This is a genomic window from Aminipila terrae (assembly GCF_010120715.1).
GTDB classification, from domain to species: domain Bacteria; phylum Bacillota; class Clostridia; order Peptostreptococcales; family Anaerovoracaceae; genus Aminipila; species Aminipila terrae.
On record NZ_CP047591.1, the window covers coordinates 2,074,891 to 2,132,561 of the forward strand.

Annotated in this window: 61 protein-coding genes, 4 pseudogenes and 1 riboswitch (1 of these 66 running past the window's edge); of the genes and pseudogenes, 56 read left to right on the plus strand and 9 right to left on the minus strand. The window is 35.1% G+C overall.

The features are described 5' to 3' along the window. Positions 1-247, minus strand: a pseudogene (locus tag Ami3637_RS09775) (DUF6143 family protein); it reaches 367 nt to the left of the window's first position. 199 nt (positions 248-446) lie between these two features. On the opposite strand from Ami3637_RS09775, the gene Ami3637_RS09780 reads away from it, so the two are divergent. The 4 genes from Ami3637_RS09780 to Ami3637_RS09795 all read left to right on the plus strand — a co-directional run bounded on the left by Ami3637_RS09780 (position 447) and on the right by Ami3637_RS09795 (position 2,941). Next, on the plus strand, positions 447-767 hold the full coding sequence (locus Ami3637_RS09780) for a PadR family transcriptional regulator (RefSeq protein WP_162362410.1): 321 nt from the start codon (positions 447-449) through the stop codon (positions 765-767). Further along, positions 760-1,377: a DUF1700 domain-containing protein gene (locus Ami3637_RS09785; RefSeq protein ID WP_162362411.1), complete on the plus strand. Its 618-nt coding sequence runs from the start codon at positions 760-762 to the stop codon at positions 1,375-1,377. Before Ami3637_RS09780 ends, Ami3637_RS09785 begins: the two co-directional genes overlap by 8 nt. Next, positions 1,370-2,287, plus strand: coding sequence for a DUF4097 family beta strand repeat-containing protein (locus Ami3637_RS09790; protein ID WP_162362412.1), 918 nt, complete (start codon positions 1,370-1,372; stop codon positions 2,285-2,287). Before Ami3637_RS09785 ends, Ami3637_RS09790 begins: the two co-directional genes overlap by 8 nt. 84 nt (positions 2,288-2,371) lie before the next feature. Continuing rightward, the gene (locus tag Ami3637_RS09795) at positions 2,372-2,941 is read left to right on the plus strand and encodes an acetylglutamate kinase (RefSeq protein ID WP_162362413.1); all 570 of its coding nucleotides are present in this window, start codon (positions 2,372-2,374) and stop codon (positions 2,939-2,941) included. Positions 2,942-3,029: 88 nt separating this feature from the next. Here the strand turns inward: Ami3637_RS09795 and Ami3637_RS09800 are convergent, their stop codons facing one another. After that, entirely contained in the window at positions 3,030-3,431 is a 402-nt protein-coding gene (locus Ami3637_RS09800) for a bacteriohemerythrin (protein ID WP_162362414.1), read from the minus strand. 236 nt (positions 3,432-3,667) lie between these two features. On the opposite strand from Ami3637_RS09800, the gene Ami3637_RS09805 reads away from it, so the two are divergent. Both Ami3637_RS09805 and Ami3637_RS09810 read left to right on the plus strand, forming a co-directional pair. Then, positions 3,668-4,486 carry a MerR family transcriptional regulator gene (locus Ami3637_RS09805; RefSeq protein ID WP_162362415.1) on the plus strand — a complete coding sequence of 273 codons (819 nt, stop codon included), beginning with the start codon at positions 3,668-3,670 and terminating at the stop codon, positions 4,484-4,486. A 60-nt stretch (positions 4,487-4,546) separates the two neighbouring features. Continuing rightward, positions 4,547-5,230 carry a DUF554 domain-containing protein gene (locus Ami3637_RS09810; protein ID WP_162362416.1) on the plus strand — a complete coding sequence of 228 codons (684 nt, stop codon included), beginning with the start codon at positions 4,547-4,549 and terminating at the stop codon, positions 5,228-5,230. A gap of 103 nt (positions 5,231-5,333) precedes the next feature. On the opposite strand, the gene Ami3637_RS09815 is transcribed toward Ami3637_RS09810, so the two are convergent. Beyond that, positions 5,334-5,882: a rubredoxin-like domain-containing protein gene (locus Ami3637_RS09815; RefSeq protein WP_162363726.1), complete on the minus strand. Its 549-nt coding sequence runs from the start codon at positions 5,880-5,882 to the stop codon at positions 5,334-5,336. 355 nt (positions 5,883-6,237) lie between these two features. Here Ami3637_RS09815 and Ami3637_RS09820 point away from each other — a divergent pair, with 355 nt between their 5' ends. The 14 genes from Ami3637_RS09820 to Ami3637_RS09880 all read left to right on the plus strand — a co-directional run bounded on the left by Ami3637_RS09820 (position 6,238) and on the right by Ami3637_RS09880 (position 17,402). Then, positions 6,238-7,410 (plus strand): ABC transporter substrate-binding protein, encoded by a 1,173-nt coding sequence (locus Ami3637_RS09820; protein ID WP_456298128.1) that lies wholly within the window; start codon positions 6,238-6,240, stop codon positions 7,408-7,410. 97 nt (positions 7,411-7,507) lie between these two features. Then, entirely contained in the window at positions 7,508-7,729 is a 222-nt protein-coding gene (locus tag Ami3637_RS09825; protein WP_162362418.1) for a NifU family protein, read from the plus strand. 17 nt (positions 7,730-7,746) lie between these two features. After that, a complete protein-coding gene (locus Ami3637_RS09830; RefSeq protein ID WP_162362419.1) occupies positions 7,747-8,973 on the plus strand; it encodes a CapA family protein in 1,227 nt (408 codons plus the stop codon). Then, complete coding sequence (locus Ami3637_RS09835; RefSeq protein ID WP_162362420.1) at positions 8,951-10,291, plus strand: Sapep family Mn(2+)-dependent dipeptidase; 1,341 nt, start codon at positions 8,951-8,953, stop codon at positions 10,289-10,291. The genes Ami3637_RS09830 and Ami3637_RS09835 overlap by 23 nt, the downstream gene beginning before the upstream one ends. Before the next feature lie 142 nt (positions 10,292-10,433). After that, positions 10,434-10,563: riboswitch (FMN riboswitch) on the plus strand. A 93-nt stretch (positions 10,564-10,656) separates the two neighbouring features. Then, positions 10,657-11,196 (plus strand): ECF transporter S component, encoded by a 540-nt coding sequence (locus tag Ami3637_RS09840; RefSeq protein WP_162362421.1) that lies wholly within the window; start codon positions 10,657-10,659, stop codon positions 11,194-11,196. A 114-nt stretch (positions 11,197-11,310) separates the two neighbouring features. Then, on the plus strand, positions 11,311-11,565 hold the full coding sequence (gene tsaE / locus Ami3637_RS18585) for a tRNA (adenosine(37)-N6)-threonylcarbamoyltransferase complex ATPase subunit type 1 TsaE (protein WP_330586584.1): 255 nt from the start codon (positions 11,311-11,313) through the stop codon (positions 11,563-11,565). Between the two features lie 5 nt (positions 11,566-11,570). Continuing rightward, a complete protein-coding gene (locus Ami3637_RS18590) occupies positions 11,571-11,744 on the plus strand; it encodes a tRNA (adenosine(37)-N6)-threonylcarbamoyltransferase complex ATPase subunit type 1 TsaE (protein WP_330586585.1) in 174 nt (57 codons plus the stop codon). After that, positions 11,741-12,490 carry a tRNA (adenosine(37)-N6)-threonylcarbamoyltransferase complex dimerization subunit type 1 TsaB gene (gene tsaB, locus Ami3637_RS09850; RefSeq protein WP_162362422.1) on the plus strand — a complete coding sequence of 250 codons (750 nt, stop codon included), beginning with the start codon at positions 11,741-11,743 and terminating at the stop codon, positions 12,488-12,490. The genes Ami3637_RS18590 and tsaB overlap by 4 nt, the downstream gene beginning before the upstream one ends. 5 nt (positions 12,491-12,495) lie before the next feature. Beyond that, complete coding sequence (gene rimI / locus Ami3637_RS09855; RefSeq protein ID WP_162362423.1) at positions 12,496-12,945, plus strand: ribosomal protein S18-alanine N-acetyltransferase; 450 nt, start codon at positions 12,496-12,498, stop codon at positions 12,943-12,945. 52 nt (positions 12,946-12,997) lie between these two features. Beyond that, complete coding sequence (locus tag Ami3637_RS09860) at positions 12,998-13,231, plus strand: hypothetical protein (protein ID WP_162362424.1); 234 nt, start codon at positions 12,998-13,000, stop codon at positions 13,229-13,231. After that, entirely contained in the window at positions 13,228-14,253 is a 1,026-nt protein-coding gene (gene tsaD, locus Ami3637_RS09865) for a tRNA (adenosine(37)-N6)-threonylcarbamoyltransferase complex transferase subunit TsaD (protein ID WP_162362425.1), read from the plus strand. The genes Ami3637_RS09860 and tsaD overlap by 4 nt, the downstream gene beginning before the upstream one ends. Positions 14,254-14,296: 43 nt before the next feature. Then, positions 14,297-16,273, plus strand: a complete 1,977-nt coding sequence (gene abc-f / locus Ami3637_RS17905; protein WP_162362426.1) for a ribosomal protection-like ABC-F family protein — start codon at positions 14,297-14,299, stop codon at positions 16,271-16,273. Positions 16,274-16,452: 179 nt separating this feature from the next. Then, entirely contained in the window at positions 16,453-16,683 is a 231-nt protein-coding gene (gene acpP / locus Ami3637_RS09875; protein ID WP_162363727.1) for an acyl carrier protein, read from the plus strand. Between the two features lie 47 nt (positions 16,684-16,730). Next, positions 16,731-17,402, plus strand: a complete 672-nt coding sequence (locus Ami3637_RS09880) for a redox-sensing transcriptional repressor Rex (RefSeq protein ID WP_330586587.1) — start codon at positions 16,731-16,733, stop codon at positions 17,400-17,402. A 62-nt stretch (positions 17,403-17,464) separates the two neighbouring features. Here Ami3637_RS09880 and Ami3637_RS09885 read toward each other — a convergent pair whose 3' ends face one another. Beyond that, positions 17,465-17,635: a 4Fe-4S binding protein gene (locus Ami3637_RS09885; protein ID WP_162362427.1), complete on the minus strand. Its 171-nt coding sequence runs from the start codon at positions 17,633-17,635 to the stop codon at positions 17,465-17,467. Positions 17,636-17,708: 73 nt separating this feature from the next. Between Ami3637_RS09885 and Ami3637_RS09890 the strand changes: the two genes are divergently transcribed. The 8 genes from Ami3637_RS09890 to Ami3637_RS09925 all read left to right on the plus strand — a co-directional run bounded on the left by Ami3637_RS09890 (position 17,709) and on the right by Ami3637_RS09925 (position 25,642). Further along, positions 17,709-18,518, plus strand: a complete 810-nt coding sequence (locus Ami3637_RS09890) for an Asp23/Gls24 family envelope stress response protein (protein ID WP_162362428.1) — start codon at positions 17,709-17,711, stop codon at positions 18,516-18,518. A gap of 36 nt (positions 18,519-18,554) precedes the next feature. Next, positions 18,555-19,454, plus strand: coding sequence for a DNA-3-methyladenine glycosylase family protein (locus tag Ami3637_RS09895; protein WP_162362429.1), 900 nt, complete (start codon positions 18,555-18,557; stop codon positions 19,452-19,454). 20 nt (positions 19,455-19,474) lie between these two features. Continuing rightward, positions 19,475-20,161 (plus strand): DUF554 domain-containing protein, encoded by a 687-nt coding sequence (locus Ami3637_RS09900; protein WP_162362430.1) that lies wholly within the window; start codon positions 19,475-19,477, stop codon positions 20,159-20,161. A gap of 183 nt (positions 20,162-20,344) precedes the next feature. Further along, on the plus strand, positions 20,345-20,623 hold the full coding sequence (locus Ami3637_RS09905) for a co-chaperone GroES (RefSeq protein ID WP_128746436.1): 279 nt from the start codon (positions 20,345-20,347) through the stop codon (positions 20,621-20,623). 18 nt (positions 20,624-20,641) lie between these two features. Continuing rightward, positions 20,642-22,267, plus strand: coding sequence for a chaperonin GroEL (groL, locus tag Ami3637_RS09910; RefSeq protein ID WP_162362431.1), 1,626 nt, complete (start codon positions 20,642-20,644; stop codon positions 22,265-22,267). A 190-nt stretch (positions 22,268-22,457) separates the two neighbouring features. Continuing rightward, positions 22,458-23,354, plus strand: coding sequence for a GGDEF domain-containing response regulator (locus tag Ami3637_RS09915; protein ID WP_162362432.1), 897 nt, complete (start codon positions 22,458-22,460; stop codon positions 23,352-23,354). Between the two features lie 24 nt (positions 23,355-23,378). Continuing rightward, positions 23,379-24,680 carry an MATE family efflux transporter gene (locus Ami3637_RS09920; RefSeq protein WP_162362433.1) on the plus strand — a complete coding sequence of 434 codons (1,302 nt, stop codon included), beginning with the start codon at positions 23,379-23,381 and terminating at the stop codon, positions 24,678-24,680. Between the two features lie 50 nt (positions 24,681-24,730). Continuing rightward, positions 24,731-25,642 (plus strand): hypothetical protein, encoded by a 912-nt coding sequence (locus Ami3637_RS09925; RefSeq protein WP_162362434.1) that lies wholly within the window; start codon positions 24,731-24,733, stop codon positions 25,640-25,642. 75 nt (positions 25,643-25,717) lie between these two features. Here the strand turns inward: Ami3637_RS09925 and Ami3637_RS09930 are convergent, their stop codons facing one another. Together Ami3637_RS09930 and Ami3637_RS09935 are read right to left on the minus strand one after the other, a co-directional pair. Continuing rightward, positions 25,718-27,100, minus strand: a complete 1,383-nt coding sequence (locus Ami3637_RS09930) for an alanine/glycine:cation symporter family protein (protein WP_162362435.1) — start codon at positions 27,098-27,100, stop codon at positions 25,718-25,720. A gap of 124 nt (positions 27,101-27,224) precedes the next feature. Then, positions 27,225-27,920 carry a PAS domain S-box protein gene (locus Ami3637_RS09935; protein ID WP_162362436.1) on the minus strand — a complete coding sequence of 232 codons (696 nt, stop codon included), beginning with the start codon at positions 27,918-27,920 and terminating at the stop codon, positions 27,225-27,227. 465 nt (positions 27,921-28,385) lie between these two features. Here Ami3637_RS09935 and Ami3637_RS09940 point away from each other — a divergent pair, with 465 nt between their 5' ends. The 7 genes from Ami3637_RS09940 (at position 28,386) to Ami3637_RS09970 (ending at position 37,079) form a co-directional block, all read left to right on the plus strand. Then, a complete protein-coding gene (locus tag Ami3637_RS09940; RefSeq protein ID WP_202931039.1) occupies positions 28,386-29,219 on the plus strand; it encodes a M15 family metallopeptidase in 834 nt (277 codons plus the stop codon). Position 29,220: 1 nt separating this feature from the next. Next, the gene (locus Ami3637_RS09945; protein WP_162362437.1) at positions 29,221-30,729 is read left to right on the plus strand and encodes an IMP dehydrogenase; all 1,509 of its coding nucleotides are present in this window, start codon (positions 29,221-29,223) and stop codon (positions 30,727-30,729) included. A 207-nt stretch (positions 30,730-30,936) separates the two neighbouring features. Next, positions 30,937-32,478 (plus strand): glutamine-hydrolyzing GMP synthase, encoded by a 1,542-nt coding sequence (gene guaA, locus Ami3637_RS09950; protein ID WP_162362438.1) that lies wholly within the window; start codon positions 30,937-30,939, stop codon positions 32,476-32,478. 128 nt (positions 32,479-32,606) lie between these two features. Then, a complete protein-coding gene (locus Ami3637_RS09955) occupies positions 32,607-33,590 on the plus strand; it encodes a tyrosine-type recombinase/integrase (protein ID WP_162362439.1) in 984 nt (327 codons plus the stop codon). A 12-nt stretch (positions 33,591-33,602) separates the two neighbouring features. Continuing rightward, the gene (locus tag Ami3637_RS09960) at positions 33,603-33,878 is read left to right on the plus strand and encodes a hypothetical protein (RefSeq protein WP_162362440.1); all 276 of its coding nucleotides are present in this window, start codon (positions 33,603-33,605) and stop codon (positions 33,876-33,878) included. A gap of 1,022 nt (positions 33,879-34,900) precedes the next feature. Next, a complete protein-coding gene (locus Ami3637_RS09965; protein WP_162362441.1) occupies positions 34,901-35,551 on the plus strand; it encodes a hypothetical protein in 651 nt (216 codons plus the stop codon). A 79-nt stretch (positions 35,552-35,630) separates the two neighbouring features. Next, positions 35,631-37,079 (plus strand): DEAD/DEAH box helicase family protein, encoded by a 1,449-nt coding sequence (locus Ami3637_RS09970; protein WP_162362442.1) that lies wholly within the window; start codon positions 35,631-35,633, stop codon positions 37,077-37,079. A gap of 313 nt (positions 37,080-37,392) precedes the next feature. Here the strand turns inward: Ami3637_RS09970 and Ami3637_RS09975 are convergent, their stop codons facing one another. After that, the gene (locus Ami3637_RS09975) at positions 37,393-37,596 is read right to left on the minus strand and encodes a helix-turn-helix domain-containing protein (protein WP_162363730.1); all 204 of its coding nucleotides are present in this window, start codon (positions 37,594-37,596) and stop codon (positions 37,393-37,395) included. 147 nt (positions 37,597-37,743) lie between these two features. Between Ami3637_RS09975 and Ami3637_RS09980 the strand changes: the two genes are divergently transcribed. The 11 genes and pseudogenes from Ami3637_RS09980 (at position 37,744) to Ami3637_RS19145 (ending at position 46,501) form a co-directional block, all read left to right on the plus strand. Continuing rightward, positions 37,744-39,312: an S-layer homology domain-containing protein gene (locus Ami3637_RS09980; RefSeq protein ID WP_162362443.1), complete on the plus strand. Its 1,569-nt coding sequence runs from the start codon at positions 37,744-37,746 to the stop codon at positions 39,310-39,312. Between the two features lie 27 nt (positions 39,313-39,339). Further along, positions 39,340-40,077 carry an FxLYD domain-containing protein gene (locus tag Ami3637_RS09985; RefSeq protein ID WP_162362444.1) on the plus strand — a complete coding sequence of 246 codons (738 nt, stop codon included), beginning with the start codon at positions 39,340-39,342 and terminating at the stop codon, positions 40,075-40,077. A 224-nt stretch (positions 40,078-40,301) separates the two neighbouring features. Then, the gene (locus Ami3637_RS09990) at positions 40,302-40,952 is read left to right on the plus strand and encodes a recombinase family protein (RefSeq protein WP_162362445.1); all 651 of its coding nucleotides are present in this window, start codon (positions 40,302-40,304) and stop codon (positions 40,950-40,952) included. Further along, a complete protein-coding gene (locus tag Ami3637_RS09995) occupies positions 40,945-41,499 on the plus strand; it encodes a hypothetical protein (RefSeq protein ID WP_162362446.1) in 555 nt (184 codons plus the stop codon). Before Ami3637_RS09990 ends, Ami3637_RS09995 begins: the two co-directional genes overlap by 8 nt. 247 nt (positions 41,500-41,746) lie before the next feature. Continuing rightward, on the plus strand, positions 41,747-42,646 hold the full coding sequence (locus Ami3637_RS10000; protein ID WP_162362447.1) for a hypothetical protein: 900 nt from the start codon (positions 41,747-41,749) through the stop codon (positions 42,644-42,646). A 53-nt stretch (positions 42,647-42,699) separates the two neighbouring features. Continuing rightward, positions 42,700-43,503, plus strand: a complete 804-nt coding sequence (locus Ami3637_RS10005; protein WP_162362448.1) for a hypothetical protein — start codon at positions 42,700-42,702, stop codon at positions 43,501-43,503. Positions 43,504-43,611: 108 nt separating this feature from the next. Continuing rightward, positions 43,612-44,466, plus strand: a complete 855-nt coding sequence (locus Ami3637_RS10010) for a hypothetical protein (RefSeq protein ID WP_162362449.1) — start codon at positions 43,612-43,614, stop codon at positions 44,464-44,466. Next, positions 44,445-44,684, plus strand: coding sequence for a hypothetical protein (locus tag Ami3637_RS10015; protein ID WP_162362450.1), 240 nt, complete (start codon positions 44,445-44,447; stop codon positions 44,682-44,684). The genes Ami3637_RS10010 and Ami3637_RS10015 overlap by 22 nt, the downstream gene beginning before the upstream one ends. A 256-nt stretch (positions 44,685-44,940) precedes the next feature. Next, positions 44,941-45,153, plus strand: a pseudogene (locus Ami3637_RS10020) (GMP synthase (glutamine-hydrolyzing)); the annotation flags it as partial. 401 nt (positions 45,154-45,554) lie between these two features. Then, entirely contained in the window at positions 45,555-46,031 is a 477-nt protein-coding gene (locus tag Ami3637_RS10025; RefSeq protein WP_162362451.1) for a hypothetical protein, read from the plus strand. A 371-nt stretch (positions 46,032-46,402) separates the two neighbouring features. After that, positions 46,403-46,501 (plus strand): HNH endonuclease, encoded by a 99-nt coding sequence (locus tag Ami3637_RS19145; RefSeq protein ID WP_408609071.1) that lies wholly within the window; start codon positions 46,403-46,405, stop codon positions 46,499-46,501. A gap of 111 nt (positions 46,502-46,612) precedes the next feature. Here the strand turns inward: Ami3637_RS19145 and Ami3637_RS10030 are convergent, their stop codons facing one another. Then, entirely contained in the window at positions 46,613-46,795 is a 183-nt protein-coding gene (locus Ami3637_RS10030) for a hypothetical protein (RefSeq protein WP_162362452.1), read from the minus strand. 374 nt (positions 46,796-47,169) lie between these two features. Between Ami3637_RS10030 and Ami3637_RS10035 the strand changes: the two genes are divergently transcribed. From Ami3637_RS10035 to Ami3637_RS19150, 8 genes and pseudogenes are all read left to right on the plus strand, one after another. Next, a complete protein-coding gene (locus Ami3637_RS10035; RefSeq protein ID WP_162362453.1) occupies positions 47,170-47,928 on the plus strand; it encodes an alpha/beta fold hydrolase in 759 nt (252 codons plus the stop codon). Between the two features lie 267 nt (positions 47,929-48,195). Continuing rightward, on the plus strand, positions 48,196-48,687 hold the full coding sequence (locus Ami3637_RS18595) for a Fic family protein (RefSeq protein WP_330586596.1): 492 nt from the start codon (positions 48,196-48,198) through the stop codon (positions 48,685-48,687). After that, positions 48,609-48,779, plus strand: a pseudogene (locus tag Ami3637_RS18600) (Fic family protein); the annotation flags it as partial. The gene Ami3637_RS18595 and the pseudogene Ami3637_RS18600, both read left to right, overlap by 79 nt. Before the next feature lie 30 nt (positions 48,780-48,809). Continuing rightward, on the plus strand, positions 48,810-49,253 hold the full coding sequence (locus tag Ami3637_RS18605; protein ID WP_330586597.1) for a Fic family protein: 444 nt from the start codon (positions 48,810-48,812) through the stop codon (positions 49,251-49,253). Between the two features lie 39 nt (positions 49,254-49,292). Then, on the plus strand, positions 49,293-50,753 hold the full coding sequence (locus Ami3637_RS10045; protein WP_330586599.1) for a class I SAM-dependent DNA methyltransferase: 1,461 nt from the start codon (positions 49,293-49,295) through the stop codon (positions 50,751-50,753). 68 nt (positions 50,754-50,821) lie between these two features. Next, on the plus strand, positions 50,822-52,024 hold the full coding sequence (locus Ami3637_RS10050; protein ID WP_162362454.1) for a restriction endonuclease subunit S: 1,203 nt from the start codon (positions 50,822-50,824) through the stop codon (positions 52,022-52,024). Between the two features lie 14 nt (positions 52,025-52,038). Then, complete coding sequence (locus Ami3637_RS10055) at positions 52,039-52,902, plus strand: GIY-YIG nuclease family protein (protein ID WP_162362455.1); 864 nt, start codon at positions 52,039-52,041, stop codon at positions 52,900-52,902. 198 nt (positions 52,903-53,100) lie between these two features. Next, positions 53,101-56,264: pseudogene (locus Ami3637_RS19150) on the plus strand (DEAD/DEAH box helicase family protein); the annotation flags it as partial. Positions 56,265-56,324: 60 nt separating this feature from the next. Here Ami3637_RS19150 and Ami3637_RS10065 read toward each other — a convergent pair. After that, positions 56,325-56,633 carry a helix-turn-helix transcriptional regulator gene (locus Ami3637_RS10065; protein ID WP_162362456.1) on the minus strand — a complete coding sequence of 103 codons (309 nt, stop codon included), beginning with the start codon at positions 56,631-56,633 and terminating at the stop codon, positions 56,325-56,327. Between the two features lie 147 nt (positions 56,634-56,780). Between Ami3637_RS10065 and Ami3637_RS10070 the strand changes: the two genes are divergently transcribed. Further along, positions 56,781-56,993: a sporulation initiation factor Spo0A C-terminal domain-containing protein gene (locus Ami3637_RS10070; RefSeq protein ID WP_330586934.1), complete on the plus strand. Its 213-nt coding sequence runs from the start codon at positions 56,781-56,783 to the stop codon at positions 56,991-56,993. A gap of 128 nt (positions 56,994-57,121) precedes the next feature. Continuing rightward, on the plus strand, positions 57,122-57,538 hold the full coding sequence (locus Ami3637_RS10075; RefSeq protein WP_162362458.1) for a hypothetical protein: 417 nt from the start codon (positions 57,122-57,124) through the stop codon (positions 57,536-57,538). Positions 57,539-57,671: the final 133 nt, after the last annotated feature.

The window sequence follows — 57,671 nt, forward strand, 5'->3', positions numbered from 1 at the left end:
AACTGTGCACGAAAAGGTGATTCGGATATGTCTGTTACTGTCCAGACATTAACAAATAGATTTACGCCTGAATCCGGGGGTTGTATAACCTTGCCCATGCACTGGTTCCATTTCCAAAACTTAAATTATCAGCATAGCCAATAAAATATTTACCTTCTAAAGATTCATATAGTTCAATAGGAATGTTTACACTTTTGCTAAAGTTATATTGGTAATCACAAGACCAATTACCATTATTATTATACATAGTTTCACCTTTTTTACGGAGTAGTAACACTATTAAATCATTATATGCGCCATTTAAAGGGCTGGTGAATGTGATGGATAAACTTACAATGGCTATAGTATTTTATTTAAGAAATTTGTAAGAATATATGTATTGACGAATAATATTATATGTCATATAGTATTATTGCAAACATAACATAAAAGAAAAGAGGGAGAAAATGGGATTTCAAATTGGATCTGCTTTGCTTGATGCCTGTGTATTATCAGTTCTTTCAAAAGATGATACCTATGGCTATGTATTAACGCAAACCATGAAGCAGGTAATGGATATTTCTGAATCTACGCTTTATCCGGTCTTACGAAGACTGCAGAAAGAAAACTATTTAAAAACGTATGATCAGCCGTTTCAGGGTCGTAACAGAAGATATTATGCCATAACCAGTGAAGGCAAAGCAAAATATGAAATGTATAAAAGAGAGTGGATTGTTTATAAAAATCAGGTTGATGCCATATTGTGCGGGGGTGATAAGGATGAATAGACAGGAATTTATAAGGAAGCTTGAGTCAGAACTGTCGAAGCTTCCAAAGGATGAATGCAGGGATGCAATAGACTATTACAATGAATATTTAGACGATGCAGGAGCAGAGAATGAAGAAGCTGCCTTAAGAGAGCTGGGGAACCCTTCAAGGATTGCAACTCAGATTAAAGCAGATTTTGCAGTAAAACAGTTAAGCAATAAATCAGGGGAAAGAAACCCCCAGGGCAAAAAAGGAATTGCCACTATATGGTGGGTGATTTTAGGGATTTTTGCTGCCCCAGTAGCACTGCCACTGGCTATTGCAGGTGGATTGCTGGCAATATGCATATTAGTGATGGCAATAATTGTGGTTGTGGCGGCATTATTCTGTGTAGCAGCTTTTTTTGTCAGTGGAATCGTTGCCTTTGCTGTAGGAATATATATACTTTTTGTTAATTTCGCTGATGGAATATTCGCAGTAGGTACAGGGTTGGCATTGGTAGGAGCCACAGCCCTGCTTGCACTTGGAATTGTATTTGCAGTAAAGTTCCTGATAAGAATTACTGCAAAAAGAATGAATGAAAAAAGACAAATAAAAGCAAAAACAAAGGAGGCAGAGGAAAATGAATAAAAAATTAAAAATATACATCATAGTGTGCATCTGTTTAATTGTATCTGGCCTTTGTTTTGCCGGAATCGGTCTGATGCTAGGTTCAGATGGGAATATAGAGCTTAACCACTTTTCCTGGGATTTAGGTGATAATTCATCTGGCCTGCATATAGGAACATCTGACCAGGAAAGCACTGTGACATTGAGCGGACAAAGAGTTACAGAATCTACAGAGGTTAAACAGCCAGTCAATGTGATAAAAACTAAGGTTACTCTAGGTAATATCAGAATGATTGAAAGCAATGATTTTAAGGTGGTATATACTTATGATAAAAAATTTGGAAAACCTGAAATTAAAGTATCAAACGGAACTTTGTCCATTGTTGATAAATTGAGTAAAAAAGATATTAACCTGGGAATAAAAAAAGAGAATTCCCTTAAAAATAATGATGGAATTGAATATAAAATATATTATCCTAAGGGAACAAAGGTAAAATTAATTGATATGGAAAATAATCTGGGGAATGTTGATATTTCAGGTATAGAAACAGAAGCACTGAATATCCGGCTGGATTTAGGGGATGTTGAATTAACTGGTGTGAAAGGAGGCACTGTGAGCTTAGATACCAACTTAGGGGATGTATCTATTAAAAATATCCAGACACAGGGCCTGTCAGTAGACACCCAGATGGGGGATATTGACATAGACGGAACCCTTAAGGGAAAAAATACTATAGTTTCGGATATGGGGGATATTGATGTACAGACCACTCTTAACAAGGAGGAGTATTCTTTAAAACTGAATACAGATATGGGAGATATTACAGCAGGCAAGGATAGTACGGAAGGGACGTATGAGGTTCATAACAATTCAGACAATCTCATTGATGCCCAGGCATCAACCGGGGATATAAGAGTTGAATTTCACTAAAGAGATAAAAGGGCAAATAAAAATGCCTGAACCAAACTAGTTACACAGCATACAATATTATAGAATAATTTAGGAGGAAGTACGATGGACCAACAAAATTCTGATTGTATGAATGGTAACTTAACACCAAAAGAAGTAAAATTATATAACTTACTTAGACGTCTTTGGATTGAGCACGTAATGTGGACTCGTTTTTTTCTGATAAGCACAGCTGCAAATCTGGGGGACTTAGATTATGTCACCAACAGGCTGTTAGAAAATCCTAAAGATTTTGCATATCTCCTGAGTATGTTTTATAGCAACCAGAAAGCTTCGGATTTTGAAAAACTTTTCACAGAACATCTGATGATAGCATCACAACTGGTAAATGGGGTGAAAGCGGGAGATACAAAAACAGCGGATGAACAGCGTAAATTATGGTATGGGAATGCAGATGAAATTGCAAATTTCTTAGGAAACATTAATCCAAACTGGGATTCTAAAGTCTGGCAGTCCATGCTGTATAACCATTTAGAAATGACTGAAAACGAAGCGGCACAAATACTTACAGGGCAATATGAAGACAGTATCATGCAATATGACCTGATACAGGAAGAAGCATTGCTAATGGCAGATGAAATGGCTTGTGGACTGATTAAACAATTTAATATCTAGAGTATGTCCCCTTTACTTTACAGTTAAGCTTCTATCGGATTAAAATAGCCATTTGCAATGCAAATGGCTATTTTGTGTAATAAGGTTTTTATTTTGAACGAATATGAGCTGCAACTTTTACGTCCTCTTTCTTGATGTGGTTGATAAGCCATCCACCGATACTGGTGTTTACTTTCCCTACAAGAACAAGATTAGGACCTTCCTTTTCAAGCTGATCCGCAATTTCACGTACAACTTTTTTAAATCCCTCATGGTATTGCTTATGATTTGTATAGTCAGGATACTGACTTGCTATCTGAAGCTTTTCTTCATCTGCGAAGTGCTTTGCAGTATAGTCATACAAAAATGTTGTAGTCTCTTTTAAAGCATCTCTGCCTTTACCCTGGGCACAGGCCTCAAGCAAGTTGTTAATAGCATTTATTAACTGCTTGTGCTGTCCGTCTATAGTACTGTTTCCTGTTTCTAAATCACTGGTCCAATCGTATTTCATAATTACTACTCTCCTATGTATAAAATTACATTAGTCCTGCTCATACAGAATAGCATATTTGCAGCACTTATGGTTTTCTTAACAGCTATATATCTGCTAGCATCATATAGAACTGTTAGTTATTTCCGTTATGTAAATTATATACCCTGGGCCGGTAAAAATAAACATATAAATTTCCAGATATATGGTATGATAAAACGAAAAACATCTATAAAATTTTATGAAGAGGTGATAAAGTGGAAGATTTATTTACTATTGGCCAAATTGCAAAGCTTTTTGATATAAATATAAGGACATTAAGATATTATGATGAAATAAACTTTTTAAAACCAGAATACATCGAGCCAGATTCAAAATACCGATATTATTCTATTAAACAGTTTGAACACTTAAATACCATTAAATATTTAAGAGAACTAAATATGCCACTTTTTAAGATTAAAGAGTTTTTAGATAACAGAGAAGTTGATGGACTAGTCACCATGTTAAAGGGGCAGCAAGATGAACTAACTCACAAAAAGTATGAGCTTGAAAGAATAGAAAGGAAGATTCACAACCGTCTTTCTCAGATTCAAGACGCTATGAAGTCGGATTTTAATGAAATAAAGGAACAAGTGATTTCAGAAAGAAAGATAGCTGTTTTAAAGAAGAGTATAAGCCTTGGAGAGGATATTGAGTATCCTATTGCAGAACTTGGAAGCACTCATTTGTTAAATTCGGCTATATTTTTAGGTAAAGTTGCATTATCCATTGAAAAAGATAATTTAGAAATGGGAAAATTTGATGAATTCTCTTCTGTTATTGTTATTGTTGAAGAGGAAGATCAAAGCGGAACAAGCTGCTCTGAACTTGCAAAAGGAACGTATTTAACTTTAAGATTTCAAGGAACACATAAAGATGCAAAGAAGTATTATAAGAAATTATTGAAGTATTTAAAAGAAAGAAACTACAAGATATGCGGAAATGCCATTGAAATAGCCTTGATAGATGAAGGAATGACAAATGATATTTCTCAACATGTAACCGAAATACAAATTCCATATAAAAAAGATTGACACTCTAGCTACTAGAGGGTTTATTATTATCTCTATATAGTTGAAAGAGGTGATGATAAAATGTTAGGAACAATTGTAAATACAGGAACAATTATTGTAGGCAGTCTTATAGGGACTCTGATTCATAGGGGTATTAAAGAAGAATATAAAGGTGCTCTTTTTAATGCTATGGGTTTAGCTGCTGTTGCACTAGGCATAAATACTATTGCAAATTATATGGGGAAGAGTAATTATCCTGTATTGTTTATCATTAGTCTTGCAATTGGAAGTCTGATTGGTTCCATCATAAATATTGATGAAAAATTTCAAAAGCTGATTGGAAGATATTCCAAAACAAACTTAGGACAAGGGTTGTCAACAGGGGTACTCCTTTATTGTATCGGAACTTTATCTATATTGGGACCTGTAATGAGTGCTGTCTATGGGGATAATACATATTTATTTACAAATGCTACGTTAGATTTGGTTACTGCCATGGTTCTCGCGTCTACCTATGGGATTGGGATGATATTTGCTGCACCTGTTTTATTTGTCTGGCAGGGAAGTATTTATCTCACAGCACAATACCTATCAAGCGCATTCTTTTCAGAGACTCTGTTCACAGAGATTTCTATCATTGGGGGAATTTTAATAGCAAGCTCAGGGCTTAGTATTTTAGAGATAAAAGATTGCAAAACGTTAAATATGTTACCATCTTTAGCGGTACCAATCGTGTTTTTTATCCTAAAGGGAATTATTCATTAGTGTGGCGATTATACTCATATGCAAAAAAAGAAAAAATCCGATAAATTTTCGGATTTTTTCATATGAATATCTCAATTATATTATTTTTTTATAATGGGTTTAACTACTTGCCGAAGTATCTGTTGTAAAGTCCTTCAAATGCACAACCATGTCTTGCTTCATCTTTAGCCATTTCATGAACAGTGTCATGGATAGCATCCAGATTCTGCTGCTTAGCTAATGTAGCAAGAGCCTTCTTACCAGCACATGCACCATTTTCAGCTTCGATTCTCATTTCTAGGTTTTTCTTAGTTGAATCAGTAACAACTTCACCTAACAGTTCTGCAAATTTAGATGCATGTTCTGCTTCTTCCCAAGCTGCCTTTTCCCAATAAAGACCAATTTCAGGATATCCTTCTCTATGTGCAACTCTTGCCATTGCAAGGTACATACCTACTTCTGTACATTCCCCTGTGAAGTTTGCTCTTAAGCCTTCGATGATTTCAGGATCAACACCCTTAGCAACACCAACAACATGCTGGTCAGCCCACTGTCTTGCACCTTCTTCAACCTTAACAAATTTTTCTGCGCCTACTCCGCACTGTGGACATTTTTCCGGAGCCTCAGCACCTTCATAAGTATAACCGCAAACTGAACAAGTCCATTTCATAATTCCATCCTCCATTTTCCTATAGATTTTTTCTTTAATATGTGATCACCCAATAAAAAATATAGATACATATCCATATGGGTGATACCTTATTGAATTGATTATACTTCATTTATACCTTGAAAATAATAGATTAAACATATTTTTCTAAAAAATTTTTTCAACCACAAATTAAGCAGGCAGTCTATGGCAAACAGCTTGAAAAAGTACCTGTAATTTGGTATCATAGGAGTGTTATATTACTGTAAGTAATATTGCAAGGGTAAAGGGGAAAGACAATATGACTAAAATTTTTAATAACTCAAAACAACATAATAGAAGTAAGGGAATCAGAAAAGCAGCCCTGCTTGCCACAGTCATGGTACTTGTTTTAAATCTTACAGGGTGTGCCACCTTTGAAAATTTTAAAAGTACTTTTATAGATAAAGAGGAAGAGCCGGAATCAACTGTCCGAATCGGCGTTTTTGAACCCTTAAGTGGGAAAGACAAGGAAATGGGAGAGATGGAAGCCAGGGGTATTGAGCTGGCCCATACTATGTTTCCAAAGGCTCTGGGAAAAGAAGTGGAACTTGTTTATGGGGACAATAAATCCGATATGAATGTAGCAGAAAGTGTAGCCAAGGAATTAGTAGATAAAAGAGTTTCTATTGTTCTTGGCAGTTATGGAAGTGCCAACTCCCTTGCTGCAGTAAGCACCTTTGAAAAGGCTAAGCTGCCGGCTATAGCCATAACCAATACAAATCCGCTGGTGACAAGTTATAACCCTTTTTATTTCAGGGTTTGCTTACTGGATTCTTTTCAGGGTGTTGCCCTGGCAAAGTATTCAGTAGAAGCGTTGAAGGCCAGTTCTGCAGCCATTATGAGGCCTGAGAATGATGATTATGCCATAGCCGTTTCACAGACGTTTTCAGATAAATTTATACAAATGACAGGAAATGCCAACGCAGTAGTGGTTTCCTGTGATTATGAAGCTGATAAGAAAAAACAGGTTACAGAAGATTTGAAAAAAATAAAAGAATCAGGTGCTCAGGTTGTTTTTTTACCTGTAAAATTAGAAGAAGCAGCTGAAATCCTGAAGCAGGCAAAAAAGATGGGCGTCACTGCTTTATTTTTAGGAACGGACCAATGGGATTCAACGAAATTAATGGAACTGGCAGGCAAAGAAGCAGTGCAGAATGTTTCATTCTCAACTATCTTTGACCCAAATACAAATACTACGATTATGTCTGACAACTTTAAAAAAGCTTATAAAGCCAAGTATGGACAGGACGCTGTTCCAGAAAGTGCGGCTGCTCTTGGTTTTGACGCTTATATGATTGCAGTGGATTCCTTAAACAAGGCAGGTACTGCCCTGAATGGAGAAGCTCTTAGAAAAGTTATTGCAAACACAAGAGAATTTCCGGGAGCCTCAGGAACTATCACATTTGATATGAACGGAGATCCTATCAAATCTGTGGTTGTAAAGAAAATTGTAGGAGGACAGGCCATATCGGCTTATACAATGGAGCCTGACATTGTAAGTATGTATTAAATAACTACATTTTTTAGCAGGAAAAAAGCATAATATTCTATTGAAAAAATTGTTTTTGTGGTAGAATAATAAAAAGTAGAAAAAAGGAGAAATTACCATGGAAGAAAAAATAAAAGAAGCTTTAGAAAATATCCGACCTTTCTTACAGAGAGACGGAGGAGATATCGAATTTGTTGAACTGACACCTGAAAACATTGTTAAAGTAAGATTACAGGGACACTGTGCAGGATGCCCTGGTGCAACCATGACACTGAAGGCAGTTGTTGAAAAACTATTAAAAGAATCATACCCTGAAATTGCAGGAGTAGAAAACGTTTAGTTTAGTAAGGAATAGATATGGAAAACGCTGAAAGAAAAAATCGGTTTACAGCGCTTCTGATTACTTTAATTGCAGTGGGGTGCCTGATCGCATTACCACTGCTTTTTAGTGGATGCGGCAAGGAAGTGAAGCAGTCTGCAGGGCCAGGAGTTCAACAGACTGAACAGCCTATTGATTTAAATATCCTTTGTGTAGGGGATGTTATGGTGCACAAACCACAGATAGAGTGTCAGTATGATGCAAGTACAGGTAAATACGATTATACAAATAATTATAAATATGTTAAAGATTACATAAGTCAGGCAGACCTGGCTCTGTGCAATGTTGAAACAACTTTTGCAGGAGCGCCGTATTCAGGGTATCCCGACTTCTGTGCCCCGGATGAATTAGCGGATGCACTAAAAGATACTGGCTTTGATGTGGCTATAACTTCAAACAACCATATGATGGACAGGGGAGGCCCTGGGATGAAGAGGACCCTTGAAGTACTAAGGTCCAAAGGATTTGAAACTGTGGGGAGCAGACTTGATAATCAGGAAAAACGGTACGCCATTACAGACGTAAAGGGTGTAAAAGTTGCTGTAGTAGCGTATACTTTTGAAACGTCAACAGGTGGTTCCGGTACTGCAATAAATGGAAGTGTTATTTCTCCTGAGAATGCACAACTGATTAATTCCTTTAGCTACGATACAATCGACCATGATCTGGCTCAGATCAAGAACACCTGTGAAGAAGCCAGGAAGGCAGGAGCAGAAATTGTTATATTGTACTACCACTGGGGAGAAGAATATCAGAATTCTGCGAATAAGTGGCAGAAATACATAGCGGAGAAAAGTGTAGACAATATGGATGTGGATATAATATTTGCATCACATCCTCATGTACTTCAGGAAATGGATTACATAAAAAACCAGACTACCGGTAAAACCGTTCCGGTATTCTACAGTATGGGAAATTTTATATCAAATCAGAGAATAGAAACCTTAAATAACAGATATACTGAAGAAGGAATAATTGCAAAGGTAAATCTGCAATATGACAAATCACAAGGTAAAGCAACTAATGTGAAAATGAGTGCAGTACCTACCTGGGTGGAAAAATATAATTCAGGTGGAAGACCAATTTACGAAATTATTCCTTTAGATGAAAACCTGCAAAATAATGAAACGCTGAAAGCTTCTGGACATATATCCAGAGCAGAAGCTGCATTGGAGGATGCAAATGGAATACTTGAAACGCATTGATGAATCGAAAGATGAAATGGTGAGAACCCTTCAGGAACTGGTATCAATCAAGAGTGTAGAGGATAAACCTGCTAAAGATGCCCCTTTTGGCAAAGGTGTGGCTGAAGCTTTTGATTACATGATGAAAAAAGCGGAATCCGAAGGATTTGACACAGAAAATGCAGACAATTACGGGGGACACATTGAATTCGGCGGTTATATTCTTGATGAGGAAGGACAGATTACTGGCACCAGTGACGAGGTAATGGGTATTATAGGCCATCTGGATGTGGTACCAGAGGGTTCTGACTGGGAATATGAACCATACGGAGGAGTTATAGCGGATGGCAGGATTTATGGAAGAGGAACAATAGATAATAAGGGACCGGTTGTAGCTGCATACTATGCCATGAAGGCACTTAGAGACAGCGGATACATGCCTGAAAAAAAGGTAAGGCTGATTCTTGGACTGGATGAAGAGACCAACTGGAAAGGTATGTACCATTACTTATCAAAGGTGAAGGCACCAGATTTTGGATTTACTCCGGATGCTGAATATCCGGCTATATATGCTGAGAAGGGAATTCTGGTTTTTCAGCTGGCTAAAAAAATCGGCAAAAGTGCAGGAAAGGGACTGGAACTCAGGAGCCTCACCGGGGGTAACGCACCTAATTCCGTAGCGGATTATGCCAGAGCCGTGGTCAGAGCAGATAAAATGGAAGCCTATGACAAAGTAAAAGAACTGGCATCCCAATACAGGGATCAAAATTGTGCTGAAGAGGGACAGCATGCCTATGGAGCTAAATTAAACTGTAAAGGTGTTGGTAAGAGCTTAGAAATAGTAGTGCAAGGTGTTTCTGCCCATGGAGCTACCCCGGAAGACGGAACCAACGCCGTTTCAGTATTAATGGACTTTTTAGGTAAAATTGACATAATAAATGATGACGTAAATGAATTTGTAGAGTTTTATAACAAACATATTGGCTTCGAACTGGACGGGAGTGCCATGGGATGTGGGCTTTCTGATGAAGCTTCAGGAAAACTGGTATTTAATGTGGGCAAGGTGGACCTTGAAGGAGAAGCGTTAATTCTTACTATAAACATAAGGTACCCTGTTACCTTCAATGATGACACAGTTTATCAGGCTATGATGCCTGTTATTAACAAGTATAATATGGGGGTCATAAAAATAAAAAACCAGGATCCTATTTACATGCCAAAGGATCATCCCATGATTAAAACATTAATGGAAATCTATGGAGAGCATACGGGAGATACGGAAAGAGAGCCTATTCTTATAGGAGGGGAACTTATGCCAGAGCTGCAAAGAATATCGTAGCTTTCGGAAGCATATTTCCTGGTGATTTTGATTCATCACATCAAAAAAATGAATGTATTGAAATCGACAAATTAGTTTTAAATGCGAAAATTTTTGCAGATGCTATTTACAGATTAACACACTAAGTATATAATAATATGCAGAATTGTTTCAGGGGGAGGTGTAAGTCCTCACCGGCGGTAATGAGTTTTATACTACGAGTCCGCGAGCTGAAAAGCAGAATGGGTCAGATTCCCATACCGACGGTATAGTCCGGATGAAAGAAACAGGCATGTTTAATTGACGTGCTTTTATTTCAATGCAGCATACCCTGAGAGAAATCTCAGGGTTTTTTTATTATTTAGAAAAGATTGAGAGGATTAAAAATGACATCACGAAACAAAACAGTTAAAATGGCCAAAATGGGTATGCTTGTGGCAATCTCAGTAGTTTTGGTATATTTAGTACACTTTCCTATTTTCCCGGCCGCAACATTTTTAGAATATGATCCTGCGGATATTCCGATTTTTATTGGTACATTTGCCTTTGGACCAATGGCGGGCCTTCTGCTGGCAATCGTTACTGCTGTAATCCAGGGAACAACGGTAAGTGCCATCAGTGGTTTGTATGGCATTATCATGCATATTTTAGCTACGGGTTCCTTTGTATTAGTTGCAGGAATGTTGTACAAGGGCAGAAAGAATAAAAAAGAAGCGGTAATAGCCCTTTGTGCTGGTGTTATTACCATGACTGTGGTAATGGTGATAGCCAATATGATTGTTACACCCCTGTTTACGGGTTGGCCCTTAAGCGCAGTTATGAAGGTAATGCCGTTTATTGTACTATTTAATCTGATAAAAGCCGGAGTGAATTCGGTAATAACTTTCTTCCTATATAAAAGGATAGCTGGATTTTTACATAAATAGCCAGATTATGATTAATATGTTAAGATAATAAAATGCCCTGAGTCAGTCAGGGCATTTTATTTATGTATACTTTTAATATTTTATTAAAATAAATTATGTGGTACAATAAAAGGTATGAGTAAATTAATTATAAAAGATGAGAAACAAACAAAAGAATTTGGGCTAAGGCTTGCGGATAAGCTGATGCCGGGAAGCGTTGTGGCGCTGATTGGCGATTTGGGAACAGGCAAAACAGCACTTACCAAATATATTGCAGAAGGACTTGGAATTAAGGAAACAATTACAAGCCCTACTTTTACTATTGTCCAGGAATATTACCAGGGCGGCTGCCTCTTTATCATTTTGACGTGTATAGAATCAATGATATAGAAGAAATGTTTGAACTTGGCTATGAGGAATATTTCTTTGGAAAAGGGGTGTGCATCGTAGAATGGGCAGACTTAATAACAGAGATTATTCCGGAAGATGCCCTTGTTATTAATATTACCTATGGACAGAATGAAGGGGAAAGAATTTACGACATAAAAGGACTGGAGGCGGGTCTATGAATATATTAGCCATTGAAACCACCGGGGCTGCGGCATCGGTGGCAGTAATCAATGAAAAGGGTCAGATTTTTGAGGAAGTTTGCAGGGAAACGCTGAATCATCTGCAGTTTTTAATGCCCATGGTGGAGAAGGTGCTCGAAAAAAGTAAATTGCATATAAACGATTTGACAGCAATCGCAGCATCTGAAGGACCAGGTTCTTTTACTGGTATCAGGATAGGTGTTTCTTCTGCCAGGGCACTGGCACAGGCATTGAAGTTAGAATGTATCAGCGTACCAACCCTAAAATCTTTCCTTTTTAACAAAGAAGAATACCAGGGTATTTACTGCCCTATTTTCAATGCCAGAAGGAACCAGGTATATGGGGGAGCCTATAAATGGGGTGACAGTCATTCGATTCAGGAAGTGGTAGAAGGAAAGGCTTATATGCTTTCGGAAATTCTGGATTTGCTGGCACAGGTTTTAGAAAAAGAACAGAATGAAGTAACTTTTTTTGGAGATGGTGTCGAAGCATATCAGTCTCAAATCGAGGAGTGGCAAAATTCATCGTTAAATAGCAATATACAAATTAACTTTGCAGATGCTGAAGCACGCTATCAAAAATCATCCTCTGTTGCAAAACTTGCTCTTGAATTGTATAAAGAGGGAAAAATGTGCCAGTTTAATGATCTCAGACCTAATTATATGAGAAAAGCCGAAGCAGAAAGAAAGTTAGATGAAGCAAAAGCGGCTCAGGATAAACGGTGAGCCCTATGAGTGAATTGATTATCCGAAGTGCAGAGGAGCGGGACATTAAGTCTATGGCAGAACTGGATAAAGTGTGCTTTGCAGATCCATGGAGTGAAGAGTCTTTTAAAAGTGAGATTATGGAAAATGAAAGGGCATTTTATATAGTTGCTGAAACGGATGATAAAATTGTGGGATATGCAGGATTGTGGGCTGTTTTCGACGAAGGACACATCACTAATGTGGCCGTCTCTCCAGCATATAGACGAAGAGGAATCGGAAGAGCTATTATTACAGTTTTAATAGAGACTGGAGAAGGTAATGGATTGAACAGTTTTACCCTGGAAGTAAGAGAATCCAATCTGCCAGCACAGAACTTATATAAAGAATTCAGCTTTAAGCCGGCGGGCATCCGAAAAGGCTATTATCTGGATAATGGTGAAAACGCTATAATTATGTGGCGTACTCATGAATAAAACAAATTACCTTTGAAATACTAAGATAAAAAGTATTTTGGAGGTTTGTAAAATGACAGTTTACTATGGCAATAACAGAAACAGAGATAATTATTACTATAACAGCAGTGAAGACTATTATGATGACATGAGCAATCCTGTATCAAATTGCAGCCGATTTGAGAGAAGGCACGATTTCAGCACATTTAATATGTCGGATTACATGTCATGTGAAAACTGCAGACATTTATCTTCAGATAACAAATGTATTGCACGTGCAGATACACATAATGGGAGTATGGAATGAAAAACGGAAAATTTTTAACAATGGCAATTGAGTCAAGCTGTGATGAGACTTCGGTAGCCTTACTTCTTGAAGGAAGGGAAGTGCTTTCCAATGTTATTTCCTCGCAGATAAAAGTACATCAGGTTTTTGGAGGAGTTGTACCCGAAATTGCATCCAGACATCATCTGGAAAACATCAATAATGTAACAACTCAGGCCTTGATGGAAGCAGGTGTTACGCTGGATGATGTGGACTTAATCGGTGTAACTTACGGACCTGGACTTGTGGGGGCGCTGTTGATTGGCTTAGCATCTGCAAAGGCGTACGCTTTTGCCAAAAACATTCCTTTAGTAGGAGTACATCATATACAAGGGCACATTAGTGCCAACTACATACAGTACCCTGATTTAGAGCCACCTTTTATGGCTTTGGTTGTTTCAGGGGGGCATACAAATATCGTAGAAGTAGAAAATTACAACTCTTTTAAAGTACTGGGCGGCACCCGGGATGATGCTGCCGGAGAAGCCTTTGATAAAGTCGCAAGAGTTCTGGGACTGGGATATCCAGGAGGGCCTTTAATTGATAAAATTTCAAAAGAAGGAGATGCGGAAGCTATTCCATTTAAGAGGGTGTTTCTTGAAAAGGGTAGCTATGATTTCAGTTTCAGCGGTATAAAGACAGGTGTACTGAATTACATCAATTCAGAAAAACAGGCAGGCAGAGAAGTGAACATTGCCAATGTTGCAGCCAGCTTTCAGCAGGCAGTTCTGGATGTAATTGTCACAAAAGCTGTGGATGCAGCCATAAAAATGAAAAAGGATAAGATTGTGCTGGCAGGAGGAGTGGCTGCAAACAGCAGGCTTCGGGAAATGCTCACGGAGAAGTGCGGAGAGAACGGAATTAAACTTTACTGTCCTGCACCTATTTTATGTACAGACAATGCAGCTATGATTGGATGTGCTGCATATTACAAATACAAAGCGGGATTTTGCAGTGATTTAACCTTGGATGCCTATCCAAATTTACCACTTACAGACATTTAAACTGCAAAATTCTGTAACGAAAATTAAAAAACGGAGATATGAAATGATAATACTTTCAGCAACGAATATAATGAAGGTATATGGCGTGGATGTAATTCTTAAAGATGTCTCTTTTCATGTAAATCAGGGAGACAGGATTGGCATAGTAGGCAACAATGGTGCAGGAAAGACCACCTTGCTGAATATATTATGTGGAGAAATGCCATATGACGATGGAAATGTATTTATTTCCGCGAATACAAGTATCGGATACTTAAAACAAAGTCAGAATTTTGATTCAGATAAGACACTAATAGAAGAAGTTTCAGCTATCTTCAGCCATATAGCTGACATGGAAAAGGAAATGGCTGAGTTGTCCCATGAAATTTCGGACAAGTCTTCAAAAGAAGAAAATGTAGATAAACTTCTGCAAAGATATGATGAAATCATGGAAGCTTATAACAGATGTAACGGTTATAGTTATAAAAGTGAAATAAATGGCATATTAAATAGCATGGCTTTTACAGAAGATTTTTATCATAAAAAGATATCCATGCTAAGTGGTGGAGAAAAAACCAGGCTGGCACTGGCCTGTCTTCTTTTAAAGAAACCAGATATCTTATTTTTAGACGAGCCGACCAACCATCTTGATATTGGAACCTTAAAATGGCTGGAGCAGTATCTCAAGTCCTATAGTGGAACAATTATATTAATATCCCATGACCGATATTTTCTGGATCAGACGGTTAACCGTATCTTTGAAGTGGAAAACCATAAGTTGTATACATATCAGGGTGGATATTCTGAATACGCAGAGAAAAAACGACAGAGACGGGAAGAAGAACTAAGGAAATATGAAGGACAGCAGAAAGAAATAGCCAGACAGGAAGAAATCATCAGAAGGTTTAAGCAACATGGTACAGAAAAACTGGCTAAGCGCGCCCAATCCAGAGAAAAACGGCTAGCCCAGATTGAGCTTGTGGAAAAGCCAGAGGCTCTTGTGGGCAAAATGAAAATACATTTTAAACAGCAGTTTAAGAGCGGAAATGATGTGGCTTTGGGAGAAGGTCTGCAAAAAGGATTTGGCTATGGCATGCAGAGAAAAGAGCTGTTTAAAAATGTAGATTTTGACATAAAAAGGGGTGAGAGAATTTGCATAGTAGGAGCAAATGGTGTGGGTAAAACTACCTTGCTTAAAATCCTCATGAATGAGCTTGAACCTGATGGCGGGCGGCTAAAGATAGGGCATAATGTTCAATTCGGGTATTATGATCAGGAACAGCAGAATCTGAATCCTTCCAATACAGTTTTTGATGAAATGAAAGATTCGTACAGACTCTACACGGACACAGAAATGAGAAGCATGCTGGGAAGATTTCTATTTAAAAATGAAAGCGTATTTTTAAATGTAGGAACTTTAAGTGGTGGAGAAAAGGCAAGGCTCTCCCTGCTGAAACTGATGCTTTCTGGTTCAAATGTGCTGATTCTGGATGAGCCGACCAATCATCTGGATATTACTTCAAAGGAAGTATTTGAAGATGCCCTGCTGGAGTTTCCTGGTACGGTCATTGTCGTATCCCATGACAGATATTTCTTAAACAAGGTTCCTACCAGAATCATGGAACTGGATACAGATGGCATGACAGCATATCTGGGTTCGTATGATTATTACATGGAAAAAAAGCAGGAAATTGTGTCAGGAAAAAAATATTTAAATGAGTTGAGCAGCGTTCAAAGCTTAAAAGATGAAGAGGTTTCGGAGGAATCAGAGTTTAAAAACCTGAGTTCCAGTGAACAAAGAAGAATAAATAAGGAGCTTGAAGCAAAAGCTAGAAGAAAGGAACGGGAGCAAAAAAAGCTGGAAGAGGAAATAGCAACACTGGAAAAACAAATTGCAGATTTGGAAAAAGAAATGTGCAAACAAGAGGTTTTCAGTAATCACATACTCCTTGCAGAATACCACGATAAAAGTGAGACTTGCAAAGCCAGGCTTTCCGAAACCTATGATAATTGGCTTTTAATACAGGAAGAGCAGGAATAATTATTGTGAAAAAATTGTGTTAATTTGTGTTAAAAATTATACAAAAATTTTTAAAAATGCTCTTGCATATCCTATAGTAGTAAATTATAATGAATTTTAGTCAATAGGACATAGAAAAAAATGAAATTGAGTGAAATGTATAGGAAATATATAGTTTCTAAAGTATGGAGGTTAGTTATATGACATTTGACAAAATAAAGGAAATTATTATTGAGCAGTTAAGCGTAGACGAAGCACAAGTTACTCTTGACACTCATCTTATGAAAGATTTAGAAGCTGATTCACTGGATGCAGTAGAAATAATCATGGCAATCGAAGATGAATTTGACATCGAAGTTCCAGATGAAGACGCTGAAAAGTTCCAGTGCGTTGGTGACATTGTTAAGTACGTTGAAGAAAAATTAAACTAGTCATCAGATGAAAGCCCGCAGATAGCGGGTTTTCGTTATTATTGAATATGGCTGGATATAAAAAGGAATTTGTGAAAATGAAAAAAGGTTCAAAAATATCAAATGCGGTAATTAAGCGGTTACCTAGATATAGAAGATATCTTAATGAGCTCAAAAGAAAAGGTGTTGATAAAATCTCTTCAAGAGAGTTAAGTGATTTAATCGGGTATACAGCTTCTCAGATCAGACAGGACCTTAACAATTTTGGGGGCTTCGGTCAACAGGGTTATGGCTACAACGTGGAAGCATTATATAATGAAATCAGCAGCATTTTGGGGCTTGATAAAGAATATAAAATGGTTATTGTAGGAGCAGGAAATCTGGGACAGGCCATTGCGAATCATACTTCATATTATAAAGCAGGATTTGTTGTATGTTCTTTATTTGAAGTAAATCCAAAGCTTGTAGGAATAAAGATAAATGATATCGATGTACGTGACTGCGAAGAACTGGTACCGTATATTGAAGATAACAGTATTGATATAGGAATTATCTGTACAACGAAAGATGCAGCACAGGAAGTGGCAGATAAAATGTCCTTTGCTGGTGTAAAAGGCATATGGAATTTTGCCGCTGTAGATTTGGAAGTTCCAGAAACTGTTGCAGTAGAAAATGTCCACTTAAGTGACGGGCTACATTCACTGGCATATCATATTAATAGAAATCATTATTTTGAATAGAAAATATGAAAATAACCGTTTCAAAAGAAACGGTTATTTGTTATAGTAGAACTTATAATAGATTAACCTTCTACGATAGCATCAACAGGACATGCATTAGCGCATGCACCACAATCAATACACTTGTCAGCATCTATAACTCTAGCGCCGTCACCCTCAGAAATTGCTTCTACAGGACATTCTGGGTCGCAAGCTCCGCAGTTGATGCAAGCATCTGTAATTTTGTAAGCCATTGTTGATAATCCTCCTTTTTTAAAGTGCTCAAAAGCCAATTAGATTATATCAAAGGGAAATGGAGAAGTAAAGATGAAAGTTTATTCTCTTGTCGGAAAAAGCGGAACTGGGAAGAGTTATCAGGCTATGTCATTATGCGGCAGAAAGGACATCCCTGCCATTATTGATGACGGCCTGTTTATATATGAGAGCCGGATTTTACAGGGTCAGTCCGCCAAGCGGCAGACGACAAAAATCGGGGCCATAAAAACAGCCTTATTTACAGATGAAGAACATCGTCAAACTGTTGCCAAAAAAATTAAAGAGATTAATCCGGATAAGATACTAATATTAGGTACTTCTACGGGAATGGTGAACAAAATTGCTGAGAGGCTGGAACTACCAGAGATAGAAGAACGGATTTTTATTGAAGATATTACAACGGAAGCTCAGAGAACAGCAGCCCGAAAGCAAAGGGTGGAACTGGGCAAACATGTCATTCCTGCACCAGCAGGTCAACTGAAAACGGATTTTTCAGGGTATTTCCTTCACCCAATCCGTATGATCAGGGGGTTTGGCTTTGGAACCAAAGAAAACATCCAGGAAAGGTCTGTAGTCAGGCCTACATACAGTTATCTGGGTGAATTCTTTATTTCTGATAAAGTTGTGAATGATATTGTATACTATCTGGGAGAAAAGAACGAGGGCGTTCATTCAATAGTGAGGGTACTTACCCAGAACACCAAAACAGGTATAGGATTAACAGTTACAGTGAATATGAACTATGGAAATCAGGTTATGGAATGTGCCCGGGAGCTGCAAAGGGAAATTACCGAGCATGTAGCCTATATGACGGCTTTTAATATTCATTCTGTAGATGTAGAGGTTAAAGGATTAGTATAAATTATAAATGCAGGAAAAACGGACTTGGAGAAAACAATGGTAGTCACAGAAAAAGTCAGAGATTTTAATCTGGACCACATATTTGATTGTGGGCAGTGCTTTCGATGGAACAAAGAGGAAGATGGAAGCTATACGGGTATAGCCTTTGGGAGACCAGTAAATATATGTTTTGAAATAGATAAAGAAGAAGAGAACCAGGGCAGGCTTTCTATAGATAATATTGACGAAAAGGAATTTAATCAATACTGGAAATCCTATCTGGATTTAGACAGGGACTATGGGCAGATAAAGGCTGTTTTAGGGGAAAAAGATTTAATTATGGCTGAGGCCATAAAATCCGGACAGGGAATAAGAATATTAAAACAAGATCCATGGGAGACCCTGGTGTCTTTTATCATATCCCAGAACAATAATATTCCCAGAATCAAAAAATGTATTGAAGGCTTGTGTGAAATGTTCGGAGAGAGTGCAGGAAATTTTCGAGGAAAAAGATATTTCGCTTTTCCCAAGCCTGAAGCCCTGGCTCAATTGACGGAAGTTGACTTAGCCCCTGTTAAACTGGGATACAGGGCAAAATATATAATAGAAACTGCCAGAAGAATTGCTGCTGACAATGCCAGCCACTTAAAAGAAGAGCACACGGATTTGCTGACACTGGAGCAGCTTTGCCACGCAGAGACCCAAAAGGGCTATGAGTATTTAATGAGTTTATGTGGTGTAGGACCTAAGGTCGCAAATTGTATTTTACTGTTTGGTATGGGAAAACACGAGAGTTTTCCTATTGATGTGTGGGTTCGTCGTGTGATGCACAGACTATATGGTATAGAGGAAAATGATATGAAAAGTATGTCGGATTATGCCAGTGAAAACTTTGGACAATATGGAGGCATAGCGCAGCAGTATTTATTCTATCACATAAGGCAGTTGGAGAAATAAGTAGGGAGATGGTGTTACACATGCTTGGACCAATAGTAAACGCTGCAGCTATCATTGTATGTGGGCTGGCAGGAACGTATGTAATAAAAGGGGTACCTGAAAGATTTGAAAATCTGGTCATGAAGGCTATTGCTCTTTCTCTTATATACATAGGAATATCCGGAGCATTAGAAAATAAGAGGGTAATGATTCTGATTCTAAGCCTGGTAATTGGAGCTATTGTAGGGGAAGCAATCAATATTGATTTGCAGATGAACAGATTTGGGAAATGGGCAGAGAAAAAGCTGGGATTTTCAGAAGGTAACTTCGCTAAAGGGTTTGTGAATGCATCCATTTTATTCTGTACGGGGTCCATGGCCATAGTAGGGTCACTGGAAAGTGGACTGCAGGGAGATTGTGAAACCTTGTTTGCCAAAGCCATACTGGATGGAGTAATCGCTGTGGTATTTGCCTCACAAATGGGGGCTGGTGTGATATTTTCTGCAATTCCGGTGCTTATTTATGAAGGGGGCATTGCCCTAGGGGCAACTTTTATGAAAGGAATGCTTACGGAGGATATCATTACAGAAATGTCTGCTGTAGGAAGTCTTTTAATTGCAGGTATAGGCTTTAATTTCATGGAAGTCAGGGAAATTAAGGTTGCCAATCTGATACCCGCTATATTTTTGCCGTGGCTGTTTATCGCTCTCGAGAAAATGTTTACATAATAATATTTATTGGAAATATAGTGCTTGACTTTGTTGTCGTACTATTTTTATCCATAAAATTAAAAAAAAGTATTGACATTGGGAAAGATTAGTTTAAAATATAGTTAGCACTCAGGGATAATGAGTGCTAACAAAAACATAAATAATAAAATTATATATATCAAACAACAGGAGGTATGAAAAATGAGTTTTGGAATTAAGCCACTTGGCGCTAGAGTAGTAATTAAGATGGTTGAAGCAGAAGAAAAGACCAAGAGCGGTATCGTTCTTCCAGGCCAGGCTAAAGAACAGCCACAGATGGCAGAAGTGGTTGCTGTAGGACCTGGAACAGAAGAAGAAAAAATGGAATTAAAAGCTGGCGACAAGGTAGTATTCTCAAAGTATGCCGGGACTGAAATCAAATACGCAGGTGAGGAATACACCATTATGAGCCAGAAAGATATTTTGGCAATTGTAGAATAAGAAAGAGGGGAATTGAAAATGGCTAAGGATTTACATTATGGAGAAGATGCTAGAAGAAAATTACAGACTGGTGTTGATAAGCTTGCAAATACTGTAAAAATTACATTAGGACCTAAGGGCAGAAATGTTCTTATTGAAAAGAAATTTGGTTCACCACTTATTACAAATGACGGTGTTACTATTGCAAGAGAAATCGAACTTGAAGATGCAGTAGAAAACATGGGTGCACAGCTTGTTAAAGAAGTTGCAACTAAAACAAATGACGTGGCAGGTGATGGTACTACTACTGCTACACTACTTGCGCAGATTATCATTAAAGAAGGATTTAAAAACGTTGCCGCTGGAGCGAACCCAATGGTATTAAAGAGAGGTATCCAGGGAGCAGTGGACGTGGCTGTTGAAGAAATCAAGAATATTTCAAAGCCAGTTGAAAGCAAAGGAAGCATTGCTCAGGTTGCATCTGTTTCAGCTGCAGATTCAAATATCGGAGAACTTATTGCAGAGGCTATGGAAAAGGTTGGTAAAGATGGTGTTATTACTGTTGAAGAATCAAAATCCATGGGTACAACTCTGGAAGTAGTGGAAGGTATGCAGTTTGACAGAGGTTATTTATCCGCTTACATGGTAAATGACACTGAAAAGATGGAAGCTAACATGCAGAACCCTTACATTTTATTAACAGATAAGAAGATTTCAAATATACAGGACATACTTCCTATTCTGGAACAGATTGTTCAGCAGGGAAGAAAGCTTCTGATTATCGCTGAAGATGTTGATGGTGAAGCTCTTGCCACATTAGTAGTGAATAAGCTAAGAGGTACTTTCGACTGTGTAGCTGTTAAGGCTCCTGGCTTCGGTGACAGAAGAAAGGCTATGATGGAAGACATCGCTGTTTTAACTGGTGGTACAGTAATTTCTGAAGAAGTTGGTTACGACATAAAAGAAGCTACTTTAGATATGTTAGGTACTGCTGCATCAGTTAAGATAACTAAAGAAAATACTGTTATCGTTGATGGAGCTGGTAATGCAGAAGAAATCCAGAGTAGAATTAAGCAGATCAAGCACCAGTATGATGAATCAACTTCCGATTTTGACAAGGAAAAGCTTCAGGAAAGACTGGCAAAACTGGCAGGCGGCGTAGCTGTAATCCAGGTAGGTGCTGCAACAGAAACTGAACTGAAGGAAAGAAAATTAAGAATTGAAGATGCTCTGAATGCAACAAAGGCTGCTGTAGAGGAAGGTATTGTTGCTGGTGGTGGTGTTGCTCTTGTTAACGCAATTCCAGCTGTTAAGAAATATGTTGAAACCCTTTCAGGGGATGAAAAGACTGGTGCTGCAATTATCATGAGAGCACTGGAAGAACCAGTTAGACAGATAGCTGAAAATGCTGGATTTGAAGGTTCTGTTATTGTTGCAGAAGTTAAAGGCAGCAAGATTGGTGTGGGATTCAATGCATCAACAGAAGAATATGTTGACATGATTAGCGCTGGTATCGTAGATCCTGCTAAGGTTACTAGATCAGCACTTCAGAATGCTTCATCTGCATCTGCAATGCTTCTTACAACCGAAGCTGGTATTGTAGATATAAAGAAAGATGAACCGGCTATGCCTCCAATGGGCGGCGGTATGCCAGGAATGATGTAGGGTTTATAAAACTCAGCAAAATCAAAATATAACATGCAGGGGATGTCTCAGATAATCTTTCTGAGACATCTTGTTTTTTTGTGAATTTACAAATATTAAATAAGTTTGTGCAATTTAATATTTAATTGAAATATAGATTTGGTTATGTTAGAGTAAAAAGATAATAAGCAGTTAAAGGCAGGGTACTAAGTTGGAAACCATTCTGATAATAGATGATAGTTTTTTTAATATTCAATTACTAAAAGGTATATTACAAAAAGAATATAACATAATTTATGCAGATGAAGGTAAAAAAGGGCTAGAAATTGCAAAACATACACAGCCTTCACTTATACTCCTGGATATTGAAATGCCAGGGCTCAATGGCTTTCAGGTCATGGAAAGACTGCAGGCAGCCAAGGAAACTCAGCAGATTCCCGTGGTATTTCTTACGGGTGTAGATGATACAGCCACAGAAGAAAAGGCATTTTTCTGCGGGGCGGTGGATTACATCAGAAAACCTTTTTGCTGTAACGTAGTGTGTGCAAGAGTTCGCACACATATCAATATGTTCAGATATAGAAAGATGCTGGAAACCCAGATGTATATAGATGTACTGACCGGATTATATACAAGAAAACACTGCATTGATTATACAAGCAAACAATGGAAGTATTGCATAGAGAATAAAGTTCCTTTTTCTTTAGGAGTTGCGGATATAGACTTTTTCAAAAGAGTAAATGATACCTATGGTCATCAGGAGGGGGACAGGGTCCTGAGCGCCGTCGCCAACATTATGAAACAGGCCATGCCGGAAGAAAATAACTACATCGCCCGTATGGGTGGAGAAGAATTTTTTCTTATCCTGGTCGGCGAAAAAAGAGCCTCAGCTTGTGAGATTATGAAAAACGTATGCAATGCGGTAGGGCAGAAAAGTGTCTGCAAAGTGGGCGGTAATTCTGAAGAAGAGATTCGTGTGACCATAAGCATTGGGGGAAGTACCATTATCCCTTCGGAGAGAGACTCGGTTGATGCTTTTACGGCAATTGCCGATAAAATGCTGTACGAAGCAAAAGGAAAGGGCAGGAATCAGGTTATATGGATTTAACCTTTTATAGAGGAATAAAAGCTAATGAAAGAACGAAATGTAGCAGAGCAATTTTCTAAATATGTCATACCTTCCATGCTCACAATGATTCTAACCGGTTTCTATGGAATAGTTGATGGTTTTTTTATCGGACAGGTTATGGGAGACGATGGATTGGCAGCCATTAACATTGCATGGCCGCTGTTAAGCTTAATTTCATCAGCAGGCATAGGCATAGGAACTGGCGGGGCTATCATCATGTCTATTAAAAAGGGAAGTGGTGAATTTGAGGAAGCCAGAAAAGCAGAAGGTACCACTATTGTAATGCTATTTTTTGCCTCCGTTGCCGCTACCATAATATATCTGTTTTTTTCACCAATGTTTCTTCGATTTCTGGGAGCTGACGGTGTTTTATTTAAATATGGATTAAGTTATATGAAGGTTATAGCCTGGGGCGCCTTTTTTCAGATCATGGGTGCGGGACTTAATCCTATATTAAAAAATCTGGGAAAACCCGTTTTCGCCATGCTCATCATGATCGTGGGTATGTTTGTAAACATATTTTTGGACTGGGCTGCCTTGTATGTCTTTGACTGGGGCCTTGGAGGCGTTGCTTTTGCCACCTGTGCAGGGCAGGCGTCTGTGGCTGTCTTTGCAGCAATGGCAGTGATAAAAGATAAACTTGGTAATAGCTGGTATATACCAGATAGAAAACTGAGTAAAGATATATTGAAAATAGGTGCATCTCCTTTTGGCCTGACTATGGCACCGGGAGTTGTTATTATATTTACAAATCTTCAGGCCCTTCACTATGGAGGAACAGCCGGGGTTGCGGTGTATACGGTGATGTCGTATGCCGCCTATCTTGTTTACAGTCTGATGCAGGGTCTGGCAGATGGTGTACAGCCGATTATCAGTTTTTGCAAAGGGGCAGAAGACTATCCTGCGCTTAAACATGTGGTAAAAAAAGCATTTGGCCTGGCAGGTATAATATGCGTCATATTAATGGCTGCCACGGCACTGGCAAGATATCAATTCCCAATTATCTATGGTGTGTCTCAGGAAGTAGCAGCTGCCTCAGTTCCGGCAATGCTGGCCCTTGTTCTGGCTATACCCTTCATTGCCATTGCCCGAATTATGTCGGCATACTTTTATGCCATAGATGATGGACGAAATGCATCCATACTGGTTTATGCAGACCCCTTTGTGTTTACTCCCATATTCTTACTACTTTTGCCGATATTTTGCGGCATTTCAGGTATCTGGCTTGCCTATCCGGCTACACAGATATCCATCTCACTGCTTTCAGTAATGCTTAAAAAAACAAGTAATAGGGGTTTATTATAGACCAAGGAATTTAGCTCTATTATTAATAGAATTGGGAAGGAAAATTGGGAATGTACAAAAGAAAGGTAAGGAGAAATGTAGATAAAGAGAATATAGGTAAAATAGTAAATAAAAATCAATATAACTTTAAACAAATTTCAGAAATACTAGGATGCATTGTAGCGATTATAGCTATTTTATCAGTAGTGATTACTGCTATACTTAAATATATTAGTTTTGGCAGGTGCCTTTATTTTGATTTTGACTTGAATTATTATGATTTTTCATTATCTAATATAGATACATTCGTGTTTTTATTAGCCTTAGGAAGTGGAATTGTAGCAAGCCTTTTATATGCAGGGATTTACCTAATAAATAATAAAGTTGCAATATTTATCAAAAATAAATCTCATGAAAAGATAGTAAAATATATAGGAGTTATATTTGAGGTTATTGTTATATTTATAGGTGTAATAGCTCTCTCTTGGTTCTTATGCCCCGAAAAAAATATAGCAACATTTTTTTCGGTTTTTATTTATTTATATCTATTATGTATATTTGCTTGGACAAATAATATTCAAGTAATTATTGAAAAGAGGAATTGGGTCAGAAATGGGTTAATTGTTATATTAATTTTAATGACTGCATTTGTGCCAACAATGATGAAATTTAAATACAATGAAGCTAAACAACAACGAACGTTTCCTATTATCTCTGAATGGAAAGACGACAATTTGGTAAATTATGTAGTGATTAGCGAGGGGAAGCAATATTATTCGGCATATTTATGTGAGTTAACAAATTTGGATGGAATTGATGTATTAAATATAGCCACTGAAAAGCATAAATACTTTGATATAAATAATACGCAGACCATTTTAGTGGAATTTGATAAAATAAAAAAATTTACAGCAAAAGCATTAAATATAAATCAATATAAAGCATGGGAAGAAGAATATAATTCTGGTGAGAAACTTTACTAAACAATTACTAAGAAGTAATTTATTTAGTAAAGTTTTTCAATATATAATACAAATATAATTAACAACTAAGTAAAATTAATGTTTTTTTATGTCTTTTAGATAGTAATTTGGACCTGAGAAAAACTCCTTTTTCAATGCGACTACCTGACCGCTCATGAGAAGCAAGCCTGCCATATTCGGAAGCATAGTTATGCCAAGTATTACATCCAGAAAAGAAAAGACAGTTTCCAAACCTCCTAATGCACCTGCAAAAATAGCCAGCACATAAAAGATCTTCAAAAACTTGGCAATTTTAGTCCCAAAAAAGAATTCACATTGCTTTTCTCCATAAAAAACCTGAACAATAATTGTTGATATGACAAACATCAACATGGAGAAAGAGACCATCAGTCCTCCAATCATATCCCCGAATACAGATTGAAAAGCCAGTGTAGGCATGGAGGCTGCAAGAGAAGCATCCACCTGAGTCCAGATACCAGTAGTAAGAACAACTAACGCGGACATGGTGCAGATAATCAGACTGGATACAGTGATTTCAAAAATACCCCAAAGGCCCTGTCTGACAGGATGGTCTGTGGTGGCAGCTGAGTGGGCTACTGGAGCCGTTCCCATTCCTGCTTCGCAGGAATACGTACCCCGTGCAATGCCCCATCTCATGGCAGCAGCCATGGAAGAGCCGGTTAGGCCGCCTGCAGTAGCAGAAGGGGTAAAAGCAGACTTAAAGATCAAAGTGAGAACATCAGGCAGAGCAGTGATATTACAGAGTACCACTACCAGAGCTCCCAGAACATAAAGGCTGGACATAAAGGGCACCAGCTTTGAAGAGACACTGGCTATTCTGGTGATACCACCATAAACAATGACTGCAACGAATAGGGTTAAGATAATCCCCGTTGTTATATTGCTTACCCCCATAACCCCTACAGTCTGGGTAGCAGATACAGACTGGGCTGCTACAGAAGCTGCAGAGATAATCATAGTGAAAAAAGCAAAAATAATAGCCAGAGTTTCACCGATGGTTTTGTTGGGTATTCCCGCGGCCAGATAGTACATGGGACCTCCCACGTATTGCCCGTCTTCATTAAGTTCTCTGTATTTGACACCAAGTACGATCTCCGAAAACTTGGTGGCACAGCCGATGAGGGACACAACCCACATCCAGAAAACAGCCCCCGGACCTCCAAAGGCAATGGCGATAGGCACTCCTACAATATTAGAAGCACCAATGGTGGAGGCTAAAGCCGTGGTTGCAGCCTGAAAGGGAGATACAGTGCCCTGACCTTTACTTTTTTTAAATATGGTTCCAAAAGTTTGCTTGAGAATATAGGGGTAATGAAGGATTTGAAAGAAACCCAGCCTTATGGTAAGAAAGATGCCGCCCCCAACAATCAGGGCCAGCATGGGAGGACCCCACATCCAGTTTGATAAGGAGCCCATAAAATCAATCAGGGTACACATAATAAACTACTCCACTTCTTAATCATTAATTAAAAATACAGATGGTTATTATTGTATGCTGACTGTTCCTATAAAAAGAACTCTTTCTGGATTATTCCAACTGAACTGCACGTCCAATATGAAATTAAATGCCGTATCGCTGACACTTTTTTATCAGGGTAGAGTGATCCACGCCAAGGGCCGAAGCAGCTTTTCGTTTTGAACCGTATTGGCCGATGGCATCACGTATAATGTCTTTTTCAAAAGATTCAACAGACTTTTTCAGATTATATTGGGACTTTTTCAGATATGTTGAATATGCAGGCTCAGATTCGGTTTCAGTTTCAGTTTGATAAACACTTACAGGCATAATCTGTATATGTATCATGGCATATTTCAGCTGGCCAAGTTCATCAGGAATGGGAAGACCTGTTACAGAGATTTCTTCATCAGCTAGTCGGTTATTCAGGTGACAGAGCTTTTTAGTATTTATTACTTTTGTAATGATGTCGTTGATAAATGGTGCTTTCTCACCTTTTATTTCATGGACATTTTTCTCTATAAGATCTTCTTTTTTTAAACCACTGAATTCTAAAAAAGGCTGGTTGAAATAAACCGTCTTACCATATCTGTCAGCAACATATAAAGCATTAGCTGAATGATTGCAGATTTCCTCAAAATCAATATGTCTGTTTTTAAAATCATCCAAAGCGGTTTCCAATAAAAAGAGTTTTTGGTTAAGGGATATGCTTAAATCCCTTGAAATATTTGAATCTATAGTATTGCGTAATGCAGTAACACAATTTTCGCATAAATTGATAATATTTAATTCCTGACTCATAAAGCCCTCCTGAAAAGCAGTATCACCCTTCTGGTGAATAATCGTTTTAGTAAAAATATAAATGGTGATAATATTCATCATCTGTTTTATTGTAGCATATATTTTAAACTTTGTGGTGAAATCCACAAAACTTGTTTATTTGAATAAATTTTACCATAAAGGTAAACATAAAAGCGAATTAGTATCAGACAAATGAAGCAGCATATTGACGGTTTTCACCGTATTTAATATTCAAAATATCTAAAAAACAAAAAAAAAAAACAATTTAAACATTTTCAGACAATTTCAGATGAACTTAGATGTTGTAAAATAGGGAAATTTGTTATACAATAAATAATTAAACTTCTAATTTTTATAATGTATAATTTAAAAATTTCTGGCAGCTCAAGGTTGCTGGAATTTTTGTATGAGACCCTGCAGGGCTATATGGCAGATATAAGCAGGGCTTCAAAGGTGGGGAATTAATTGAGACAACAAATAATAATCATATATATAACTGTGGCACTATTAACAACCCAGCTTTTCATTGGATATGTTGGAATACCATTAATGAGTGGTAACCAGTTTCCAGCAGATTATAATCCGGACATTATAATTTTAGGCGAGAATGGAAGACTTATCGCACAGGGAGACGATACGCCTCACTCAGATGGAAAATCTGACGGAAAACTTCCGGTTGTTGTGGAGTCCGAAAAAAGTGTGAGTAGAAGAGAAGCGCTAAAACGCGATCTTGATAAGGGTCTTTTTATTCTTGTCAACAAACAGAATCCTGTGGACAGTAGTTATAAACCTGAAGATTTGACAGCTATTAAATATTTTGCTCCTGACCGTCCCCCAGAGGGAAGAGTTATGAGAAAGGAAGCTGCGGAGGCTTTTAATAAGCTCTCTGAAGCAGCAGCAAAGAAGGGTCATACTATAATAGTAACTACTGCTTATCGTTCTTATGATTTCCAGTCAAACTTATACAACAATTATGTTAAATATCATGGAAAAAAGGAAGCAGACACCTTTAGTGCTCAACCGGGAAAAAGTGAGCATCAGACAGGACTTGCTGCTGATGTAAGCTCTCCCTCCGTGAATTATCAGCTGACAAAAGATTACATCAATACCCCGGAGGGTAAGTGGCTGAATGACAATGCATATAAGTTTGGCTTTATTATTCGTTTTCCTAATGGCAAAGAGAACATTACAGGATATGTGTACGAGCCTTGGCATATCAGATATGTTGGGAAAACAGCAGCAAAAGAGATTTTTAATGAGGGGCTGACCCTCGAAGAGTATTTAGAAAAGGAGATATAACATGGCGCACTATTTTGATGAACCATCCAGAACATTTAACGAATATCTTTTAGTACCGGGATATTCCGATAAGAATTGTACACCAGATAATGTAAGTCTTAAGACACCTGTAGTAAAGTTTAAGAAAGGTGAAAAACCTTCTATTACAATGAATATCCCACTTGTATCTGCTATCATGCAGTCTGTATCAGATGATAAAATGGCAGTTGCTTTAGCTAAAGAAGGAGGAATTTCCTTTATCTTTGGTTCACAGTCCATTGAAAGTCAGGCGGCTATGGTTAAAAGAGTAAAAAGCCATAAAGCAGGTTTTGTAACAAGTGATTCCAACCTGAGACCTGACCAGACTCTGGCAGATGTACTTGCCATAAAAGAAAAAAGCGGTCATTCTACTATTGCTATCACAGATGATGGAACAGCAGAAGGAAAGATACAGGGTATCGTTACAAGCAGAGACTACAGAGTGAGCCGTATGAGTCCGGCTACAAAGATCTCAGAATTTATGACGCCATTTTCAGCACTTGTTTATGCTGAAGAGGGATGTTCTTTATCTGAAGCAAATGATATGCTTTGGGAGCACAAGCTAAATGCTCTTCCTATTATAGATAAGAACCAGAGACTGACTCATTTTGTATTCCGTAAAGATTATGATTCTCATAAGGATAATCCAAATGAACTTCTGGATTCCCATAAGAGATATGCGGTTGGTGCTGGAGTAAATACAAGAGATTATGAAGAAAGAATTCCGGCCTTAGTTGAAGCTGGGGCAGATGTTTTATGTATTGACTCATCAGAAGGATTCTCAGAGTGGCAGAAGGACACCATTGCTTTTGTAAGAGAAAAATATGGTGACACGGTTAAAATTGGTGCAGGTAACGTGGTTGATGGAGAAGGATTCAGATACCTTGCAGATGCTGGTGCTGACTTTATTAAAATTGGTATCGGCGGCGGTTCTATCTGTATCACAAGAGAACAGAAGGGTATCGGACGTGGACAGGCTACTGCCACAATCGATGTAGCAACTGCAAGAAATCAGTATTATGAAGAAACTGGTATTTATATTCCAATTTGTTCTGATGGTGGTATTGTTTATGATTATCATATGACACTGGCACTTGCCATGGGTTCAGACTTTATCATGCTTGGAAGATACTTCTCAAGATTTGATGAATCTCCTACAAACAAGCTGATTGTTAACGGAACTTATGTTAAGGAATACTGGGGAGAAGGTTCAAACAGAGCAAGAAACTGGCAGAGATATGATCTTGGTGGTGACAGCAAGCTTAAGTTTGAAGAAGGTGTTGATTCTTATGTTCCATATGCAGGAAGTCTTAAGGATAACGTTACCCTTTCATTAAACAAAGTAAAATCAACTATGTGCAACTGCGGAGCACTATCCATTGCAGAGCTTCAGCAGAAAGCTAAGATTACTCTTGTTTCAGCAACAAGTATAGTTGAAGGCGGAGCACATGATGTTATTTTAAAGAATACAGATAATACCAGCGTAAGATAAGAAAATTGGTTGGATGTGCGTTCATAAAGAGCAGATCTATATGGACTGGAGCAATTTTTCATTCATTCTGGGATTTCATTTCCTTTATGATATGACAAATTTAAATAGAAGAATTTTGATTTAATTATAAATTATTTATTGATAAGTAAATGCAGTACGTGAATGCCTATACTCATGGTTTTCCGTACTGGTTATAGTGGAGGTAAAATGCAACAGGAAAAGATTATCGTACTAGATTTTGGCGGCCAGTATAATCAGTTGATTGCAAGACGAGTAAGAGAGTGCAATGTATACTGTGAAGTTCATCCCTATACGGTGAGCCTGGAAAAAATAAAGGAACTGAATCCGAAAGGCATTATTTTTACAGGAGGTCCTAACAGTGTTTATGGTGAGGAATCCCCTCAGTGCCCGGAAGAACTTTATCATATGGGCATTCCGATTCTTGGACTTTGCTACGGAGCACAGCTTCTTGCCCATCAGCTTGGGGGTAAAGTGGAGACTGCCCCTGTATCCGAATATGGAAGAACTGAACTGACAGTAAACAAAGATTCAGCATTGTTTAAGGATGTTTCAGAAAAAACTATCGTATGGATGAGCCATACGGATTATATATCTAAAGCTCCAGAGGGATTTAAGGTTGTTGCGTCAACACCAGTCTGCCCTATAGCTGCCATGGAAAACCCTGAGAAGGGATGGTATGCTATGCAGCATCATCCTGAGGTAAATCATACTCAGGAAGGGACTAAGATGCTGGAGGCCTTTGTAAAGGGCATATGCGGCTGCAAAGGGGACTGGAAGATGGATTCTTTTGTAGAAGATACAATAAAAGCTGTCAGAGAAAAGGTTGGCGATGGTAAGGTACTTTGTGCTTTATCCGGCGGAGTGGATTCTTCTGTAGCAGCAGTACTTCTGTCAAAAGCAATTGGCAAGCAGTTAACTTGTGTCTTTGTGGACCACGGTTTACTGAGAAAGAATGAAGGAGACGAAGTTGAAGCAGTTTTCGGTCCAGAAGGCCCTTATGATCTGAACTTTATCAGGGTAAATGCACAGGAAAGATTTTACCAGAAGCTTGCTGGCATTGAAGAGCCTGAACAGAAGAGAAAGATTATCGGGGAAGAATTTATCCGTGTATTTGAAGAAGAAGCTAAGAAAATCGGTACTGTAGATTTCCTTGTTCAGGGAACTATTTATCCAGATGTAATCGAAAGTGGTCTTGGAAAATCAGCAGTGATCAAGTCCCATCATAATGTAGGTGGACTTCCTGATTATGTGGATTTTAAGGAAATCATCGAGCCTCTTCGTATGCTGTTTAAGGATGAAGTGAGAAAAGCGGGTCTTGAACTTGGTATTCCTGACTATTTAGTTTTCCGTCAGCCATTCCCAGGTCCTGGCCTTGGAATCCGAATCATCGGTGAAGTTACTGCTGAGAAGGTTAAGATTGTTCAGGATGCTGATGCCATCTGGAGAGAGGAAATAGCAAAAGCGGGAATTGATAAGGACATCAATCAGTACTTTGCAGCTCTTACCAATATGCGTTCCGTAGGCGTAATGGGTGATTTCAGAACCTACGACTACGCTGTAGTGCTTCGTGCAGTAACCACAACAGACTTCATGACCGCAGAATCAGCAGAAATCCCTTGGGAAGTGCTGGGCAACGTGACAACCAGAATCGTTAATGAAGTAAGTGGCGTGAACAGAGTGTTTTATGACTGTACGGGGAAGCCGCCAGCTACGATAGAGATGGAGTGATAAAACGTTGAAATTTCAACGTTTGTAGATGTTTGTCATAACGAATTTTATAGGTAGTTATATTGTTTATTTAAGTGTAAGTAGGCAATCATAGCTACCTATTTTTTTATTTTTAAGGAGGTTATGATATGACCAAAGAACCAACCGTGAACAGAAATGAATCCATATTGCCAGAAATTAAACGAAGGACAAGAAAGGTGATAAGTGCACATGCTATATCCAATATTAGCTATCAAAGTTTATTGGATTTGTATGTTAGGGAATGCAAAATAAAGAACTTATCAGAAACTACTATAAACGGGTATGTGTATGCAACAAGATACTTTTTAGATTTTACTGGGTATGATTTAATGTGCAATGATATAACACAAGACCTTATAAATGAATATTGTCTGCATTTACAATCCTATCATAAAGCTACAACTATTAACAGTTATGTCTTTAAGATATCCCCAACTGTTAAATATGGAATTGAAAAAGGCTATATCAAGGAACAGATAGAATTCACACATATGGTGGAACAAGAAGAAATAAAAGAAATCTATTCTAAAGAAGAATTAGAAATATTGCTAAAGAAGCCAACCAATAATGATTTTGCTGAGTTTCGTGCTTGGGTTATAATAAATACTTTTTTAGCCACAGGAATAAGGGCAGGGGAATTAAGGGCTTTAACAGTTGGTAACATTAATTTGAAGGATGATTACATTATTCTGAACAAGACCAAAAATCGGGAAGCAAGAATATTGCCAATACCAACGACATTACATATTGTACTACAAGAATGGTTAAGTATTAGAAATGCTTCTAAAGAAGATTATCTTTTTTGTAATATATATGGTGAACAAATGCAAAGAAGTGTATTGCAGACTGCCATTAAAAGGTATTCTAAAAGAAGGGGGATAAACAAATATGGATTGCACCTATATAGGCATACATTTATTACACTTTCAGTTAGAAAAGGAATGTCCCCGTTGATGCTAAAGCGAATAACAGGGCATAAGTCAATGAAGATGCTGGAAAGGTATTATGCATTTAATCCTACTGACCTTGTGAATATAGTAGATGAATTTAATCCGTTGGAAGAATTCAGACCAAAGCAAAGAAGATATTAGTGGGGTGGCATTATGAATAAGAATTTAATTGATAAGGCAACTATATCTAATATCGCTTACATGTATTGTTCAGAAGCTGTTATTTCCCCATCGGACGAAAATTATGAAGAATTAATTAATACTAACTTAGCAACATTAAATGAAAAACTTCATACACAGTTGGAATATGAAGGGGCTGAGGAAGTATTTAATCTGATTATCGATTACGGTGAAGCACAAGGGCAAAAATACTTTGAAGAAGGTGTAATGGTAGGAATAAAGCTGGCTAAAGAAATATCTAAAATATAATAGTATATTGACCATGGCAATCCATAAAAAGGTTGCCATGTTTTTTATCCTTTGAATTATGTGGATGTAGTAGAAAATTAAATCTGAAAGATTAATTTGCATATATAATTTTGGGGTGTTATTTACCATCCAGAATGGAAATTAATAAAATATGACCCTATTTACCTATTAAGATTAAATCAGTGCCTAAAAGCATTATAGAAGCTAAAAAATGAAATTATATACAATACTGCGCTACAATATAGATTTTGGGCACGCAAATAGGGCGTGCCCAAAAAGCAATAGCCACCTTAATTATTAGTATTGATAAACGCATAATTAAGAAATGCATATTTGACAAACCTAAAAATAGCAAAATATATTCAATTGTTATGATTTGAATGTGGCAAACATTTTAACTATATGAATAATTATACCACAAAATATGCATAATGTCAAATTGATGTAAAAACCAATCAACATTCTTGAAAATCGGCACGAATTTGACAAATCAATAGTAATTTGCTATAATTTAGGTGTTGGTTGAGATTGATAATGCATTGAATATACTTTTAATCATATGATTTATACGTTAATATTGAATAAATATGCATAGAGTATATGAAACGTTGTGGGAACAGATAGATATAGTCATGTGCATATATGTGTATATAAATAGGAAGCGATTTGATGTGGTAAACGAATTCTTTCCTTATAATCAAAGTTGTTCCGTCTTGAAACCAACAACCGTAATATTATGGAAGTATCACACCGTTATAATTAATATAGGATTTAGTGCGCACAATCCTATATTTAATAGTTGGAACATTAGTTAATTCTAATAGTGGGTAAGACCACATAAAGAAAGGTAGGTTTGCTATGCATTACGGATAAATTAAAATTCAAATTTTATTAACACGATATCACTTAAAGAACAAACAATTTAATTATAGTTGTAATGTTCTTTTTTTATCACTTTTAAATTACAGAATATTACATTAATGTAATTTAATTATTTTAATATAAGAAAGGATGATGACATTATGTTGGTAAATTCAAACGTAATAAATAATCAAGATAATTGGAAAGAAAAATCTGCCCAAGGGCATAAGACTGAAAATGTCTTTAGACTTGCGCAGCAAGTTAATGGTGTTAACTGTGAAATGGTTGGTGAAATTGATAGATATTATCATTTTGGTGATATCATATTAGATGGTGAAAATATGGTAGAAATAAAACAAGATAACAAAATTCACGAAAGTAATAATATTTTGTTTGAAAGATACCATAAGTATCCAATGGCAAATATAAGGATAACCCAAAAAAATAAATATAACCTTCAATATAGAATAAGTGATGGATGGTTTCAGACTGGTGAATATTCCAGCTTAGTATTTGTTGATACCGTTGAAAAAATGTTTTATGTAATAGAAGATTATCAGGCAGCGAAGCAGTTCATTCTTAATAATTTGGGAAACGACCAAATTGTAAAACCGAAAGATGGACTTATAGACTATAAGGAAAATGCCTTGGGATACTTCTATTTGGTTCCAGTCGCAAAATTAGTAGAAGCGGGATTGTTAGAAATAAAGCCTATTGAAGAACCTGTAAAGGGGTTTGTGGAAGACCACTATGACAGTTGGAATGAAAGCCTAATGAAACAAGTAGAATTTATTCCAATTATAGAAAATTAATAACTGCGAAGTAGATAATTTATTTTATCTACTTCCTTTTTATTCTTTACTTAAAATAAAAATACGAAAGGAAATATAAATGGAAAATAAAAGAATATCAGATAAAATTACAACAGAAGAAATTGCAAAGTGGAATAACAAAGTAGTAACAATAACAGCTCCAACAGGGGCAGGGAAAAGCCATTTTATAAAAAATAATCTATATGATTATGCTAAGGCCAAGGGTGAAAGAATTCTTATGTTAATTCATAGGTTGAACTGCATAGAACAATTTACAATGGAATTAGAAAAGGAAGGAAAATTAGATATTATTGATATTAGAACATATCAAAGTAATGAATATTTTAGTTTGCCTAAAGACTTTAATTTTAATGAATATCAGTATATAGTTTGTGATGAATTTCATTATTTCTTATCGGACAGTTGCTTTAATCAAAGAACAGAAGTAAGTCTTGAAAGAATATTAAATGTCGAAAATGCGACAAAGATATTTTTATCCGCTACCAGTAAAAATATGAAAGAATATATTAGTGGTGTGCTTGGAATTGAAACTATTAATTATAAATTTGAATATGACTATAGTTTTATTAATCAGTTAACTTTTTATTACAGCACAGATTACATTGAAAAATATATGAAGCAAATAATTGAATTGGGCGAAAAAGCAATATTCTTCATCCAGTCAGCAACAAAGGGTTATGAATTATATAAAAAATATGATAAATACACTTTATATAATTGTGGAAAATCCGATTCACATTATAAATATGTGGACAAAGAAAAAATTACAAATATGTTGCAAAATGAATGCTTTGATGGACAGATATTTATTACCACCACTTGCTTAGAAGCAGGGGTAAATATTAAGGATACCCAATTAAAGCATATAGTTATAGACGTAGAAGATGTTGATGTTATGCAACAGTGCATTGGAAGAAAGCGTATACAAGGCGAACTTGATAAAGTGAATTTATATATTCATGCTGTGAATAACAAAAAACTTGGTGGCAAAATAACACAGCTTAAAGATATGCTTATACCCATCCAATATTTATTACACAATGGATATATTGAATATATTAGAAAATATGCGCGTAAAGAACAGTCAAGACTTATATATGATGAAGTTTTAGCGGATAACAAAGTAGTGAAAAAGGTTAATAATGTAATGCTTTATAAGAAAAAGTGTGATATTGAACTATATAAGGAAATGGTGAAACAAGGATATTGTAAATATATATCTAAATTATTTGGTAATAAAAAGTATTCGGTAGAAGAAAATATAAGACGTTCCAAAGAATTAAAACCAATTTTAGAAGAATTAGAAAATAAGAAATTGTTTAAACAAGAAAAGAATATATTAATAAATGCCCTTAATGTAAGGGTTGCAGGAAGACAACAAAAAACTTATGCAAAATTAAATCAAGGGTTAAAGTGGCTTGGGCTTCCATACGTAATAATCCCTAAAAGAACAAAACATGAAAGATATTGGATAATAGAAAAAATAGATAATGATAAAATAGCTTAAATTATTTTAGGGTGACAATTTTGTTGTAAAGCTGTATTAAGGATAACACCATTTTTGTCACCTATTTAATTGTAAAGATGTAAGGGAATGCGACTGGAAAGTGTAATACCCTGCAAAATGTAATATGGTGGTATATAAATTTATAATATAGAAAATAAAAACTAAATTTTATTAATGTAAAAAGTAATTAGAAATATTTGTTTATGCATTTAATCCTGTGCATAAAGGAGGTATGGGGTAGGTTTACATTTGTATGATGTTTTCAAGGGTAATTAAACGATATGGTCATTACATTCCCCGTCACAATGAAGAGTTATTTATTAGGAATGTGTTTGATGATATCAGAAACAGTACATTCAAGGATGGTGCAAAGGTCATCTATTGTATTGGTATTAATGCCCTTGTTGTGTTTAAGTCTTGAAATAGTAGAACTACTGATGCCGTATTTTTTAATTAAATTATAGGTGCTTATTTTTTTGTCGCTTATTGTCTGCCAAAAGGGCTCATAACTAATCATTCTTATTGCACACACCTTTCTTAATTCTATATATAAAAGTATAATTGGCAATTTTTATGTTGAATATGCTCTAAATAACGACTATAATCTAAAAATAGAGCATATTATTTAGTTATAAAGACCAGTAAAAGGAAGGTGTGTATTAAAATGAAAAAGACTTTAATTTATTTTTTTACAGTGGTTGCTTTAATCATTTCAACAACTGTTATTGCTTTTGGAGCAAATTATTATGATTTAAATGGGACAGCCTATCAAAAATATGCAAGTGAATTGTCTAACAGGGGGATTATATCAGGCTATCCAGATGGTCAATTTAAACCCAATAATAATATTACAAGGGCTGAGTTCGCTACGATGGTTGCCAAGATGGATGGTGTAAACAATACAGCACAATATAATTCCAGCTTTAACGATATGGAAGGATATAGTTGGGCAAAGGGATACATAGGTTATTGTGCTAGTAAAGGGATTTTGAAAGGTGATGGAAAAGGAAATGTCATGCCTGCTCAAAATATCACCCTTGGAGAAGCAGTTACTATGGTGGTAAGGGCATTAGGGTATGAAAAAGATATTCAGACAGGATATGCTTGGCCACAGAACTACATAAATGTAGCAACGAAATATAGCTTACTAAATAATGTTCCATCCTATTTGAATGATACAGTGCTTACAAGGGGTGATGTGTCTATAATGCTATATAATTCCGTAAGTCCATCTAATACGGTAATAGCTAACAATGAAGTTAATGTAAACAGTAATAACAATATTACCATTAATGATAATTCTGTTACGGATAATTCAGTGAAGACAAATATTACGATTAATATCACGGAGCCGAAAATTAATAGTGATACTAAAAATATTAGCACATTGGAAGCAGATAAAGAAAAGTTACAAGAATATATTAATGAATGCAATTTAAACAAGCAAAAATTACAGATTAAATTAGACCAATACGAAGACAAATTGAAAGAAGCAAAGGCAAATTTAGAAGCCGTTAAACAGCAAAAAACAGTTAGGGTATATCATGCAGACCAGGGATGGGTCTATGAAGCTGACCAGAATGCAGTAAAGAAATGCGAGGAGCAAGTAACATATTATGAAGGCTATGTAAAACAGTATCAGCTTTTAATAGAAGAATGGAACAGCAAAATAGCTTCTGCTGAAAAGAAGATTGCCCAACTAGAAAAGCAAATAGATGAATTAAAGGGTAATACCAATAATAATCAGCCTAACAAAGATAGTGATAAGCCGTCTAAGGTTATAAAAGGATATGGAGTTATTAACGAAAAGAATACTGGGTCAAATAATGATGGCGATAAGGTATTCTACGTTGTCGGTTATATGGATGGCAAAGAGTTAGATGCATTAACGGATGACCAGTCTTCATTCAATAGCTGGAAAGTTCCAACCAAAAGCGGTGATAATTGGTATTTATATGAGATTGGAGTTAATTCAAAAAATGTAATTGTATCAACTGATAAAATTAGTGCGGATATAAACAAAGAAACCATAAAAGATGCAGATAATAGACTTTCGGTAGTAATTCCTTCAGGTAAGAGATACGCTTTATCTTCAAAGGCTACTATTTATCAAGTAACTGATGATGGATACAGCGTATACAGTGGAAAGCTAAAGGCAGGGGATTGTATATCGTTATATGAAACGGATTCCAGCGAAGATGGATACGATATAGTTATATTTTCGAGGCCGTAAGGGTTTATTGTTATTGGAGGTAATGGAATGGCTTTAAGAAAATGCCCAAATTGCGGAAAAGAAATATCTATAAATTCTGCTAGCTGTTTTTATTGTGGTGCTGAAATTAATGCTGAAAGTAATATTAATTCACCACAGAATTCAAATGCTGGTAATAAAAATAGTCAAACAATAAAAAAGGTGGTACGGAATAAGAAATCACTTATTGCAATATCCATAGCAATTGTGCTTTTACTTAGCTGGATAATTGGAATTAATGTGCATAATGCACCGATGAAAAAAGCGATGGGTTACATTGATACGATGGCAAAATGTCAAGATGCTATTGATAATGAAACAAATAGAGACCTTATGGCACTTGAGATAACTTCTTTTAATGCTAGTAAGTCGTCATTAAATCGAATTAAAAATGAATTGACGGAAAGGCAGCTTGCAAACGTAGATGCTTATTTGGAAAGTAAAAAGTTAGATGATAATAACATGGGAGCATTTGAAGATTTGAAAATAGAAACAGCAGGGTTATCCAAGGATGGTGATTACGCATACTTCAAAGGGCGTATAAAAAATGTAGGAGATTCTACATATAGCAATGTGAAAGTAAAAGCTATTTACTATGATAGAAATAAAGAAGTTTTGACAACGGATGAGATCTATGCGGTTGGAGGCGAAGGGATAGAACCAAATGAAACTGTGCAGTTTGATTTTATGACAAAAGTTGATGGCGATTTAAAAAATGCACGCATGCAAATTATGGAGTGGGATTAAAATTACATATTTTCGAGAGTTTTATAGCAGGGATTTCTATTTGAAGTCCTTGTTTTTTATGGGTATCATAATGTATACATTATGGGACTACGTATTTAATAGGTTGGAAAGGTATCAAAATGTATAGATGTGAATTTTGATAAGTATCAAAATAAAGAGTTGACATTTTAAGACTAAAGTTATACTATATATCATATAGGACAACTTCGAAAGGTGGTAATAGAATGAAACTTTACGGATACCATAGAACAAGCACTACAGACCAACATCTTGATAGGGGTGTAAATGAAATTCAAGAATATTGCACTACTAATAATTTAATATTGGAAAAGATATTTACAGACCAGCAGACAGGAAAGAACTTCAATCGCCCACGCTATACAATAATGAAGGAAGATGTTTTAAGGGATGGCGATATATTACTTATTACAGAAATAGACCGTTTAGGAAGAAATAAAGAAGATACTTTAAAGGAACTACGATACTATAAGGAAAACGGTATTCGTGTTATGATATTAGAAATCCCAACAACATTAGTAGACTATAGTTCCTTAAATAATTATATGGCTAAAATGATAATGGAAACTATTAATAATATGCTTATTGAAATGTATACCGTATTTGCACAGGTAGAAATAGAAAAGAAAGAAAAGCGTCAGCGTGAAGGGATTGAAGCTATGAAAGCAAGGGGCGAATGGGGTAGATATGGCAGACCAAAAGCTATTGACAATGATACCTTTGAAAAAGCATACAAACGGGTCTTAGATGGCGAAATTAAGCCATTTGAATGTATACGTGAATTAGGAATGACAAAAGCTACATTCTATAGATATAAAAGGCAATTTGAAATGAAAGAAAGGAATAGAAATGATTGAAAAGATTGATTATGCATTGCCGATAATAATTATATTTATGGCAATTACAATTTTTGTTACAGGTATGTTTATGTTTTATAAGCTGTTTGCAAGGTTTTCTGATAGGACAGCACGAAAAATTGAAATTGTGGGATATGTTGTATTAACAGTAGTTTTGATTTGGGAACTACTATTTAAAAATATTTTAATGGCGGAGTTCTATCAATCAGATAGTTTTTTCATATCACAAAAATTAGATGATATATATACATTATTAATTCACCCTGAAATTCCGGAAGATACATATAGATTTTATAATCTACAGCAAAATGAGGGTGTTATAACGCAAATTGTAATAACTGATAGTATTGAATTTGTGCTAAAGCTTATAAGTACCCTTGCTATTGCTATTGGTAGAATTCAAGAATTATTAATCACAAAAAAGGACGGGGGGAAAGACAACCCAAAAATCCTACAAGGCCAGGATTGCTATCAGCCTATAGATGAAAATAAAGCTGATTTATCCTTAAACAAAGAAATAAAATCAAATAACACATGTTCGTACTAAATCTTTAGAACAATGGTATTAATACAAAATAAGGTTTACTGCATATCCAATCTATGGTAATGTAAAAATGATGTTCGATTGAAAATAGAAAGCATAATTATTCAACAAATTATAATTTAAAAATTAACATACACTTTGCAAGGTTAAATACCTTGCTTTTTTATTGTGTATTCCATAATATTCGACAAGTAGTTTATTATTTATACAAATTATGGTAGTATACATCTGAAAGGATGTGTATACTACTATGGAAGAAAAAATAAACTGGAAGGAAAATGAAGTAGTACCAAAAATGTGGAAGTGTATTAAAATGATAATTATTATTTCTATAGCAATTTTTTTAATTCTTTTTCCATATATATTAGAAAAAATTAATATTGATTTTATAAGAAATGCGGATAGGCTTTCATATTATGGTGCTATATTTGGCGGTTTTGTTACCATTATTGGTATATATATTACACTTAAACATAATCAAAGAATAACATCAGAAGAAAGACGGAAAAGTGTACTACCTTTAATTACTATATATGAAATAACAGAAATGTGGCAAAATTCAAATGTAATTTTTAAAAACTTAAACACAATAGAAAAATTACAAAATGATTTCCGTTATTTTCCAAAAAAATGGTGGGATAATATTAATTATAAAGAAAATATTTTTCAATTTTATGAAGATAGAATAGATTATCAAAATTTAATAAGTGATTATTCAAAAGTTCTAATTGTTGAAAATGTTGAAAAGTTTTTAGAAAATAAAATACAAGAACATATTTATGTACCCTTTTCATTTTGTAATTCTGGAATTGGTACTGCATTAAATTTAAAAATCCAGATTGGATTGGCAAACGGTGATACAGTTGATAAAAACAAATACATTTTAAATACTTTTGAAGAAAATTTAAAAGTTGGTGAAGATTGTAAAATATCCTTTTATACTTGGAAGTGTAAATATATTCCACGTGAATGTAGAGTCAAATTAACCTATAATGATATTTATTTAAATAAATATGAACAAATTCACGATGTGATTTTTACTGATAGACCATTTTTTACTTTAACCACAACTATTAATCAAAACTTAATAAAAAAGAAAAGCAAGGTTAAACATCTTGCTTTTTTATCTATTCCATATATTGGAAAGTAGTTTAATATATATATAAATTATGGTAATATACATCTGAAAGGATGTGTGTTATTATGTGTAAGTTCATTAAAGATTTACCTTATAAAATGATTATCGCTATTCATAAAATGGTTAAAATATTTTTAAGCAAAAAATTTCTAAATTTTATTCTTTTTATAATAACACTAGGTGCTATTGCAGTATTAGGAATAGGTTGGCTACCAACATTACTAATAGAAAATATAAAACCCGAAGTAATTGGGACAAAAGATGAAGCAACTTATTATTGTGCAATTATTACGTCATTAGTTACAATATTAGGCATTTGGTTAACTTTAAAAGAAAATAGAAAACAAGTAGAAGAACAAGATAAGAAAAATCAACAAGTAATGGCTATGGAACGTAAATTAAGTGTAATGCCGAAACTTGTTTTTACAGATACTTGTATTAAGCCAACAAAAGATAATGTTATAATATCTATATATTTTATGAATAATCAAATTAGTATTTATGCAGATTTCCCATGTGAGGAAGAAAAAATAAATAAACAGAATGCGTGCTACAAAAGGTGCTCTGTTACTAATAGTGGTGTAGGTGCGTGTTTGGCTTTAACTATAGAAGTTGAAAATAAAAAAACACATGGTTCTATATCTAATATTAATTTGCTACAGAATGAAAGCATTACACTTGAACTAATCGCAGAAGATGTAATGTGCTTGGATTATTACTATAAAATGAAGTTTACTTATTATGATATATATGGAAATAAAAATGAGAATTTTCATATAGATAATCGGATGGATGATTTATATTTAATACAGCATTGTAAAAATACAAAGAAATTTACTATAAGTAGACTATTAGAATATAATTTATAACCAATTAAACCCATAGCAAGGCTAAACCCCTTGGTGTTTTGTTATTCAACAAATAGTTTGTTATTTATACAAACTATGGTAATATATGTCTGGAAGGATGTGTCTTTTATGCATAGTTGGTTTAATATTTGTAAGAATATATTAAAATATATTTTTATAATTATTGGTGGAACATATTTTGTCTTATTAATACCATTTTTGTGTATTAATGATAGTCTAAAACCTTCATATATAAATGGCTTATTTGCCATTTGGATTTTTGTATATATTTTAATTGTATTAATTGTATCTAAATGTTTAGATGAAAATAAAAAATTTTTAATTACTAAAGTATATAGCAAACTTTCATATATAGGGATATATTTATTTAACTTTTATTTACTTATAAAAATAGTACCACCATTTTTTTATAAATATTTAAAACCAGAGAATATGGATGAAAATCAATTTACAACATATTTTTGTAGTTTAATAACTGTTGGTGTAACTATTTTAGGTATAGGGTGGACACTAAAAGAAAACAGACACCTAACAGAACAGCAGATTAAAGAAAATAGAAAACAGATGCAAGAACAAAACATAATAAATCTAGAAGCACTTGCAGAAGAACGTAGATTAAGTGTATTGCCTTTAATAACAATATTTAAAAAAGAATTTATGGAGATTATAACTTTAGAAGATAAAGCAATAATTGACAAAAGTAATGAAGAAATTATAATTGAATTTTTTGAAAGTGGAAAAATTAAATTTAATCCTTGTATAACAAATATGCAAAGAGATTATATTTATAAAGAAATTGATAATGCCAAGAATATAAATGGAAGGATTATATCTACATTTTTATTGAGAAATTATATTTTTTCAAATGCAGGTATTGGTGCAGCAATAAATATTCAATTATTTCTATCTGAAATTGATAATGGTAGTATAAAAGTACCTAAGTGTTCAAAACATTTAATCTAAAAGAAAAACAGGATATATATTTTTCTTTTTATGCAGAAAAAAAGGAATATATAAAAAATGAATATATTTTAGAAATTCAATATAGTGACTTATACAAAAAATATTATAGACAAACGCATAATATTTTTTATGATAGCGAAACAGATTATTTTGTATTAGACACAAAAAATAATCAAGAGTTATATGATTTATCAACTGATACAGTGCCATTAAAATAGTTATCTAAGCAAGGTTAAACACCTTGCTTATTTATTGCCTTTTTTGGGGCATAGACATTAAAGAATGAACTTTTCAGTAGTGGAATTAATTATCCATAGGTAACTTTTGAATGGGTAGGAATGTTGATATTTAAGACATTAAAAGGTATAATAGTTTTAATAGTATATGAAAGCCACCTACACTTTAGTAGACTATAGTGGCTACCATGTAAAATAAGTGTTAATGATAAAAATATAAACGTTAGAATTTCAATGTTCCGTAGGCGTAATGGGTGATTTCAGAACCTACGACTACGCAGTAGTGCTTCGTGCAGTAACCACAACAGACTTCATGACCGCAGAATCAGCAGAAATCCCTTGGGAAGTGCTGGGCAACGTGACAACCAGAATCGTTAATGAAGTAAGTGGCGTGAACAGAGTGTTTTATGACTGTACGGGGAAGCCGCCAGCTACGATCGAGATGGAATAGAGCTTGTCTTTTCCCGTTCTGCTTCGGTTTGCGTTCAATCGTGTTCGCTTACTTACGTCTGTGTACGTGCGCTCACACTCAATCAGCAAACCTGCGTATAACGAAAAAAAATCCTGCGCTCTATGGAGATTGACAGGGAAGTAGGACTTTTGTAATTAACTAATAATTATGGAAAATTAGAATAGGTAGCTTGGATTGTTTATTGATTCGAAATAGTCAATCATAGCTATCTATTTTTTTATTTTGAAGGAGGTTATGATAAAATATAAGGTTGATTTAAATTAAAATGGATATTAAACTTAGATTATATTGTGGAATAATATGGTTATTACAAGGATGTAGGACATCTAATTCGTAATTTTAATAGTAATTAAATGGTAATACAAAGAGAATTAAAATGTATGAATAAGAAAACAAGAGACCTAGAAAAACATTACAGGATTCTTGAAAATGAAATAAGAAGTTTTGTTTTAGATGTTTCTGGTGGTTCTTGGTATAATCAATGGCACACCCATTTAGATTGGCATGGCATAACAAATAATAGCCAAAGGCATAGAAGAAATCATGTACATTATTACCTATTGATGCTTGAAAAAATAGAAGAACAAACCAAAGAATATAAAAAAGAATTTCAAACATGGATATTTTTGGATGGCAAACAAGGTGCTTATGACGCTATATATTTTCATACAGAAAACCCATATAGTGGTTTTCCATATATAGTGGATAATATTGATTGGAATATTGAACTTCCTAATATGTTAAGTAATATTTTAGATTTATCAATTTATCGCTTAGGCAGGGTAGAATTTGATAATGGAAACTACTACTTTATAATTCAGAAAAATGGATTAGGCAAAAGTTTGGGGGAAAATTAGACTACACTCTAAATCACAGAAATATGTCATTATGGGGGATAAACATGAAAGACCTTAAATTTATGAACTCTTGGGAAAAAACACGTAAAAGAGGGATAATATTATACGTAATAACAAGGATGCTATTAATACTAACAGCTTCGTTAATTGGTAAGGCAATAGGCGAGCATGTGAGTAATGGAACTATTTTTCAAACTATTTATATTAAAGGGTTAGTTTTTATGTGCTTAATAGGTATTTTGATGGGAATATATTTGTGGAATTATAATGAAACTCGATATAAGAAACTAATAAAGAATACTAATAATAAAAGTCAATGATAAACACTCTGATTTTTATTATCTTAGATAGGCATAAATAATAATCACAATATCTGTGTTCACAAAGGTTTACCTTTAAGAACTGACATACATAGAATTTTTGATTCAGGGTTAATAACAGTTAATGTGCTGGTTATAAAGCCCCAGTGAATCTCTCCCGGGGCTGTCATTAAAAGTGTTAATTTCCTGCTGCTTATGTATAACATTTGGAATAAATAAACTGGCCTACTGCAGTTACGGACAATTTCCATGTAATTTAGCCTAACTAAAGAAAAGTAGCCACCAAAATGGAAATCTCACGTCAAAATCATGTCTTCTATCAAATTCATCTCTTCTCTCCATTTCATGTCTTCTGTCAAATTCCATTCTTCTATTATATTCATCTCTCATATCAGATTCATTCATTCTTTCAACAGCCACTCTTCTGTTATATTCATCAATCATATATAAACCCCTCTCACATTACAAAACAAGTGATATAAAATATTCAAAAAATATTTCAGCCACCTGCTTAAATAAAATTTAATATACTATAATATATGTAAAAACAATATATGGTGTGATTAAAATCTTGAGTTGCTAGTGGATCACCGCAAACTTCCATTTACAAAAAACTTTTGATTTATATTGTAAGCACAGATGTGTTATAATCTAAAACATAGGAAATTCCTGACTATTTTAGAAAAAAGGAGTTTCGAAAGGAGGACTTAGCGTGGGAGTAGGAACGAAAGTTTGCTAATAGCGAGGCTATTGCAAAAATAAATATAGCCTTGCTAATCTATTAAATTATTACTTAAATAACGATTAGGAGGCATAGAATGTCATTTTTTAAATATCATTCAAAGGATGTTTATTATACAGAAATCGGAGAAGGAGAACCAATTGTACTACTGCATGGGAATGCTGCTTCTTCAAAAATGTTTGAGTCCATAGTAGACTTATATTCAAATAATTATAAAGTTATTTTAATTGATTTTCTTGGGCATGGGAAGTCACAACGCTTGCAAGAGTTCCCAATAGAATTGTGGTATGATGAGGCAATGCAGGCAATTACTTTGTTAGACCTTTTAGCTTATGAAAAGGTTAATCTAATTGGCACAAGTGGCGGAGCATGGGTTGCCTTGAACATCGCATTGGAAAGACCTGATTTAGTTGAGAAGGTTATAGCCGACAGTTTTGATGGTAGAACACTTGGAAAAAATTTCGCAACAAATTTAATGCATCAACGAGAATATTCAAAAACGAATGATATGGCAAAGCAGTTTTATATTATGTGGCAGGGAAACGATTGGGAAAGTGTCATAGATAACGATACTAAGTGTCTGGTAGAATTCGCAGAGCAGGATAAAGAAATATTTCATAAATCGCTTAATGAACTGCAAGTGCCCATATTGCTTACTGCAAATAAAACGGATGATATGATTAGACGTGATTTCATGGAAGAATACGATGAGATTATTAAGCAAATTGCGCATGGAGAAAAATATATTTTTGAAAATGGGTTCCATCCAGCCATTATATCCAATGGGGCGGAATTTGAAAAAATCGCAAATGAATTTTTGAGAAAAAAGTTATAGTTATTAATATCTTAATTAAAATTAATGAGAATTAAAATAGGTAGCTTGGGTTGTTTATTTGATTGAAAATAGGCAATTATAGCTGCCTGTTTTTTATTTTCAAGGAGGCATTTACAGATAAGATAACATAGTCATTTTATAATCAATTTAGTCATTTGGGTAAAAATGATTATGTTGAAATTGACAATGGTATAATTAAATGGTATATTTTAATTGTATCATTGTCTGAAAAATGACTAAATTGATATTGGAAATGAGGAAATTGAAATGCGTGATTACGATTATAGTAAAAAATGGACGTCGTTATTAACACCGGACATCGTTGCGCTACTGACTACAATACACGAATTTAAAGGAGAACAGACTTTATTTATAGAGGCAAATGCAGATACATTAACTAAGCTGATTGACATTGCCCGAATTCAGAGTACTGAAGCATCAAATAAAATAGAAGGAATATATACTTCTGATGAAAGATTGAAAAAAATTGTTCAGGATAAAACCATTCCCAGAACGCGGAATGAGCAAGAAATTGCTGGCTATAGGGATGTTTTAAACACGATTCATGATAATCATGATCACATTCCCCCCAAGCCCTCAATCATACTTCAACTTCATAGGGATTTATATAAATTTGGGGACTGGAAACTGGAGGGAACTATAAAAATACAGATAATGTTATTACAGAAGAAGATAATGATGGATGTAAGAGGGTTCGATTTCAGCCGGTACATGCCTGGGAAACAGCAGAATCAATAGAAAAGCTCTGTAAAGCATATGAAGAAATAATAAGTACTGGCAAAGTAGATCCGTTATTGGTTATTCCTATGTTTGTGCTGGACTTTCTGTGCATACATCCTTTCAATGATGGAAATGGCCGAATGAGTCGATTAATAACCTTATTATTACTATATCGTTCAGGTTATATCGTTGGGAAATATATTAGTATAGAAAAACTGATAGAAAAGACAAAAGAAACATATTATGAAGTGCTGCAAGAAAGCTCTGTAAATTGGCATGAAGGAGCAAATAGTTATGAGCCATTTGTGAAATATTACCTTGGAGTCATTTTAAACGCTTATCGTGAATTTTCCTCCAGAGTCAAATTGTTGACCACCAGTGGCCTTTCAAAACCAGACCGCATTCGTGAGACAATTAAAGAAACTTTGGGAAAGATCACTATTGCAGAAATTATGCAGAAATGTCCGGATATTAGCCATGTGACCATACAAAGGACATTAGTAGATTTACGAAAAAAAGGTGAAATAATAAAAATTAGTGGAGGAAGATACACTTCCTACGTTTGGAATAGAGAGGACGAGTAATATGATAACCGGAGAGTTAAAAAACAAAATAGATAGTCTTTGGGATATTTTTGCAGCAGGGGATTGGTAAATCCCATTGAGGTAATAGAACAAATAACCTATCTGATGTTTATTCATGATTTAGATGATTCAGATAATCGACATGCGAAAGAAAGCGCAATGCTAGGTCTGTCTTATAAAAGTATTTTCGCAGAAGAAATCATGATCGGAGAGCGTAAAATTGATGGAACTCAGCTAAAATGGTCCATGTTTCATGATTTTCCAGCAGGGAAAATGTATTCAGTTATACAGGAATGGGTATTTCCGTTTATTAAAACGTTGCATAGTGATAAGAACAGTGCATATTCAAAATATATGGACGATGCAATTTTTAAACTACCAACTCCATTATTGTTATCAAAAGTTGTGGACTCATTAGATGAAATCTATCGTTTAATGGCAGAAGCAAAAGACATAGATATTCGTGGGGATGTTTATGAATATCTTCTTTCTAAGATTTCACAATCTGGACGTAATGGACAATTTCGTACCCCAAGGCACATTATTCGAATGATTGTAGAACTTATGAAACCACAACCGGATGATACGATTTGTGACCCAGCCTGCGGTACCTCGGGGTTTTTGGTTGCAGCAGGAGAGTATTTAAAAGAACAGCATAAGGAAGAGATTTTCTATGATAGGCAGAAAAAAGAACATTATATGAATCGTATGTTTTTTGGGTATGATATGGATCGAACGATGCTTCGTATCGGGGCAATGAATATGATGACCCATGGAGTGGAGAGCCCGTTTATCGAATACAGAGACAGTTTATCTGATCAGAATCTGGACAAAGATAAGTATTCGTTGATTCTTGCTAATCCTCCTTTTAAAGGGAGTTTGGACGCGGATTCAGTTTCAAGTGATTTGCTTAAGGTATGTAAAACTAAAAAAACAGAGCTTTTATTTTTAGCATTATTTTTGAGAATGTTGAAAATTGGTGGCCGTTGTGCATGCATTGTTCCAGATGGGGTACTTTTTGGTTCATCAAAGGCACACAAGGATATTCGAAAAGAGTTGATTGAAAATCATAGACTGGAAGCAATGATTTCCATGCCATCAGGGGTATTCAAACCCTATGCAGGAGTATCAACTGGAATTCTGATATTTACAAAGACGGGACATGGAGGGACAGATAAAGTATGGTTTTATGATATGGCTGCAGATGGACTAAGCTTAGATGATAAACGAACAGCTGTAACGGAAAATGATATACCTGATATCATTGCGAGATTTCATAATCGTGAGAAGGAAGATGATAGAGCTCGTACAGAAAGATCGTTTTTTGTTCCCAAACAGGAAATTGTGGATAATGGATATGACTTGTCAATTAATAAATATAAGCAGGTAGAGTATATAAAGAAAGAATATCCGGCATCCACTGAAATCCTTGATAAAATCTTAAAAATAGATGAGGAAATTGCAAAAGAACTTTTAGAGCTAAAGGCAATGCTCCAATAAGTAAATGGAAAGGAAGCAAGTAAGGAGTGCTTGCATGCAAATTCAGATTTGTAGGGATGATTATGGAGATGATAAAAAGAGTAAAATTATCAGATATAGCTGACTTGATTACAAAGGGCACTACTCCCACGACTCTTGGATATGAGTTCGTTGATGAAGGCATAAATTTTTTGAAAATAGAATGTTTTAGAGAAGATGGTTCATTTTTGAGAGATAAAGTAGCACATATATCAAAAAAATGTAATGACAAGCTTAAAAGATCTCAGTTGAAATCTGGGGATATATTGTTCTCAATTGCAGGAGCTATTGGGCGTGTATCAATTGTTGATGAAAATATGTTGCCTGCTAATATCAATCAGGCATTAGCAATAATAAGAATTAGTAATGTAGAAGTATTTTTGCCTTATATAAGGTTGATACTTACATCACAAGTAGTAAAAAAACAATTTGAAAAAAAGAAGCAGGGCGTTGCACAATTAAACTTATCACTCAAAGATATTGGGGAGATTGTAATTCCGTTGCCTAATATGGAAAAACAAGTTAAATATTCAAATATATTTAAAAAAGTTACGAGTATTCTTAGTAAAAGATATAATCAGTTAGAAGACATAGATAATCTCATCAAATCCCGATTTGTCGAGATGTTTGGGGATCCGAAGATAAATCCAAAGGGGTGGGAGGAAGCAAATTTAGGAGCATATTTGGATGTGCTAACAGATTATCATTCTAATGGGAGTTATGAAACTTTACGAGATAATGTCACTTTATTAGATATACCGAGCTATGCATTGATGGTACGAACAACAGATTTGGAGAAAAACAATTTTGAAGATGATGTTAAGTATATCGATGAGCATGCGTACAATCATTTAGAAAAATCTAAAGTGTTCGGTGGAGAAATTATTATTAACAAGATTGGTAGTGCTGGAAAGGTCTATCTAATGCCATATTTAAACAGACCAGTATCGTTAGCGATGAATCAATTCCTCTTAAGATTTAATAAGGATATTTTAAATAATGTATTCATTTACCACTTACTTAATACACCATATTGTGAAAGTAAGATTCAAGATAGAGTTAGAGGAGCAGTTACTAAAACAATAACCAAGGATGCCGTTCGAGAAGTCGAGATATACGTACCACCGATTCACCTCCAAAACCAATTCGCAACCTTTGTCGAGCAAGTCGACAAATTGAAAGTTACAGTACAGGAATCGCTAAACGAAACGCAAATATTATTTGATTCATTAATGCAAAAGTATTTTGGATAACTTATATTTTTACATTGGGAGTTAGTGATAATGGGGAAGGAGAGACTATGCAAAAGGCAATAACATACTTGTATCCAGATGCAAACAATGCAGCAAATTTGAAGATGTTTCAAGATCGTACAAATCAAATTCGTGCTTTTTATTTTACTAGAGAAAGCTATAAACAGGTTTATGATTTGGATTTTTCATCAAACTATGCTATTTATTTTCTCTTTGATGACAGTGAAGATGAAAATATTGTGTATGTCGGGCAATCGGTCAATGGTATTCAAAGAATTGAAGAACATGTTAGAGTAAAGTCTTTTTGGTCATATGCAATTTTGTTTGTTACAGATAATAATAGTTTTGATAAATTATCAATAGATTATTTAGAATATGAATTTATCCAAAAATTTAAGAAAAGCAGTTATGTATTAACTAATAAAGACCTTAGAATTAACAAACCAAATGTTAGTACATATGATGTTCCTAATTTAGAAACGTTTATCAAGCAAATAGAATTTCTATTAAATGCAGAGGGAATTGCTTTTGATGAGAAGGTGGATGCAGCTGAACAGATGAAATATTATTATCCACCTTCAAAGCATAATGCAAAATTATTTGTAAAAGATGGAAAATTTATTTTATCAGCAGGGAGTGAAATAAAAAGACCACCTGAAACAACAAAACAATGGAAAGATAAAAAGCATTTTGAAAGAGGAAATTCAGTTATAGATGGCTATTTGGAGAACGAAAAAGTTAAAATAGTTGATGGTAAAATAATCACTCAAGTAAATTTGGCATTTAAGTCTCCTTCAGCACCGGCAGATTTAATTACAGGCCTATCTGAAAATGGTTGGAAATTTTTCAAAGGACTTGAAGAGTTACGAAATAATTAGCCTGATGCAGGAAGATGGTTATCACAGAGAAGGAGTAATTTCAGAAAACATAAATTAGTAAAGGAGAGCTCATAAATGACTAATTTTGATTATTTGAAAAAAGAATCACAATTTGATAGTTTTTCTGATGTTGCAATTGCAGCAGAAAGAATCATACATATTGATCCGGAAGCTTGTGTATTGAATTGTCGCCGAGCCATGGAGTTTGCTATAAAATGGATGTATTCCGTAGACAAATCACTAAAAATGCCATATCAGGATAAGTTAATCAGTTTGATGAGCACAGAAGAGTTCCATGATATTGTAGGTATGGATCTTTGGAAAAGATTAGATCTTATTCGTACACTTGGGAATAAAACTGCTCATGCCGGAAAGAAAATTACACTTGATCAGTCAACTTTATGTTTACAAAACCTATATATTTTTCTTGATTTTGTGTCATATTGTTATTCCGATGATTATGTGGAAGGAAAGTTTGATTCCTCTTTATTAGTGCAGGAGAATTCTTCTGAAGTAATAATGCAAGATTCACCAGATATAGATTTTAAGGCATTGATTGTTGAAAACCAAGCTTTGAAAGAGCAACTGACTGCAAGAAGAGAAGAACAGCAGCAGACCTATGTACCAAAGCCTCTAGATTTATCGGAATATAAGACTCGTAAAATTTATATTGATGCAATGCTTATGGATGCAGGTTGGCAAGAGGGGGAAGACTGGATCAATGAGGTGGAAGTACATGGTATGCCAAACAAGTCCGAAGTAGGATTTGCAGACTATGTGTTATACGATGATGCTCATAGACCTCTTGCTATTATTGAAGCAAAACGTACTTGTGTTGATGTTGCTAAGGGAAGACAACAGGCAAAATTATATGCAGATATTCTCGAAAAACAATATAATAGGCGCCCAGTGGTGTTTTTGACCAATGGATTTGAAACACGAATTATTGATAACCAATATCCGGAGCGAAAAGTTGCGGTGATTTACTCAAAACGTGATTTAGAAAAGTTATTTAATCTTCAAAGTATGAGGACAAGCCTGAAGAATATAAATGTGGATAAAAAAATTGCAGGCCGTTATTATCAAGAAGCTGCAATTAAAGCAGTCTGTGACTGCTTTGACACAAGAAATCGTCGTAAAGCTTTACTTGTTATGGCCACAGGATCGGGAAAAACCAGAGCCGTGATAGCATTATGTGATGTATTGCTTCAAGCGGGCTGGATAAAAAATATCCTTTTTTGGCAGACCGTAACTCGTTGGTAACACAGGCAAAACGAAATTTTGTAAATCTTCTTCCTGATTTGTCAGCAACAAATTTGTGTGAAGACAAGGATAATTACAATTCACATTGTGTCTTTTCAACATATCAGACCATGATAAATTGTATCGACTCCATAAATGATGAAAAAGGAAAATTGTTTACTTGTGGACACTTTGATTTAGTAATATGTGACGAAGCCCATCGTTCGATTTACAATAAGTACAAAGATATTTTTACGTATTTTGATGCTCCACTGGTAGGGCTTACGGCGACTCCAAAAGATGAAATTGATAAGAATACTTATCAGATCTTTGAACTGGAAAATGGAGTTCCCACCTACGGCTATGAGCTGGCACAAGCAGTTAAAGATGGTTATTTAGTTGATTACCTATCTGTAGAAACCAAGTTGAAATTCATAGAGCAAGGTATTGTATATGATGAATTAACAGAACAAGATAAAGAAATATATGAAAATACATTTGAAAATGAAGATGGTGAGATACCAGAGAGTATTAGTTCATCAGCCCTAAACACATGGATTTTTAATGAAGATACCATAAAGCAGGTGCTTCATACTCTCATGACGGATGGCATTAAAATTAACTATGGAGAAACATTAGGAAAAACAATTATTTTTGCAAAGAATCATCAACATGCAGAAAAAATTCTGGAAGTGTTTAATAAAGAGTATTCTCATTTAGCAAACTATGCAAAAGTAATTGACAATTATATGACTTATGCTCAAAGTGCCATCGATGAATTTTCTGAGCCCAAAAAACTGCCACAGATTGCAATTTCTGTGGATATGTTAGACACTGGGATTGATATTCCGGAAGTTGTGAATCTTGTTTTCTTCAAGAAAGTGATGAGCAAAGCAAAATTCTGGCAGATGATTGGTCGTGGCACGCGTTTGTGCCCAGGACTCTTAGATGGTGAAGATAAACAGAAATTTTACATTTTCGATTTTTGTGGTAATTTTGAATTTTTTAGAATGGGAAATGGAAAGCCAACAGCCAATATGCTTGCACTGCAAGGAGCAATCTTTAATTTGAAATTTCAAATTACGTATAAATTACAGAATATCGAGTACCAAGAAGAACGTTTAATCACATATCGAAATGCATTAGTGGATATGATGTCTGAAAAAGTTCAAGAACTTAACAGAGACAACTTTGCAGTGAGACAGCATATCAAATATGTGGATTTGTATTCAAATAAGGATAATTACAATACTTTGACTTATGAAGACACGTTACTTGTAAGAGAAGAGCTGGCACCGCTTATATTGCCAGATGGCGATGAAGCCAGTGCAGTTCGGTTTGATGCGCTTATGTATGGCATTGAACTGGCATATCTGGTTGGGAAGAAATATACACGTGCCAGAAGTGATTTGTTAAAACGAGTAAATGCCATTGCCAGTGTGGCAAATATTCCTGAAATACAGGTACAGACAGAATTGATTAATAAGATACTTCACACAGATTATGTAGAAACAGCTGGGATTAATGAATTTGAGCATATTCGACAGAATCTTCGTCATTTAATGAAATATATTCTAAAGGTATCTGTTCGATATGATACTGATTTTGAAGATAGTATTCTATCAAAAGAGTGGAAAGAATCAGAGCTGGATGAGGATGAGCTAAAGAACTATAAGGCAAAGGCAGAATACTATATACGTCAGCATCAGGACAATATTGTAATTGCAAAATTAAAAACTAATAAACCATTAACCAGTGATGATGTGATTTCTTTAGAAAGGATTCTTTGGAGCGAAATAGGAACGCGAGAAGATTATGAAGAGGAATATGGAAAGAAACCCCTTGGCGAGTTTGTGCGTGAAATCATTGGATTGGATATGAATGCAGCCAAAGAAGCCTTTTCTGAGTTCCTAGAGAGTACAAATATGGACAGCAGACAAATTTATTTTGTAAACCAGATTGTTGAATATATCATCCATAATGGAATTATGAAAGATTTGTCAGTGCTTCAAGAATCGCCTTTTACTGATAAAGGTAGTGTGGTGGAAATTTTCACAAATCTTAATGTCTGGACAGGAATTAGAAAGGTAATTGACCAAATCAATACAAATGCAATAGCATAAAAACAAAAAATCTTCTCAAGTCTTGTAAATACAAATTTGAGAAGATTTTCATTTGTTTTACTTTTTTATACCTTTGATTATCTCATGAATATTAATTATCTGCATCTCATCCAATGTGTTTAAATCTTCAATAACAGATTTAATTAATGCTGGGTTGTTGATTTCCACGTCAAAAAACTCTTTTGGAGTAATATTAAAGTAGTCACATATATAAAGAAACTCTGTCATTGAGGGTAATGCTTTACCTGAAACAATACTATGGATATAGCTGGGACTATGACCTAGGTCAATACTCAGACTTCTTTCGGATATGTTTTTTTGAATACGTAATTCACTAATTCTATTACGAATAAATTTATCATCCATATGCTCACCTCTATCTAATTGTAATAGATAGTATTGCTCATTTTGGACGAATAAATTAGTTATTAATCTTGAAATATATAATTATATCGTCTACAATAAGTATAATATACGAATAGATTAGCTATAAGGGGTGAATTAATTTTGAGTATGAGAGCGATATATCGCAAAATCGGGAAAAAACATGGCGTAAGCCCTATGGAAGTTAAAATGGATATGCAAGCTGCTATTGATTATGCGTTCCAAAAGCCTGATAAATCTGATAAGGAAAAGAACATACAGAGAAGTATGCCGCATAAGGGTGCAGTCCCTACAACAGACGAATTTGTACAATATTTAGGTTATAAAATTAAAAGAAAATAAAAAAGATTATCTAAAGCGAATAATGTATGATTTAGTCGAAAATTGTAAATTTGTTGCCAATAATACCGTAATACTCATAGCGTATAATGTTTATAGAGGTTGTGTTAAGTAATATGGAGGAACGTAGTATGGCATTAATAAAATGTCCTGAATGTGGACAAGAAATTTCAGCTAATTCTGTTAGCTGTTTTTATTGTGGTTGCAAAATAGGTGAAAATGATTTAGATTTGGTCCAGGAAGACGATTGCTCAACAGATGAGAAGACAGTTCCTAAGGGAACAAGAAGTTTGGAATATAACAAAATCGGAAAAAAAAGTATTATAGTCGGATGTATATTTTGGATTATTGGTTTCTTTAAAATATTTATTTACAATGGAGGGGAAGAATACTCCAGTAACTCTATTAATGCTTATGTTGGTGGTGATGCATACAACCTTATCATTAATGCTACTTATTTTGCTGGACTATCAGTAATTGGAGGTACGTTAATAATATCAGGAATACTTGTGATGATATATGCAAAACTTCAGGAGAAGTCTTATTAAAACAAAGACTAGGTAAAACATGGGTGACACCCAGACAAAGCGTTGCTGTTATTCAAGATGAATAACATACAGGTAGCTTGGATTGTTTATTTGATTGAAAATAGGCAATTATAATAGCTACCTGTTTTTTTTA

Bases quoted from the DNA above. Each gene is read 5' to 3' on its own strand.
- Ami3637_RS09780 (WP_162362410.1), top strand. From the start codon at position 447: ATGGGATTTCAAATTGGATCTGCTTTGCTTGATGCCTGTGTATTATCA.
- Ami3637_RS09785 (WP_162362411.1), top strand. From the start codon at position 760: ATGAATAGACAGGAATTTATAAGGAAGCTTGAGTCAGAACTGTCGAAG.
- Ami3637_RS09790 (WP_162362412.1), top strand. From the start codon at position 1,370: ATGAATAAAAAATTAAAAATATACATCATAGTGTGCATCTGTTTAATT.
- Ami3637_RS09795 (WP_162362413.1), top strand. From the start codon at position 2,372: ATGGACCAACAAAATTCTGATTGTATGAATGGTAACTTAACACCAAAA.
- Ami3637_RS09800 (WP_162362414.1), bottom strand. From the start codon at position 3,431: ATGAAATACGATTGGACCAGTGATTTAGAAACAGGAAACAGTACTATA.
- Ami3637_RS09810 (WP_162362416.1), top strand. From the start codon at position 4,547: ATGTTAGGAACAATTGTAAATACAGGAACAATTATTGTAGGCAGTCTT.
- Ami3637_RS09820 (WP_456298128.1), top strand. From the start codon at position 6,238: ATGGTACTTGTTTTAAATCTTACAGGGTGTGCCACCTTTGAAAATTTT.
- Ami3637_RS09825 (WP_162362418.1), top strand. From the start codon at position 7,508: ATGGAAGAAAAAATAAAAGAAGCTTTAGAAAATATCCGACCTTTCTTA.
- Ami3637_RS09830 (WP_162362419.1), top strand. From the start codon at position 7,747: ATGGAAAACGCTGAAAGAAAAAATCGGTTTACAGCGCTTCTGATTACT.
- Ami3637_RS09835 (WP_162362420.1), top strand. From the start codon at position 8,951: ATGGAATACTTGAAACGCATTGATGAATCGAAAGATGAAATGGTGAGA.
- Ami3637_RS09840 (WP_162362421.1), top strand. From the start codon at position 10,657: ATGACATCACGAAACAAAACAGTTAAAATGGCCAAAATGGGTATGCTT.
- tsaE (WP_330586584.1), top strand. From the start codon at position 11,311: ATGAGTAAATTAATTATAAAAGATGAGAAACAAACAAAAGAATTTGGG.
- Ami3637_RS18590 (WP_330586585.1), top strand. From the start codon at position 11,571: ATGTTTGAACTTGGCTATGAGGAATATTTCTTTGGAAAAGGGGTGTGC.
- tsaB (WP_162362422.1), top strand. From the start codon at position 11,741: ATGAATATATTAGCCATTGAAACCACCGGGGCTGCGGCATCGGTGGCA.
- rimI (WP_162362423.1), top strand. From the start codon at position 12,496: ATGAGTGAATTGATTATCCGAAGTGCAGAGGAGCGGGACATTAAGTCT.
- Ami3637_RS09860 (WP_162362424.1), top strand. From the start codon at position 12,998: ATGACAGTTTACTATGGCAATAACAGAAACAGAGATAATTATTACTAT.
- tsaD (WP_162362425.1), top strand. From the start codon at position 13,228: ATGAAAAACGGAAAATTTTTAACAATGGCAATTGAGTCAAGCTGTGAT.
- abc-f (WP_162362426.1), top strand. From the start codon at position 14,297: ATGATAATACTTTCAGCAACGAATATAATGAAGGTATATGGCGTGGAT.
- acpP (WP_162363727.1), top strand. From the start codon at position 16,453: ATGACATTTGACAAAATAAAGGAAATTATTATTGAGCAGTTAAGCGTA.
- Ami3637_RS09880 (WP_330586587.1), top strand. From the start codon at position 16,731: ATGGCTGGATATAAAAAGGAATTTGTGAAAATGAAAAAAGGTTCAAAA.
- Ami3637_RS09885 (WP_162362427.1), bottom strand. From the start codon at position 17,635: ATGGCTTACAAAATTACAGATGCTTGCATCAACTGCGGAGCTTGCGAC.
- Ami3637_RS09890 (WP_162362428.1), top strand. From the start codon at position 17,709: ATGAAAGTTTATTCTCTTGTCGGAAAAAGCGGAACTGGGAAGAGTTAT.
- Ami3637_RS09895 (WP_162362429.1), top strand. From the start codon at position 18,555: ATGGTAGTCACAGAAAAAGTCAGAGATTTTAATCTGGACCACATATTT.
- Ami3637_RS09900 (WP_162362430.1), top strand. From the start codon at position 19,475: ATGCTTGGACCAATAGTAAACGCTGCAGCTATCATTGTATGTGGGCTG.
- Ami3637_RS09905 (WP_128746436.1), top strand. From the start codon at position 20,345: ATGAGTTTTGGAATTAAGCCACTTGGCGCTAGAGTAGTAATTAAGATG.
- groL (WP_162362431.1), top strand. From the start codon at position 20,642: ATGGCTAAGGATTTACATTATGGAGAAGATGCTAGAAGAAAATTACAG.
- Ami3637_RS09920 (WP_162362433.1), top strand. From the start codon at position 23,379: ATGAAAGAACGAAATGTAGCAGAGCAATTTTCTAAATATGTCATACCT.
- Ami3637_RS09925 (WP_162362434.1), top strand. From the start codon at position 24,731: ATGTACAAAAGAAAGGTAAGGAGAAATGTAGATAAAGAGAATATAGGT.
- Ami3637_RS09930 (WP_162362435.1), bottom strand. From the start codon at position 27,100: ATGTGTACCCTGATTGATTTTATGGGCTCCTTATCAAACTGGATGTGG.
- Ami3637_RS09935 (WP_162362436.1), bottom strand. From the start codon at position 27,920: ATGAGTCAGGAATTAAATATTATCAATTTATGCGAAAATTGTGTTACT.
- Ami3637_RS09945 (WP_162362437.1), top strand. From the start codon at position 29,221: ATGGCGCACTATTTTGATGAACCATCCAGAACATTTAACGAATATCTT.
- guaA (WP_162362438.1), top strand. From the start codon at position 30,937: ATGCAACAGGAAAAGATTATCGTACTAGATTTTGGCGGCCAGTATAAT.
- Ami3637_RS09955 (WP_162362439.1), top strand. From the start codon at position 32,607: ATGACCAAAGAACCAACCGTGAACAGAAATGAATCCATATTGCCAGAA.
- Ami3637_RS09960 (WP_162362440.1), top strand. From the start codon at position 33,603: ATGAATAAGAATTTAATTGATAAGGCAACTATATCTAATATCGCTTAC.
- Ami3637_RS09965 (WP_162362441.1), top strand. From the start codon at position 34,901: ATGTTGGTAAATTCAAACGTAATAAATAATCAAGATAATTGGAAAGAA.
- Ami3637_RS09970 (WP_162362442.1), top strand. From the start codon at position 35,631: ATGGAAAATAAAAGAATATCAGATAAAATTACAACAGAAGAAATTGCA.
- Ami3637_RS09975 (WP_162363730.1), bottom strand. From the start codon at position 37,596: ATGATTAGTTATGAGCCCTTTTGGCAGACAATAAGCGACAAAAAAATA.
- Ami3637_RS09980 (WP_162362443.1), top strand. From the start codon at position 37,744: ATGAAAAAGACTTTAATTTATTTTTTTACAGTGGTTGCTTTAATCATT.
- Ami3637_RS09985 (WP_162362444.1), top strand. From the start codon at position 39,340: ATGGCTTTAAGAAAATGCCCAAATTGCGGAAAAGAAATATCTATAAAT.
- Ami3637_RS09990 (WP_162362445.1), top strand. From the start codon at position 40,302: ATGAAACTTTACGGATACCATAGAACAAGCACTACAGACCAACATCTT.
- Ami3637_RS09995 (WP_162362446.1), top strand. From the start codon at position 40,945: ATGATTGAAAAGATTGATTATGCATTGCCGATAATAATTATATTTATG.
- Ami3637_RS10000 (WP_162362447.1), top strand. From the start codon at position 41,747: ATGGAAGAAAAAATAAACTGGAAGGAAAATGAAGTAGTACCAAAAATG.
- Ami3637_RS10005 (WP_162362448.1), top strand. From the start codon at position 42,700: ATGTGTAAGTTCATTAAAGATTTACCTTATAAAATGATTATCGCTATT.
- Ami3637_RS10010 (WP_162362449.1), top strand. From the start codon at position 43,612: ATGCATAGTTGGTTTAATATTTGTAAGAATATATTAAAATATATTTTT.
- Ami3637_RS10025 (WP_162362451.1), top strand. From the start codon at position 45,555: ATGAATAAGAAAACAAGAGACCTAGAAAAACATTACAGGATTCTTGAA.
- Ami3637_RS10030 (WP_162362452.1), bottom strand. From the start codon at position 46,795: ATGATTGATGAATATAACAGAAGAGTGGCTGTTGAAAGAATGAATGAA.
- Ami3637_RS10035 (WP_162362453.1), top strand. From the start codon at position 47,170: ATGTCATTTTTTAAATATCATTCAAAGGATGTTTATTATACAGAAATC.
- Ami3637_RS18595 (WP_330586596.1), top strand. From the start codon at position 48,196: ATGCGTGATTACGATTATAGTAAAAAATGGACGTCGTTATTAACACCG.
- Ami3637_RS18605 (WP_330586597.1), top strand. From the start codon at position 48,810: ATGAGTCGATTAATAACCTTATTATTACTATATCGTTCAGGTTATATC.
- Ami3637_RS10050 (WP_162362454.1), top strand. From the start codon at position 50,822: ATGATAAAAAGAGTAAAATTATCAGATATAGCTGACTTGATTACAAAG.
- Ami3637_RS10065 (WP_162362456.1), bottom strand. From the start codon at position 56,633: ATGGATGATAAATTTATTCGTAATAGAATTAGTGAATTACGTATTCAA.
- Ami3637_RS10070 (WP_330586934.1), top strand. From the start codon at position 56,781: ATGAGAGCGATATATCGCAAAATCGGGAAAAAACATGGCGTAAGCCCT.
- Ami3637_RS10075 (WP_162362458.1), top strand. From the start codon at position 57,122: ATGGCATTAATAAAATGTCCTGAATGTGGACAAGAAATTTCAGCTAAT.